The organism is Pectobacterium carotovorum (assembly GCF_900129615.1).
Taxonomy (GTDB): Bacteria; Pseudomonadota; Gammaproteobacteria; order Enterobacterales; family Enterobacteriaceae; genus Pectobacterium; species Pectobacterium carotovorum.
This window is the reverse complement of sequence record NZ_FQWI01000014.1, coordinates 1-57,671: the sequence shown is the minus strand read 5'-3', so window position 1 is coordinate 57,671 and position 57,671 is coordinate 1. Positions and strand designations below refer to the sequence as shown.

The following is a 57,671-nucleotide window of genomic DNA, read 5'->3' as shown; positions in this document are numbered from 1 at the left end:
ACCCGCTGGTGCTGCCTGTTGTTTTAATCGGTTTTCTGCTGTTCGTGATTCTGGGGATGGGCAGCTACAACTTGCAGCAGCAATTGCCTGTATCGCAGTGGCTTCAGGGGCTGACACAGCCCGCCTTGAACAATATGCAGCAGCTTCTGTTTCATTACAGTTTGTTGCCACGCATGGTACTGGCGCTGCTGATTGGTGCGGGACTGGGATTGTGTGGCGTGCTGTTCCAACAGGTCTTGCGTAATCCGCTAGCTGAGCCATCAACGCTGGGGATTGCCACGGGTGCACAGCTCGGCATCACGGTGGTAACGCTATTGGCGCTGCCCGGTGGTGTATGGATCCAACAGGCCGCTGCGATGATCGGGGCGCTGGTGGTTGGCGCGCTGGTGTTTGGCGTCGCCTGGGGCAAACGGTTATCGCCGGTGACGCTGATACTGGCGGGGCTGGTGCTGAGTTTCTACTGTAGCGCGGTCAATCAACTGCTGGTGCTTTTCCATCATGAGCAGCTTCAGGGCTTGTTCCTGTGGAGCAGCGGCGTGTTGAACCAACAGGACTGGAGCAATGTGCAGTTTGTTCTCCCGCGTCTTCTGGTGTGTTTCTGTCTGGCGCTATTGTTGATTCGCCCGCTAACCCTGCTGGGGCTGGATGACGGCGTTGCACGTAACCTGGGGCTTGGGCTGTCACTGGCACGTCTGAGTGCGCTTGGGTTGGGGATTTTTCTGTGTGCCCAGTTGGTGAATGCGGCGGGCATTATCGGTTTTATCGGCCTGTTTGCGCCGCTGCTGGCGAAAATGCTGGGCGCACGGCGGTTACTTCACCGTCTTTTATTAGCGCCGTTGCTCGGGGCGTTGCTGCTCGGCGTTGCCGATCAGGGCGTTATCTGGCTGAGCCGCGTGTGGCTTGACGTCCCTACGGGGGCTGCGACGGCGTTGATTGGTGCGCCGCTGTTACTGTGGCTGCTTCCGCGCCTGCGTAATAGTGGTCAGCCCGCACTGGTCGACAGCAATAGCACGCCGACGGTTGAACGTCGCCTGTGGGGAACGTGGCTGGTACTTGGCATCACGCTGCTGGGAATGGTGGTGATTGCGGCGCTGATGTTAGGGAAAGATGCAGAGGGCTGGCAGTGGGGCGGTGGCGATGTGTTAGCGCAGTTGCTCTCATGGCGCTGGCCTCGGGTGCTGGCGGCGCTAACTGCCGGGGTGATGCTGGCGGTGGCGGGAACGCTAATACAGAAGCTGACGTGCAACCCGATGGGGAGCCCGGAAGTGCTGGGGATTAGCTCCGGTGCCTCGTTTGGCGTCATTATTTTGCTGTTCTTCATTCCCGGCAATGCCTTGGTGTGGCTGCTTCCGGCCGGTAGCGCGGGTGCGGCGTTAACGCTGCTGGTCATGGTGATTATCGCCGGTCGCGGAGGGTTCTCCACGCAGCGTATGCTGCTGGCGGGGATTGCGCTCAGTATGGCGTTCTCCACCGTGATTGCGCTTCTGTTAGCCAGTGGCGATCCGCGTATGGGAACGGTGCTGACCTGGCTGTCGGGCTCAACCTATGCGGTCGAACCGACTGACGCGATACGTACGGCGGTGATTGCGGTTCTGCTGCTGTTGATCGTCCCGCTCTGTCAGCGCTGGCTGCGTATTTTGCCACTGGGTACGACAACGGCCAGATCGCTTGGCGTAGCTGTCACGCCAGTCCGTCTGCTGGTGTTGCTGCTGGCATCGGTGCTGACCGCGATGGCAACCCTTATGGTTGGGCCGATGAGCTTTGTGGGCTTAATGGCACCGCATATGGCGCGGATGCTAGGTTTTAGCCGCGTGTTGCCGCAAATCGCCAGCTCTGCGCTGATTGGTGGGGCACTGATGGTAATTGCTGACTGGTTTGGCCGGATGATCCTCTTTCCGGCGCAGATCCCGGCAGGTTTGCTCGCGACGTTTATCGGTGCGCCTTACTTTGTTTATCTGTTACGCAAGCAGGTGAGATAACGCGGGCGTCGGCGGGGAGGGAAGCCCGCCGAAGTCGTATGATTACCCCGTGACGTTGATGGCTTCGGCCAGCATCCAGAACGTGGTAAGCACCAGAGAAAGTGCCATGATGCCGTTGAAGGCTTTCAGTTTCCACGGTTCCTGAAGATGTTTGCCGATGCGATCGCCGAGCACGGCCCACACTAGAATGCAGGGCAGATTGAGCGCCATAAAGGCGAACATTGTGGGGAAAATACCGTTGCTGGCGGTATACAGCAGCGCGATGTTGCTGGACATCAGCCAGGCTTTTGGGTTTACCGCCTGAAATAACGTCCCTTGCAGTACGGTCATCGGCTGTACTCGCCCTTGTAATTCCGGTGCTGATGAACGCACGATTTTCCACGATAGCCACAGCAGATAGACGCACCCCAGCACAGTGAGGGGCAGGCGGATCATGCTCAGCCAGCTCAGCAACAGCTCCAATGCCACGCCCATCAGCGCCGTTTGTAGCGCACAGCCAATTAAAATACCCATCAGCATCGGCAAGGTACGACGCAGGCCAAAATTGACGCCTGACGTCGCCAGCAGCAGATTATTGGGCCCCGGCGTGATCGACATGACGGTGACGTAGCTGAAAAAAGAAGGGTCGAGCATGGTGTTATCCTGATGATGGGGTGAGAACACTATGGTAGGCAGAAAAAAGAAATGGTTACAGATACACAAAATGATTATTGTTATGGGTACAAAATGCATTAATCGTTAACTGTACTCATTGGCTGGCGGGGGAACTGTGTCCATCATCGACTCACAAGAAAGTACGCTCTATCAACAGCTCGCGGAAACCTTCGCCACGGCTATTCATCAAGGAACGTTAGCGCCGGGAAGTCGCCTGCCTTCTATTCGTCGCGTTGCCGGATCGCATCAGGTAAGTGTGAACACGGTATTAAATGCCTGGCGTATTCTCGAAGATCGCGGGTTGATCGAAGCACGACCGCAGTCCGGCTACTTTGTGCGAGGACGTCTGCCGTCGCTGACGGAAAGTAAGCCCCACCGTGCGCAGGTGATTGTGCCGGGCAGTGAGCAACTGGATCTAATTGATACCGTTTTTGCTGCTCAGACGCACCCGGATTACATCAACATTTCTCTGGCGTGCCCGCAGCATGCCGATTTCTATCCGACCGAAAAGATCAGCCGTATTGCTGCTTCTTTGCTGCGGCGGCAGCCTGAACTGATTGGTCGCTATGCGTTGCCGCCAGGCAGTGAACGGTTGCGGCGTGAAGTGGCGCGGCGAGCGATGGATTTGGGTATGTCATTGACCCGCGAGGACATCACGATCACCCACGGCTGTATGGAAGCGCTACAGCTGGCGCTACGTACGGTCACGCAGCCGGGCGACTGTGTGGGCTTGGAAACGCCAACCTATTTTTATCTTTTTCCCCTGCTAGCTAGTCTGGGGCTGAAAACGGTGGAGATTCCTACCGATCCGCAACGCGGTCTCGCGCTGGATGCGCTGGAGCTGCTGCTGTCAGAACAGCGATTACAGGCGATTATCGCCATGCCAAACGCGCAGAATCCGTTAGGGTGCAGCATGACGCTGGCGGATAAAAAGCGGCTGGCAAAGCTGGTGAATGATTATCAGGTGCCGCTGATCGAGGATGGCTTATACAGCGAACTTCAGTTTACCTGGCCGCTGTCGCCGACGGTGAAAGCCTTCGATCGCGATGGCTGGGTGATCTACTGCTCCAGCTTCACGAAAACGCTGGCGCCCGATTTCCGCATTGGCTGGATGGCATCGGGTCGTTTCCGTGCCAAAGTGGCGCGGCTGAAAGCGGTATCGTCAATGGCGGAATCGGCGCTACTATCGGAAACACTGGCGCAGTTTCTGGAGTCCGGCGGTTACGATCACCATCTGCGCACGCTGCGCCGCCGCTATGCCGCGCAGATGGATGAGGCGCGCGGGCTGATTGCTCGGCATTTTCCGCAGGGGACACGCGCGACGCAGCCGCAGGGCGGTTTTGTCTTCTGGCTGGAGTTACCGGGCGGCGTGGATGGCGTTGAGCTATTTCATCGTCTGCTGCAAGAGAAGATTTGCGTCACGCCCGGCGAGCTCTATACGCTGAGCGGCCGCTGTAAGCACGCGCTTCGGCTATCGTGCTGCTACCCGTTTGATGAACGCTATACGTATGCGCTTAAGCGCGCGGGGGCGCTGGCCTGTGAGATGAGCGGTATCGAGCCGGGTAGCGCAGAGTAGTGTTATGAGTAGCTTTATGGCGTGCCGTTGCGTCCCCAGGTCAGGTAGCCTGCGCGTGCGCTTAAGCGCTCATAGTAGGCGCGGACGGCGGGATAGTCTGTGTGTTCCAGCGGCGTTTCATACCAGCGGTTCACCGATAGCCCGATGGGAATATCGGCCAGCGTAAACGCGTTTCCTGCGATGTAGTGGCCGGTTCGCTCCAACTGCTGATTCAAAATGCCCATGGTGCGTGACCAAAGCGTGCAGGATGCTGCCAACAGCGTCGGATCCTGGTGTGCGGGAGACTGGCGCACCAGCGACATAAAGGCGTAACGCCATGAAGGATTGAGTTCGGAGGCCTGCCAGTCGATCCATTGGTCGATCGAAGCACGGCTACGCGGATCTTGCGGGTAGAGCCAGGCTCCGTCCTTCGCGTTGGCGAGGTAACGCAAAATCGCGTTCGATTCCCACATGACGAAATCCTCGTCCTGAATCACCGGTATCATGGCATTAGGATTGAGCGCCAAAAACTCCGGTGACTGCGGTGATTTATAGCCTTCGCCCCAGTCTTCGCGGTCGAAGGGAATCGCCAACTCATCGCACAACCACAGCACTTTCCGAACGTTGATCGACGACGTGCGTCCTAGAACCTTTAACATGACCTCTCCGCTATTTTCAGGAACATAGACTTACTCATAACCAATTTAAGAGGGCTTGTCATTCTCGAATGATAGCTTCGGTGAAAAAAGTAGGGGCGGGGGGAGAAGGGGGAATGCGACGGCGTCAGTGTCAGTGAATGACGCCGTCGAGATACGCTTTTACAGGCGTGAGAAGCAGAGCTGTGCGGCTTCGATGGTGCGATCGATGTCCTGTGGTGTGTGTGCCAACGACATAAAGCCCGCTTCAAACGCGGACGGCGCGAGGTAAATCCCTTCTTCCAGCATCATGTGGAAGAACAGCTTAAAGCGCTCGACGTCGCACTTCATCACATCCTGATAGCAGGTGACGCTCTCGGCATCCGTGAAGAACAGGCCGAACATGCCGCCCGCTTGATTCACCACCAGCGGGATATTTTCGGCTTGCGCGGCAGCTAGCAGGCCGTCAGCCAACTGATTGGTCAACGCGGTGAGCTTTTCGTGTACGCCGGGTTTCGCCACTTCGGTTAAACAGGCAAAGCCTGCGGCCATGGCAATCGGGTTGCCGGACAGCGTTCCCGCCTGATAAACCGGGCCGGTCGGTGCCAGCGCCTGCATGACTTCGCGTTTACCGCCGAATGCGCCGACTGGCATGCCGCCGCCGATGATTTTCCCCAGACAGGTCAGATCCGGCACCACGCCGTAGTGCGACTGCGCCCCCGCCAGTGCGACACGGAAGCCGGTCATCACTTCATCGATGATAAACAGGGCGCCAAACTCATCGCACAGGGCACGCAGGCCGGGCAGGAAATCTGGCAGCGGTGGAATGCAGTTCATGTTGCCCGCGACAGGTTCAACAATGATCGCGGCGATCTCGTCAGGATATTGTTCAAATGCAGCGCGAACGGATGACAGATCGTTATAGACGCAGGTCAGCGTGTGACGGGCGAAATCGGCTGGAACGCCGGGAGAATTAGGCTGGCCCAATGTCAGTGCGCCGGAACCGGCTTTCACTAGCAGGCAGTCGGCGTGGCCGTGGTAGCAGCCTTCAAATTTGATGATTTTGTCGCGGCCCGTGTAACCACGCGCCAGTCGGATCGCGCTCATGGTCGCTTCCGTGCCGGAGTTGACCATCCGCACCATATCCATACTGGGCACCAACGAGGTGACCAGACGGGCCATCTGCACTTCCATTTCTGTCGGCGCGCCAAAGCTCAGGCCGCGTTCCGCTGCCGCGATTACCGCATCACGGATTGCCGGATGATTGTGACCCAGCACCATCGGACCCCACGAACCCACGTAATCAATGTACGCTTGATCGTCAGCATCGTAGAGATAAGCGCCATCAGCCCGTTCGATGAACAGCGGGGTACCGCCGACGCCGTTAAAAGCACGAACGGGTGAGTTCACTCCGCCGGGAATAAGTTGCTGTGCCGCAGCATACAGGCTTTCAGATTTGTTCATTACGCGGTCCTGACTGGTCTTGATCGTAAAATGTAGGGGTATTCTAATGAACTGACCGCCGTTATGAAATCGCTGTGCGGGTTTTCACTTGAAAACACATCGCATCATACCCACAGAGAGTACTGGCTGTGTGGTGTATGAGACGGCATAATACGGCGATTATTTCAACAATGACTGTCAAATCTTGAACGTTTTCGCTTACTGCCGGATAATAAGCGTATGAATATGGGTCTATCACCTGGTAAGCCCTGAGTTGGGAGTAAAAATATGAGCGATGATATAGCAGCACTGCCTCTGCAATTTACCGATGCGGCGGCAAGCAAGGTGAAAAACCTGATTGCTGATGAAGAAAACCCAGAGCTGAAACTGCGCGTGTACATCACGGGCGGCGGCTGTAGCGGCTTCCAGTATGGTTTTACCTTTGATGATCAAATCAACGACGGCGATATGACCATTGAGAAACAAGGTGTGGCGCTGGTGGTTGATCCGATGAGCCTGCAATATCTGGTTGGCGGTGCGGTGGATTATACCGAAGGTCTGGAAGGTTCTCGCTTTATCGTGACGAACCCGAACGCGAAATCCACCTGCGGCTGTGGTTCCTCTTTCAGCGTCTGATCCTGCATTGCGGTTATTCACCGACTAAAAAAACAAAAACCGTGTCTTGTTGCCGAGACACGGTTTTTTTATAGCAGACATTTTTTATCGCAGACAATAAGCCAATGATAGGAAGCGTTAAGAAAACACGCCTCCTGTTTTTACTGTGATTACCATTCGACCGTAATCAGACGCGTTTCCGTACCCTGTGCGGTTTTTGCCGCAGAAGTCGAAAATTTTGCCTGATCGACCTGAATACGTGACTCAGTAATTTTAGGTTGTGGTACAGAGGCTACGTTACAATTCATTTGATATTGACCGGATTGAGGCGTTACGCCGCACGCCGGTAGTATCGTCAGTTGAGCGTTAATTTGCCCACTCTGACTCCCTGCATATGCCGTGCTACAGGCCGCCATAAGTAAGCCCGCGTAAAGCAACGCATTTTTCATATTTAAAGCTACCTGGTGTTAAAAGAACCGATATCGGTTCAAAGTTTTCTCATTTCGTCTTGCTTTGGCTTTATCGCCAGATGGTAATCAAAACCATGAATGCTGTTTATGATTCCACCGTTGCGTTCAGATTATCGGCAACTATTGGCGAAATAAAAGCCTGTTAGTGTTACAACTTGTATACTAATGAAGCTATTGTTATCGGAATGGTTTCACTCTGTTAATTAACAATCACTTCGCTGACGAAAGCGTGGGTCTTAACTCTGCTAATTGAGAACAAATTTGCTGGGCTGCCAATAGTAAACGAGGGCCGCTGCGGCTAAACCAGTCTTCATTGACGGTAATTACCGGAACCGCTAATTGCGGCTGCCAAAACGCCTGCACACTGGCAATCCTCTCTGGCGCACCGCCGACAATAATGGCCTGCGGCTCGCGTCTTAACACCTGTTCACGACTGACCTGCGGCCAGGGCACCGGACTGTCGCTAAAGACATTTTCGGCACCACACAGTGAAACGATCTGGCTTTGCAGCGTTGCTTTCGAAGAAGTAAACAGCGGCTGAGTGCCAAATTGAAGGAATACCCGCAATGGCGCGGCGTTATGCCTCTCGCCAGCGTGCTGGAGTTTGTCTATTTCCTGCTGAAAATTTGTTGCTGCTTGTTCGGCTTGTTCAGGGTGGCGGCTATAGGTCGCCAACTGTCGTAGTGACGCCGTGATATCGTCTACTGTCTTCGCATCCAGATAAACGATAGGAATCGAGAAGTTGGCGAGCTGTTCCAGCGGACGCTGCGGGTTACCCTCACGCCACGCCAGAATCAGATCGGGCTTGAGGGCGAGGATCCGCTCCAGATTGATTCCCTGCCAGGAAGCCACCTGTTCAAGCTTTTTCGCTTCTGGTGGATAATCTGACCAGGCGCTAACCGCAATCAGCTGTTCACCCATGCCTGCCGCATAGGCCATTTCCGTCGCGTGTGGTGCGAGACTGATCACACGCTGCGGAATGGCATAAGCGGCGGTGCAGAGCAGCAGCCCGGTCAGCCAGCAGAGGAGCCTGAACATCACGATTAGCGTGCGGCCAGCTTGACCAGAATCGCTTCTACCATCCGCGTTGATTGCTGTGCTGCAACGCTCAGGAACTCATCGAAACTCAGGTGTGAGGCTTTATCGGCCACATCAGAAATCGCGCGCACAACTACAAACGGGACGGCGAACTGGTGGCAGACATGGGCGATCGCAGTCGCTTCCATTTCTACGGCAATGGCCTTCGGGAACGTGGTGCGGATACGAGCTAACGGCTCTGCGCCATTAATGAAGGCATCACCGCTGACAACCAGGCCGCGCACGGCGTTCAGCTGTAATTCGGCAATGACTTCCTGCGCTAGTGTGATGAGTTTTTCATCGGCAGGGAAAGCGGCAGGGCAGCCTGCCATCTGGCCGGGTTCATAGCCAAAGGCCGTGACGTCGGCATCGTGGTAGCGCACTTCATCGGAAACCACGATATCACCAACGTTCAATGTTGGTGCCAGTCCGCCAGCAGAACCGGTGTTAATCACCACGTCTGGCTTGCTGTGTTCCAGCAGCAGCGTGGTGCCCAGCGCGGCAGAGACTTTACCGATGCCAGATTTCAGCAGCGCGACTTCTACGCCGTTGATTTGTCCGGTGTAGATTTCGCAACCCGCACGCTGGAAGGTCTGACGGTTTTCAATCCGATCGCGCAGCAGCGTTACTTCTTGTTCCATCGCACCGATAATACCGACTTTCATAAGGTTCCCCGCAAATTCTGTTATAAATGGAAGGCGTGTAGCTGGGGTTAGTCTATCATGGCTAGCGGGATGAGATGGAGTGTCCATCATTGTGCTGTAGCGGGATGACATGGAGAACCGTATGTCTGATATCGATTTCGCCAAAAAAATGAGCTTTCAGCGCTATTTTAGCCGGTCTAAAACGCTTGATGATGGCTATGCGATTGTGCGCCAGTTTGAGAGCGATCGGGGTCGTATTATTAACTCCGCTGCCATCCGCCGTTTACAGCAAAAAACCCAGGTCTTTCCGCTAGAACGTAATGCGGCTGTCCGCTCCCGTCTGACTCATTCGATGGAAGTTCAGCAGGTTGGCCGCTATATCGCCAAAGAAATTTTGCACCGTCTGCAAGCCGATGGACGGCTGACATCGCTGGGTCTGGACGACAGAGAAACGCCGTTTGAAAGTCTGGTCGAAATGGCGTGCCTGATGCATGACATCGGCAATCCGCCGTTTGGGCATTTTGGCGAATCCGCGATTAATCAATGGTTCAGAAAATTGCTGGATAGCCACTATCTGGACAGTAAATCCCCGGAACGCGTCGATGACTGTAGAGTCCCTACGCTGCGGATGCAGCAAGATGGACTGGACGATCTGCGCGGGCAGATTCGGCAGGATCTGAGTCATTTTGAAGGCAACGCCCAGGCGATCCGTCTGGTGCATACGTTGCTGAAGCTCAATCTGACCTATGGTCAGGTCGCTTGTATCCTGAAATATACCCGCCCTGCGTACTGGCACGGCGAGCTTCCGGCGGATTACCATTATTTGATGAAGAAGCCGGGCTACTATCTGGCAGAGGAAGCGTTTGTCGCCACACTGCGTGAAGAGCTGGATATGGGCGAATTTCATCGTCATCCGCTGAGCTACATTATGGAAGCGGCCGATGATGTGTCCTACTGCATCGCGGATCTTGAGGATGCGGTCGAGAAAGATATCCTCACGATCGAAGAGCTTTACGATCGTCTGCGTGAGAATTGGGGCACAGGAACAGAGAAAGACATCTTCGCTAAAACAATTGAACGTGCTTACAAAGAACGCGAGCGCTTTCAATGGCGTAGCCACGACGATCAGTTCTTCATGAATCTCCGTGTTCATACCGTGGGGCAGATGGTGCCGCATGCCGCGCAGCGTTTTATCGACAACCTGCCGGAGGTCTATGCCGGATCGTTCAATCAGGCGTTGCTTGAGGACGACAGTCCGCAGAACCGCCTGCTAGGCATTTTCAAACGCGTCGCCTTAAAGCACGTTTTTAACCATCATGAAGTTGAACAGTTGGAGCTACAGGGGGATCGCGTGATTCGCGGCCTGCTGGATATTTATAGCCCGCTGCTCGAGATGCCCTATCAGGATTTCAGCCAACTTGTTAGTGACGATACGCACAAGCACTATCCGATTGAAACGCGGCTTTACCACAAGCTATCCAGCAAGCACTGTCTGGCCTATTGCGAAGCAGTTACCGAGTTGGAGGGATTACCCGAAACCGAGCGTGTCATCCGTGAATATTATTATCGGGCGCGCCTGATTCAGGATTACATCAGCGGTATGACGGATTTATACGCCTACGACGAATACCGCAAGCTGATGGCGGCAGATTAGCGATGAACAGGTCGCAACGGAAATCGCGACTTTTGTAAAGCCGTTCAATATTTCCTTACGCTTCACGATCTTCCCCTTTGGAACCTTGTTGGTCCATATTTATCTCATACAGCACGACCACTGAGTGTACCCGGTGTCGGGTACACGGGCCGTAAGACTCGCGTGTTGATTACTATGAGATAACCTCCTATGAAAAGAAAATCACTGGTTCTGAGTGCGCTGGCGTTAAGTCTGGCGATGGCGATGGGCTCCACCACGGCGAATGCCGCTGAGTCAGCGGCGTCTGCCGCGTCATCGGGTCAATTACCCAGTCTGGCCCCTATGCTGGAAAACGTCATGCCTTCTGTGGTGAGCATCTATGTGGAAGGGCATACCACCCATGCGGGCAATGAGGGAAAAGAAGGTATCCCACCGCAGCTTCAGCCGTTTTTTGGTGAAAACTCGCCTTTCTGTCAGGAGGGATCGCCGTTCCAGTCATCGCCAATGTGTCAAGGCGAAGGTGACGACGACGGTCAGCCACCGCAGCAGGAAAATTTCCAGGCGCTGGGCGCGGGCGTCGTGATTAATGCAGAGAAAGGCTATGTGGTGACCAACAGTCATGTGGTGGATAACGCGGATAAGATTCAGGTTCGACTCAGCGATGGCCGCAAGTATGACGGCAAAGTGTTAGGCAAAGATACACGTTCCGATATCGCGCTGGTGCAGTTGAAAGATTTCAAAAATCTGACGGCGATTAAGGTCGCGGATTCCGACCAACTGCGGGTTGGTGATTATACGGTAGCGATTGGTAACCCGTATGGTCTGGGCGAGACGGCGACCTCGGGCATTGTGTCCGCGCTGGGGCGTAGTGGGTTGAATATTGAAAACTACGAGAACTTTATTCAGACCGATGCAGCGATCAACCGGGGGAATTCCGGTGGTGCGCTGGTCAACCTGAACGGAGAGCTGGTTGGGTTGAATACCGCGATTCTTGCTCCAGATGGCGGCAATATCGGGATTGGTTTCGCTATCCCCAGCAATATGGTGAAAAGCGTCGTGGCACAGATTGTCGAATTTGGCGAAGTGAAGCGCGGCGAGCTGGGCATCACCGGGACGGAGCTGAACTCCGAACTGGCACAGGCGATGAAGGTTGATGCACAGCGCGGTGCGTTTGTGAGCCAAGTGCGACCTAAATCAGCGGCAGATGACGCGGGCATCAAGGCGGGCGATGTAATCGTCACGCTGAATGGTAAGGCGATCAGCAGCTTCTCTGCACTGCGTGCGCAGGTTGGGTCGCTGCCGGTGGGCAGTAAAGTGGCGCTGGGGCTGCTGCGTGAGGGTAAACCGCTGACGGTTGAGGTGACGCTGCAACAGAGCAATCAGGCTCAGGTGGCTTCCGGTAATCTCTACTCTGGCATTGAAGGTGCCGAGCTGAGCAATACTCAGGTGGATGACAAAAAAGGCGTTAAGGTGGATAACGTTAAACCCGGTTCTGCGGCGGCTAAAATTGGCCTGAAGAAGGACGACATTATTCTGGGCGTTAACCAACAGTCGGTACAGAATATTGGCGAGCTGCGTAAAATTCTGGACAGCAAACCGGCCGTATTGGCCTTGAATGTGCGTCGCGGTGACAGCACGATTTATCTGCTGGCTCAGTAATCGATCTGTTTAGCGCATAAGTTAATAATTACCTTTTAAGACAATTTGTTACGTTAGTCTTTTGGCCGGGCACGCGGGTGCCCGGCTACCTCTCGCTTCTTCCTGAAAGTGCTTTTGTGAGTTCTTCCACAGATTTAACCTAATTCCCGTTTCTTTGTTAATTTGCACAATGTGTGGCGCACCGAGTGGCGGTATGCTGGTGCAATTGTCAATGTTCCTCTCAGAGGTAAAAATGGCGTCGTATCATCTCAATGCCAAGATGGCACAGGATATTGTCGCGCGGACCATGCAGATCATTGATAGCAATATCAACGTGATGGATGCTCGCGGTAAGATTATCGGCAGTGGCGATCAGGAACGATTGGGGGAACTGCACGAAGGCGCGCTGCTGGCACTTTCGCAGGGGCGAGTCGTCGATATTGATGATGCCGTCGCGCGTCACTTGCACGGCGTGCGTCCAGGTATCAATTTACCCCTGCGTATTGATGGCGAAATTGTTGGTGTCATCGGTCTGACGGGGAACCCAAGCCAGCTACGGCAATACGGCGAGCTCGTCTGCATGACGGCAGAAATGATGCTGGAGCAGGCGAGGCTGCTGCATATGCTGGCGCAGGATAGCCGCCTGCGTGAAGAGCTGGTGCTGAACCTGATTCGCACCGACGATCTGTCTCCCGCTCTCATGGAGTGGGCGCAGCGCTTAGGCATCGATCTGAATAAGCCCCGCGTCGCTGCGGTGATCGAAGTCGACAGCGGGCAGCTCGGTGTCGATTCCGCTATGGCAGAGCTACAGCAGTTGCAGACGTTGCTGACCACGCCGGAGCGCGACAACCTGATCGCTATCGTTTCCCTGACGGAAATGGTGGTGCTAAAACCGGCGCTGAACAGCCACGGGCGCTGGGATGCAGAGGAACACCGACGTCGCGTGGATACGCTGATGTCGCGTATGGCGGAAAGCAGTCGGCTGCGGGTACGGCTGGCGCTGGGGAACTATTTTGCGGGCCCGGGCAGCATCGCGCGCTCTTACCGCACGGCACGAACGACCATGAGCGTAGGCAAACAGCGTATGCCCGCCCAGCGCTGTTATTACTATCAGGATTTGATGTTGCCCGTGCTGCTGGACAGCCTGCGCGGTGGCTGGCAGGCGAACGAACTGGTGCGCCCGCTTTCGAAGCTTAAAGCAATGGACGGCAATGGTCTGCTGCGTCGGACGCTGGGTGCCTGGTTCCGTAACAACGTCCAGCCCGGCGCGACGGCGAAAGCGCTGTTTATTCACCGCAATACGCTGGAATATCGCCTTAATCGTATCTCTGAACTGACGGGGTTAGATCTGGGGAATTTCGACGACCGTCTGCTGCTGTACGTGGCTTTGCAACTGGATGAAGAAGAGTAGGGCAGAAAGGTGCCTACCTGTTTAAGCCTATACTTCTAAGCCTATCCTCTACCGTATTCACCTGATGCCGCACGGCATCAGGATTACCTTATATCCAGTCGTAAAAAGATTGCCGCTGCAACAAAATTGCTTAGATTGAAAACTATTACATAACCATTAACAATATAACGCGATAGCATAAATTATCGCGAAACAATATTTTTGCCCCTTCCTTATATCCACTATTGTCACTCCCATATTGTCGTTGTCAGTTCGATAACCGCATAAACGGCCTAACCAGCCACATTCATCATTATTTTATCTAAATACTTTCAAGCATTAAGGTTAGGGAGTGATAAGAATGTCAATACGTCGTCTGGGGTTATCTGTTGCTACGGCAGCGCTGTTATTTTCTGGTGTGGCCTCGGCGGCTACCGAATTATTAAACGTGTCTTACGATCCGACGCGTGAACTGTATCAGCAATACAATGCGGCGTTTATTAAGCATTGGAAAGCGACCACGGGTGAAGATATCACCATCAAAAATTCGCACGGCGGTTCTGGAAAGCAGGCGCGTTCGGTGATTGACGGCTTGCAGGCCGACGTGGTGACGCTGGCACTGGCTGGTGATATTGATGCATTAAACCTGAACCAACAGCTGATCGACCCTAAATGGCAGGCACGTCTGCCTGACAACAGCACCCCTTACACCTCCACCATCGTTTTTCTGGTGCGTAAAGGGAATCCAAAGCAAATCAAAGACTGGAACGACCTGGTGAAGCCGGGCGTTGAAGTGATCACGCCAAACCCGAAAACCTCCGGCGGCGCGCGTTGGAACTTCCTGGCTGCATGGGCTTATGCCAAAGCGCAACCGGGCGGCAATGATGAAACCGCACTGAAATTTGTTACGGAACTGTATCGCCATGCGCCAGTACTGGATACCGGTGCGCGTGGAGCAACCATCAGCTTTGTGCAACGTCAGCTAGGCGATGTGCTGTTGGCGTGGGAAAACGAAGCGTATCTGTCTCTGCAAGAGCAGGGCGGCGATCAGCTTGAGATCGTGACACCGTCTCTGTCGATTCTGGCTGAACCGCCGGTTGCCGTTGTCGACAAGGTGGTTGAGCGTAAAGGGACGCAGAAACAGGCTGAAGCCTATCTGCAATACCTCTACAGCGATGAAGCGCAGCGTATTATCGGTAAAAACTTCTATCGCCCACGTAACGCCAAGATTGCCGAAGAGTTTAAAGATCAGTTTGCACCGGTGAATCTGGTGACGATTGATAAGGATTTCGGCGGCTGGAAAGCGGCACAGGAAAAATACTTTAACGACGGCGGCGTGTTCGACGCTATCTTTAAAGAGATCAATAAGTAAGTTTTAACGTCTGACGGATTAAGGCCGCTATCACAATAGCGGCTTTTTTCAGGTTAAAAAAGGCAGAGGACCTGCCGCCTGAAACGTTCTGTCAGGTAGCGCGCGTCGGCAAGCAGTTGTTGGCTGGATAGTGAGTATGAAAATTAAAGGCACGGTATGTCACAACGTTCTTCCTCAGTGATTCCCGGTTTCGGGCTAACGTTAGGGTTTAGCCTGAGCTATTTAGGATTAATAGTCCTCATTCCGTTGGCGGGGATGTTTTTGTATGCCAGCCAACTAACGTTCGGTCAGTTTTGGGATCTGATAACCAGCCGCCAGGTGCTTTTCTCCCTGCGGCTTTCGTTTGGTACGGCGCTGGCTGCGGCGTTTATTAACGGTATTCTCGGGACGCTGCTGGCTTGGGTGCTCGTGCGTTATACCTTTCCCGGCCGTAAAGTGATCGATGCCATGATCGACATGCCCTTTGCGCTGCCAACCGCCGTGGCGGGGATTGCGTTGACGGCGTTGTATGCGCCGAATGGCCTGATTGGTTCGCTGTTTCCGTTCAAAATTGCCTATACCGGTATTGGCATCACGCTAGCGCTGATCTTCGTCACGCTGCCTTTCGTGGTCAGAACGCTGCAACCGGTGTTGGCCGATATTCCCAAAGAAGTGGAAGAAGCCGCTGCCTGCCTTGGCGCGCGCCCGCTTCAGGTTTTCCGCCATGTTCTGCTTCCTGCGCTGTTACCCGCGTGGCTGACGGGCTTTGCGCTGGCCTTTGCCCGCGGCGTCGGGGAATACGGTTCCGTGGTGTTTATCGCGGGAAATATTCCGTTTAAAACCGAAATCCTGCCGCTGCTGATCGTCTCCAAGCTCGATCAGTACGACTACAAAGGCGCAACCGGTATCGGCGTGTTCATGCTGCTGGTTTCTTTCATTATGCTGCTGCTGATTAACGTGTTGCAGCGCCGCATTCAACCGAAACTGTAAGGGCTGGTCGTCATGGAACAGGTTATTTCCGCTCAGGCCAGCGCGGCTAAAAGAAAAAAACAGCCCGCCGCCTATTACATTCTGGTTTCATTAGCGTGGGTCGTCTTTTTCCTGATTCTGGTGCTGCCGCTGATGATGGTGGTGACTCAGGGGCTGGATAAAGGTGTCGGCGCATTTTGGGACGCGATTACCGAACCGGATGCGATCTCTGCGCTTAAGCTGACGCTGCTTGCGACCGTCATTTCCGTGCCGCTAAACGTGGTATTCGGGCTGGCGACGGCGTGGTGCGTGACGAAATTCGAATTTCGTGGCAAGAGCTTCCTGCTAGCGCTGATCGATTTGCCATTTTCCGTTTCACCCGTGGTTGCGGGGTTAGTGTATGTGCTGCTGTTTGGGGCACAAAGCAAGATCTATCCCTTCTTGCTTGAACACGATCTGCAAATTGTTTACGCCGTACCAGGCATCGTACTGGCGACAATTTTCGTTACGCTGCCTTATGTTGCCCGTGAGCTGATTCCGCTGATGGAAGAGCAGGGCTCGCAGGAAGAAGAAGCGGCGCGATTGCTGGGGGCGAATGGCTGGCAAATGTTCTGGCACATCACGCTACCGAATGTGAAATGGGCGCTGATCTACGGTGTGGTGCTGTGTACCGCGCGTGCGATGGGGGAATTCGGCGCTGTTTCCGTTATTTCCGGCCATATTCGCGGCCTGACGAACACGCTACCGCTGCATATCGAAATTCTTTATAACGAGTACAACATCGTTGCGGCTTTCAGCGTGGCGATCCTGCTGCTAATTATGTCACTGGTGGTGTTGCTGTTACGCCAGTGGAGTGAGAGCCGATTGACGAAGCAAATAGAGAAACAACAGGAGTTGGCCAAAAATGAGCATTGAGATTCGCAATATTAATAAACAATTTGGTCAGTTCCGGGCGCTGAACGAGATTAATTTGTCGATCCACAGCGGCGAGCTGGTGGCGCTGCTGGGACCATCGGGCTGTGGTAAGACGACGCTGCTGCGTATTATCGCCGGGCTGGAACAGCCGGATAGCGGCAGTATTATTTTCCACGGTCAGGATGTGTCCGTTCACGATGTGCGCAAGCGTAACGTGGGATTTGTATTCCAGCACTATGCGCTGTTCCGCCACATGACGGTGTTCGATAACGTGGCGTTTGGGCTGCGAATGAAGCCGAAAAATATCCGCCCGTCGAAGAGTGATATTGAAAAGAAAGTACATGAATTACTGAATCTGGTGCAGTTGGACTGGCTGGGGGATCGCTATCCTGAACAGCTTTCCGGCGGTCAGCGTCAGCGTATTGCTTTGGCGCGTGCGCTGATCGTCGAGCCGAGCATCCTGCTGCTGGATGAACCTTTTGGTGCGTTGGATGCCAAGGTACGTAAAGAGCTGCGTCGCTGGCTGTCTCAGCTACATGAAGATATCGATCTGACGTCGGTATTTGTGACGCACGATCAGGAAGAAGCGATGGAAGTCGCCGACCGCATCGTGCTGATGAACAAAGGCGTGATTGAACAAATCGGCACACCGGCGGAAGTTTATAACAACCCGGCCAGTGAGTTTGTTTACCATTTCCTTGGCGACAGTAACCGGCTGAAAGTGGCGCAGACGGAAGAGACGATTCTGTTCCGTCCGCATGAGGTGTCGTTGTCTGTTCAGGCGCAGGAAGGCTATCAGGCAGTGACAGTGCGAGATATTCGCCCACTCGGTGCCTTAACGCGTCTGTCGCTGAAACTAGGCGAGCAGTCGGAGCTGATTGAAGCAGAAGTCGCAAAAGACGATGCAAGCCTGCACGGGCTACAGAAAGGCGATGTCATTCAGTTCAAACCTAAGCGTTACAGCCACGATTGGGAAATCTAATCGGCAGATCTCAGGCATGAAAAAACCCGCGAAATTCGCGGGTTTTTGCTTTTGTCGTCAATATCTGCCGGATAGCGGGGATTAGCGATAAGCGGGATTGGAAGCAACAGAGTAGCGACCGCTGCCAACCAGCATGATGATAATGCCCGCAAAGAAATAGAGGGCTTCCAATTCCAGCGCCCAGGCGCCGACTTTGGTTAACGTAAAGAATTTACCCGTACCAACCATTAGCGTGGCAACAACCAGCGTTAATGCAGCAATCAGGCCTGAAACGCGGGTAAACACGCCCAAAATAATCAGGATTGGGGCAACAACCTCGCCGATATAAACGCCATAAGCGATAAAACCAGGTAGGCCTGCGCCTTGCAGTATCTGTACGATCCAGCCTACGCCGTGCTCAACTTTTGCTACGCCGTGAAACAGCAGCAGAATACCTACGGTTAAACGCAGTAAAAGTTTACCTGCATCAGGATGATCGGTTAAACGCGTGAACCACTGATTCAACTGAGAAATCATAATAGACAACCTCATAAGTGAGCAAAAATGCTGATTGGTAATGCTGGGAATGCTTGTTTATATAGTGCGGCAGTGTCGTCGATTTAGGGACAGAATAGAAAACCAATAAATTTGATATTTTCTGTCAAAAAATTACGTGAACAGGGCAAACGCAGATAAGCATAGCACCGCAATTGCGGCGGTCTAATGATGGATGGGAATAATGCAATAACAAGATGTTATGAAAAAGAAACGCAGTCTGAATGGCTGAAGGTCAGAGGAATGGATTGCATAAAGGGAATCGTTTTAGAGGGGATAGAGTTTGGAACCTATCTTGGATGTGACAGGTTCCGTTTCATTACCTGTTTATGCGTCGGTAAGCAGCGCTTTTTTGGCGGCGATAAGAAAGTCGTCCGACAAAGGATCGCCAGCCGTTGCTCGCGCTAACGTGAGCGCACCGGATAACAGGGCGAATTGCGCCAGAGCATGCAGTCGGCGTTGTTCTTTATCTTCTATTGTCGATAGAGACTCCAGCCTGTCCAGCATGGCTCTGACACCACTGAGATAAACCTCACGTACCGGTTTGTCTTCACTTTCTCTGGCTATGTCGCTGGCTAGCGCAGTGAGCGCACAGCCGTCCTTAGCGCCGTCACGATGGGCGGGGGAAAGATAGTGTTCCACCATCGTTTGCAGATCAGGTTGATCTGCGTGCTGAGTTATTTCCTGCCAACGCGAGCGGGAGTCCTCAAGCGCTTTTTGGCTGGCGATGGCGGCGAGTTCATCTTTAGAAGCAAAATGACCATAAAAGCCACCGTGAGTTAAGCCGGCCGCGGCCATCAAGTCGTTCACGCTGACGCCGTTCAGGCCCCGTTCACGAAAGAGCTGTGAAGAAACCTGAATGATTTCCTCTCGGTTACGCTCCATCTGCTGTTTTGATACACGGGCCATGCTGTTCTCCTCTTTCTGTCAGGCATCATCTTAGGGTATGAAAAAGTCAGACTCAATAGATGATGCCTTTCATCAATAGCCAGATCAGGCCCGTGGCGGCCACGGTGTAATAATATGAGCGCTGTTGCCCCCTTGAGCCCGCGGCAATGTACCTGCGATCTGATCGTGCGGTGTCCCCAGCGAAATAGCACTGACGTCGTCCAGTCGTGCGACCTGCTCGTCGCTTAGCGTCACACCTAATGCAACCAGCGTATCGTCCAATTGTGCCAGTGTGCGGGAGCCCAGAATGGGGATCAGGCTGGTGCTAGCGCGGGCGGATTTGTATCGCAACCAGGCGATGGCAATTTGTATCGGCATGACGTTTAAGTCGTTTGCCACGCGAAATACCTCGTCCAACAAGGTTGTGTCTTGCTCGGTGTGCACTAGTCTTCCGCCAAAACCAATCAGACGGCCTTCCTTACTTTTACGGTATTTGCCCGTCAGCAGGCCGCCACCCAGCGGAGACCAAAGCGTTGCAGCCAGCCCCATTGCTTCTGCCATCGGTAGCAGTTCTCGCTCTGCGGTGCGCTGTACCAGACTGTATTCCACTTGAATGCCGGCAATTCGCGACCAGCCGCGCAGTTCCGCTATGGTATCTGCTCGGGCAATGCGCCAGGCTGGGAAATTAGAGAAACCAGCATACTGGATTTTTCCTGCCCGAACGAGATCGTCGAAAGTACGAATAATCTCTTCCAGTGGGGTTAATTGGTCATCAAAGTGTGCCCACAGCACATCGATACGATCGGTGTTCAGCCTCTTAAGGCTGCTTTCTACCGATGAGATCATATTCTTACGGCTATTGCCGGTTCGAGATATTCCTGCTTCCGGTAGGGCGCTTAAGGTGTACTTCGTCGCTACAACAAAATGATCGCGATCTGCGGCAATGAATTCTCCAACTATTTGCTCAGATTGACCGAACTGGTAAGCATCCGCCGTATCAATGAAGTTACCGCCCGCGTTGGCATAACGATCAAATACCTGTTTAGCCTGATCTTTTTCAGAACCATAGCCCCAACCGGTGCCAAAATTTCCTGTTCCGAGAGCAAGTTCGGAAACGCGTAAGCCGGTGTTGCGCCCAAAAGTCGTGTATTTCATACCGTGCCTCATTTTTAAATGTCGATTGACATTTATTATATATGTCATACATCATCTATAAGTGCAAGCAGGGTGGCACTCTCTTTACGGGCTTTACGGGCTTTACGGGATGCGATGCTAACGGGGGTTGCTTAACTGCATGAATTGAGTTTTTAATCATTGTCCAACGCCGCGATGACGTTAAACCATAAAAGGAAATATTTATGTCTGATGATGTTCTGTTTAGTCCCTTCACGTTGAAAGGGTTAACCCTTCCCAATCGCATCGTTATGGCACCCATGACACGAAGTATGGCGGAAGAGGGGATTCCCGGCCCAGCGAATGCGGAATATTACCGCCGCCGTGCCGAAGGAGGAGTCGGGCTGATTCTGACAGAAGGGACGGTAGTCGATCGTCCTGCTTCACGCAACACGCCAGGGATTCCATTTTTCCATGGTGAGGCGGCGCTGACAGGTTGGGAGGCGGTGGCTAAAGCGGTTCATGCCGCAGGAGGCCGTATTGGTCCACAAATTTGGCATACGGGATCAACGCATGGTCGCGGCTGGGAGCCTGATGCGCCTGTTGAAAGCCCTTCGGGATTGGTTGGCCCAGATGAGGCTCGCGGTGTGGTGATGACGGAAGAAGATATCGCGGATACCGTGGCGGCTTTCGCCCGTGCGGCGGCGGATGCGAAACGACTGGGATTCGACACGCTGGAACTGCACGGTGCACATGGCTACCTGATCGACCAATTCTTCTGGCCGGGGACGAATAAGCGTGAAGATGCCTTTGGTGGCGCAACGATCCGCGAACGCTCTCGCTTTGCCGCAGAGATTATCCGTGCTGTCCGAGCCGCTGTTGGCGAGGATTTCCCGTTGATCTTGCGTGTGAGTCAGTGGAAACAGCAGGACTACAGCGCACGGCTGGCGAGTTCCCCACAGGAGATGACGGACTGGCTAGCACCGCTGGTTGAGGCGGGTGTGGATATTCTTCACTGTTCCCAGCGCCGTTTCTGGGATCCGGAGTTCCCAGAGATTGATGGGGCTGAAGGGCTGAACTTTGCCGGTTGGGCGAAAAAACTGACAGGTGCGGCGACCATCAGCGTTGGCTCGGTGGGGCTGACCTCGGATTTCTTTGCCGCGTTTGGCGGTGAAGGTTCAGGTACGGCGGCACTGGACAATCTGTATGCACGGATGGAGCGAGAAGAGTTTGATTTGATTGCGGTAGGCCGAGTCCTGCTTTCTGATGCGCAATGGGTGCAAAAAGTGCGTTCTGGGCAGACTGATAAATTACGCGGTTTTGATGCTGCTGATTTAGCCGTACTGGCGTGATATTTAGGTGCCGTAGCTGAGTAAGGCTGCGGTACTTCATCGAATACTAGGAAAGTTAATGTAGAGCAAACGAACAGGATTTTATCGACACGACACGTGCAATAGATAATTTTTAGTGGATTTACTTCAGAGAGGAATCACTTTGCGGAAGTGGTGGGTCGTGCAGGATGACTCGGCCTTTGGCCTCGCCCCTTCGGGGTCAACGCTAACGCGTTGCTGTCTCGCTTCGCTCGGCTCGAACCTGAACGCAGGTTCTCATCTACACGACACGTGCAATAGATAATTTTTGGTGGATTTACTTCAGAGAGGAATCACTTTGCGGAAGTGGTGGGTCGTGCAGGATTCGAACCTGCGACCAATTGATTAAAAGTCAACTGCTCTACCGACTGAGCTAACGACCCGCAGAAGTGGTGGGTGATGACGGGATCGAACCGCCGACCCCCTCCTTGTAAGGGAGGTGCTCTCCCAGCTGAGCTAATCACCCACTTCTGAACTACCTTTACTTCAAATTCTAGTAAAAAGACCAGCTGGTATGAGATTGGTGGGTGATGACGGGATCGAACCGCCGACCCCCTCCTTGTAAGGGAGGTGCTCTCCCAGCTGAGCTAATCACCCAATCTCAAATCTTCTTACTCTACACAGCGAGACACTTTTACTTTCGTAAAGATTGGTGGGTGATGACGGGATCGAACCGCCGACCCCCTCCTTGTAAGGGAGGTGCTCTCCCAGCTGAGCTAATCACCCCCGCTGTGTGGAGTCGCATTATAGGGATCCTTGAATGTGAGTCAACGCTTTTTAAAACTAAAATGATTGTTCGTTGCAAAATTAGTCAAGGCGTCGTATTTATCGCCGTTGGTGCTGCATCCTTGCGCAATTCAGCCTGTTATCTTGCTATCGCTAGCAGAATAAAAGCACGTGCGGCATGTTACGGCGTTGAGGAATCGAAGCAGAGTGATAGAATGTTGCCCACTTTTGTTCTCTGAGCTTATGTCGGTCTATGCCGACAGCCGTTGCGTAATAAGGCTGTAATCCCAAATGAAAATCAAAACCCGTTTCGCCCCTAGTCCTACTGGCTATCTTCACGTCGGCGGCGCTCGCACCGCACTGTACTCTTGGTTGTTTGCCCGTCATCATGACGGCGAGTTCGTGCTGCGTATTGAAGATACCGATCTGGAGCGTTCAACTCAGGACGCGATTGATGCCATTATGGATGGTATGAACTGGCTGAGCCTGAACTGGGATGAAGGCCCGTACTACCAGACTAAACGCTTTGACCGTTACAACGCGGTTATTGACCAGATGCTGGAAAACGGCACCGCCTATAAGTGCTACTGTTCTAAAGAGCGTCTGGAAGCGCTGCGTGAGCAGCAGATGGAAAAGGGTGATAAGCCACGTTACGACGGCTGTTGCCGTGGTTCTCACGAACATCATGCCGATAATGAGCCACATGTTGTGCGTTTCCTCAACCCGCAGGAAGGCTCGGTCATCTTCAATGACCGCATTCGCGGGCCGATCGAATTCAGCAATCAGGAACTCGATGACCTGATTATCCGTCGTACTGACGGTTCACCGACCTACAATTTCTGTGTCGTTATCGATGACTGGGATATGGAAATCACGCATGTTATCCGTGGTGAAGACCATATCAACAACACGCCGCGTCAGATCAATATCCTGAAAGCGTTGGGCGCACCCGTGCCAGAATATGCGCATGTGTCGATGATTCTGGGCGATGACGGTAAGAAATTGTCCAAACGTCACGGCGCTGTCGGTGTGATGCAATACCGCGATGACGGCTATCTGCCTGAAGCACTGCTGAACTATCTGGTGCGTTTAGGCTGGTCTTCTGGCGATCAGGAAATCTTCTCTATTGATGAAATGAAATCGTTGTTCTCGCTGGATGCCGTCAACAAATCGGCGAGTGCTTTCAATACCGAGAAGCTGCAATGGTTGAACCATCACTATATTAATCATTTACCCGCAGAATACGTAGCAACGCATCTGTCATGGCATATCGAGCAGGCAGGGATTGATACTCGTACCGGGCCGCAGTTGAGCGAGCTGGTTGGTTTACTGGGCGAGCGTTGCAAGACGCTGAAAGAAATGGCGGATTCTTGCCGTTATTTCTATGAAGATTTTGCTGAGTTTGACGCCGATGCCGCGAAGAAACACCTGCGCCCGGTTGCGCGTCAGCCGCTTGAACTGGTTCGCGAGAAACTGGCTGCGATTACGAGCTGGACGCCAGAGAACATCCACCACGCCATTCAGGGCACGGCGGATGAGCTGGGTCAGGGCATGGGTAAAGTCGGTATGCCGCTGCGCGTTGCGGTAACAGGCGCAGGTCAGTCTCCGGGCGTTGACGTTACGGTGCACGCGATTGGTCAACAGCGTTCGCTGGCGCGTATTGATAAAGCGTTGGCGTTCATTGCTGAGCGTGAAGCGCAGCAGTAATCCCTACTGCATGAATACACAAGAAGCCCCGGTCAAATGCTGGGGCTTCTTATTTTATGACTTAGGGGATTATTGACCGGCGATAGCAACTGCTTTACCGATGGCATCGGGGATCACGTCGCCGTGCCCTTTACCGGGGAATAGAATAAAGTCGGCTTTTGTGCCTTGTTCATTGAGCTGTGCGACCAGTGCCGTTGCTCTTTCCACCATTTTTCTTTGGCTGATCCGTTCTGCCCGCTTTTCATCAACGGGTTTACCCGCCTGCGTTTTGGCTGGCTCATCTTCATTTGCCCCTGCCGTGACGGTTATTGACAGCGGTGGTGTAGTGAGCAGCGGCGTTCTTGCCGGAATCACGACGCCATTTCCCCACCAGATAGACGGACTCGCGGCAACATAACGCTGGAAAGATTCGGTGTGGTTAAACAGCGTATAGAGCGTAAACAGACCGCCGAAAGAGTGCCCGGCCAGCGTTTGTTTTTGCTTATTTACTGCGTAGTTCGCTTCAACCCAGGGCTTTACCGTGAATTGCAGGAATTGATAAAACGCTTCGGCTTCGCCGCCTGCGGCAAAATCTGGATCGGTGAGCGTTGTCGGCGGCGTGTAGTCACGCGTTCTGGCGGGAACATCATAAGGCTTATCGATTGGATAACCGATGGCGATAATCAGCGGTGCTGCGCCATTTTTTGCCTTGTAGCTGTTTACGGCAACGGGAAACTGAGCGTTGCCATCCAGCATGTACAGAACTGGATAACCGCCTTCAGGTGCGGGCTGGCGGGGAAGCGCGATGAAAAGCCGATAGACATGCTGTGCATCGCTTTTCATTTCAACGTGCCTGATATCAAATTGAGCTTTTGCTTGTTCGGTCATATCAGGAATGGTTGGCTGCGCCCGAACAGGCAACATGCCAGAGGCAGATACCATCAGAGAAAATACAATCATAGGAAAATAGCGCATGTTATGAGGCTTATATAAGAGGCGGAAGCGTAACGTGAAATGATGATAATAAATCGCGTTATCGTTAGCAGCTTTTTATTGTGCTTATGATGAGATGACATCGAAATTGCCGCCTGTTTTTTCTCACCTTTGGCGTCTTTTTCAGCGGTTAATCGGATAACCGGATTTAGCCGTTGACACTGCGAATCGGGTTTCATATTATGCGACGCGTTCGCACAGTACTCGCCTTCGCGGTGATGCTGTAAGATACGGGGCTATAGCTCAGCTGGGAGAGCGCTTGCATGGCATGCAAGAGGTCAGCGGTTCGATCCCGCTTAGCTCCACCAAACACTCCCTCTGTTTGGTTGGTTATCACGAACATTCCACACGTTGTGGGGCTATAGCTCAGCTGGGAGAGCGCTTGCATGGCATGCAAGAGGTCAGCGGTTCGATCCCGCTTAGCTCCACCAAATCATCGAATTAACGCTTATTTATCCCTTTCTCGATATATCTGCATTCAATCAACGTTTTTATTTGCTCAATACATTAGTCAGCTATTTCTTGTAAACAATTCCTTGTAAACGACAGTTGGCCGCCTTCGTTTTTTGAAGACAACCAACCCGTTATCGCTTAAGCCTCTTCCGGGAGTCTTGGCGTCCAGTCTATTGGCGACAGCCCTTGCTGTTCCAAAAGCTGATTAGCCTGAGAAAAATGCTTACAGCCCAAGAAACCACGGTGTGCAGACAGTGGGGAAGGGTGCGGCGATTTCAGAATATGGTGGCGCTGCTGGTCAATGATGTTGCCTTTTTTCTGTGCATGAGAGCCCCATAGCAGAAAAATCAGGCCTTCCCGTTGTTCATTCAATGCTGCGATGACGCGGTCAGTAAACGTTTCCCAGCCCAAATTAGCATGCGAGTGCGCCTGTCCAGCTTCAACGGTTAATACCGTGTTGAGCAGTAAAACGCCTTGCTCTGCCCAGCTTTGTAGAAAACCGTGTCGTGGAATTTCAAATCCAGGGATGTCGCTCGCCAATTCTTTATAAATATTACCCAGAGAAGGCGGAGCGGGTACGCCCGGACGTACAGAAAATGACAGCCCGTGTGCCTGATTCGGGCCGTGATAGGGATCTTGCCCGAGAATGACGACTTTGACCTGATGCAGTTCAGTAAAGCGGAACGCGTTGAAAACATCCTTCTGCGGGGGATAGATAGTTTTACCCGCTGCACGTTCTTTCCCAACGAATTCAAGGGTATTAATGAAGTAAGGCTGCTGCTTTTCTTGTGCCAGCACGTCATGCCAGGTGAGAGAGGTCGCCATCATGCACTCTTTTTTTACAGGTTGAATGGTGTTGTAGGTAGCTTACCGATCTATCGTGCCGAGGTAAAACCGTAACCGCTATTGTCGGGATGAAAGCCCCTTTTTTTGAAAAAAAATTGAAAATTTACAAAAATATTTGCAATTCGGTGTGTTGGTAAAATTGATATAAAACAATATATTGCCATCAGACAGCCAAATTGCGGGGTTTTAAAATTGACTTAAGTCAAGGATGTCTGGTTATCAGGCTGGTATATAAGAGGCAGATACAAACGGTTTTATACGATCGTTACGAAATTTAGCAGTTTTTTGCTGATAGCGATTTTTACTCAGTTAGTTTTTAACTAAGACAATAACACGCCGTTTTACGGAGGCAATTATGGTTACTGGTATTCAAATCACCAAGGCTAACGACAGCGCGCTGATCAATTCCTTCTGGTTGCTGGATGAAGAAAAATCACAGGCGCGTTGCGTGTGTGCTAAATCGGGTTATAGCGAAGATCAAATCGTTCCGGTGAGCGATCTGGGTCAGATCGAGTATCGTGAAATTCCGCTGGAAATCAAACCTGAAGTGCGTGTGGAAGGCGGTCAACACCTGAACGTAAACGTTCTGCGCCGTGAGACGCTGGAAGATGCCGTTAAGCATCCGGAAAACTATCCGCAGCTGACCATCCGCGTATCTGGCTACGCTGTGCGTTTCAACTCACTGACGCCAGAACAGCAGCGCGACGTTATCGCTCGTACTTTTACTGCAAGCCTGTAAGTTGTTACTCAAGCCTTAACAAAAAGGGAGCCGAAGCTCCCTTTTTTTATGTCTCTATTTTATAGAAATTTTATTCGGCAGAGGGTTCGTCGGTTTTCTGCGTTGGCTGACGACGCTTACCAATATTCTTAGCATCGCGATGACGAATTTTTACCTTAACCTTTTCTTTTTCCTTCTCTTTTTTCTCTTGTCGCTTAGCCAGCACTTTTTTCGACGGTTTTCCCGTCGTTTTGGCGCTTGGTGCTTTCGTCTCTGGGCGGAGTTCATCAATGACGCGCGGTTTTAGCGGTTCATTCAGGTAGCGACTGATTTTCCCCAGCAGCAGATGGTCGTGTGCTTCGACGAAAGAGATGGCACAGCCTTTACGACCGGCGCGACCAGTACGGCCGATACGGTGAAGATAGGTGTCCGAGGTGCGTGGTAAATCGAAGTTAAATACGTGGCTGACATCGTTAATATCAATACCACGCGCTGCGATATCCGTTGCTACCAGCACATTGACACGCCCGTCGCTGAGACGTTTGATCGCCTCATTACGTTTGGCCTGCACCATTTCGCCTTCGAGATAGCAGGAGTTAATGCCTGCTTCACGCAGCCAGGCAACCAGCTCATGCACACGCTCACGCTTGCGTACAAAGACGATAGAACGCGTTACGTCAGGCTGTTTTAACTGGTGGCAGAGCAGTGCCGTTTTGTGTTTGAGATCGTCGGCGCGGTAATACCATTGCAGAATTTTTTTACGTTCCCGACGCGATGGATCGGATTCGATTTCAACGGGATCGTTGAGCAGACGCTCGGCGAAATCTTTGATCGCGTCCCCTTCCAGCGTCGCAGAAAACAGCAGCGTTTGCTTGCGCCAGCGGGTTTCTCCGGCGATGTGTTCAATATCCTGAGCGAAGCCCATGTCCAGCATTCTGTCTGCTTCATCCAGAATTAGCGTTTCTACCGCGCGGCAATCGAAGTTTTCTTCTTTAATGTATTGCAGCAGACGGCCCGTCGTCGCGACGACGATATCCTGATTTTCACTGAAGACTTCCGCGTGGTTCATGTAGGCCACGCCGCCGGTAATCGTGGCGATATCCAGGTGTGTATGTGCTGCAAACGCTCGCGCCTGATCGGCTACCTGCATGGCGAGTTCACGGGTTGGCGTGAGGATCAGAATACGAGGTGGACCCGATTTTTTACGAGGGAAATCGATAAGATGCTGCAAAACCGGCAGCAGATAGGCGGCGGTTTTACCTGTTCCTGTTGGCGCGGAGCCCAGTACGTCTCGGCCTTCCATCGCCGGAGGAATCGCCTCTGCCTGAATCACGGTTGGGCGCTCGTAGCCCATGTCGCGCAGGGCGTCTAACAGGCTTTCATCAAGATCGAGCTCGGAAAAATTGGTTACAGTCATGGTCTACCTCTATTTGGGGCGCCGATTATAGACGGATTGGTCGGTTTCTTCACCTGTTTAAGCAGACATCGGCACTTTTCCTGCATTGATGTTTCACCTATGCTACTGCGGTTTACGTTTGGAATCTTATTTTCATGAGTCATCAGGCTGATAATAAACTGACATTGCGTCGGGATGGTTTTACCTTCAAGCAATTCTTTGTGGCGCACGATCGCTGTGCCATGAAGGTGGGAACCGACGGCATTTTGCTGGGCGCCTGGACGCCGGTGTCTTCAGCCACGCGGATCCTTGATATCGGTAGCGGTTCCGGTCTTCTCGCGTTGATGCTGGCGCAACGTTCTGAACCGTGTGTTCAGATTGATGCCGTCGAACTGGATCGCGCCGCCAGCGATCAGGCGAAAGAAAACGTTGCCGCCTCGCCATGGGCTGACAGAATCACGGTGTATGCTGAGGATATCGTCAGTTTTGCTGAGACGCGGGCTGCCGACTATTCGTTGATTATCAGTAACCCGCCTTATTTCCCGCCGGGGATCGCGTGCGGATCGGTTCAACGCGATCAGGCTCGCTATACCACCTTGTTAACCCATGAAGCACTGTTGCGCTGTGCTCATCAACTGCTGATGCCTGAAGGACTTTTCTGCGTGGTGCTGCCGGTTCAGGTTGCTGAGCATTTTATTCCGCTGGCGCAGCAGAACCATTGGTATGTTCACCAGCAGCTTCGCGTATCGGAGCAGGAAGAGAAGCCTGCGCATCGCGTTTTGCTGGCGCTGTCTCGCCAGGAAAGAGAGTTTGTAAATTCCTCACTAGTAATTCGTGATGCAGAAAGGTACTACTCGACGGATTTCCAGCGGCTGACAAAAGATTTTTATCTCTTTATGTAGATGGCAGACGCCTTGTTGCTGCGCCTGCCTTTGCTGAGTGAACTATTTTTTATGAGTTATTTTTTATGAACTACGGCACCAGAATGGTGGGGGTTGGGGCATCGAACTGTTCTGGGTAGTCCAGAGTGTAATGCAGCCCGCGGCTTTCTTTTCTTTCCAATGCGCAGCGGACGATGAGTTCGGCAACCTGCACCAGATTACGTAGTTCCAGCAAATTGTTGGAAATACGGAAGTGGGAGTAGTATTCATTGATTTCCTGCTGAAGCAGTTGGATGCGGCGCTGTGCCCGCTCCAGTCGCTTCGTCGTCCGCACGATCCCAACGTAATCCCACATAAACAGGCGCAGCTCGTGCCAGTTATGTTGGATCACCACTTGTTCGTCGGAGTTGTCGACCTGGCTTTCATCCCAATCCGGTAACTTTTTCACGGCTTTGATTTGCGGTAAGCGCTGCAAAATATCCTCTGCGGCTGACCAGCCGTAAACCAGACACTCCAGCAGTGAATTCGACGCCATGCGGTTTGCGCCATGCAAACCGGTATAGCTGACTTCGCCAATCGCATACAGGCCGTCAAGATCGGTACGGCCGTGCTGATCGACCAACACGCCGCCGCACGTGTAGTGTGCAGCGGGTACGATGGGTATCGGCTCACGCGTCAGATCGATGCCGAGAGACTGTAGCTTTTCATCGATAGTGGGGAAGTGCTGTTTGATGAATGCTTCGGGCTTGTGGCTGATATCCAGATACATGCAGTCTGCGCCAAGCCGTTTCATCTCATGGTCAATCGCCCGGGCGACCACGTCACGCGGGGCCAATTCGCCTCTGGCATCGAAATCGGGCATAAAGCGTGTGCCGTCAGGACGTTTAAGGTACGCGCCTTCACCGCGCAGCGCTTCCGTTAGCAGGAAGTTTCGCGCCTGCGGGTGGAACAGGCAGGTCGGGTGAAACTGATTGAACTCCAGATTTGCCACGCGGCAACCCGCGCGCCAAGCCATGGCGATGCCATCACCAGAGGAAATATCGGGATTCGTGGTGTATTGATACACTTTAGATGCGCCGCCGGTCGCCAGAACCACCGTTTTCGCCCGGCAGGATTCTACGCGTTCCCGTTCACGGTTCCATATATAAGCACCGACAATGCGGCGTGTGCCGGGCAGACCCAGCTTATTCGAGGTAATCAAATCGACGGCGTTGCAGCGTTCCATAATCCGAATATTCGGATGGGATAACGCTTTCTGCACCAACGTGTTTTCCACTTCTTTTCCGGTTGCATCCGCGGCGTGCAGAATTCGACGATGGCTGTGCCCGCCTTCGCGCGTGAGATGGTAACGCTCTTCACCGCTGGTGCTGGTTTCGGTATCGAACAGCACGCCTTGTTCGATAAGCCATTGCACGCAGTGTTTGGCATTGCTGGCGATAAACTCAACGGCTTCCCGTTCACACAGGCCATCGCCGGCGATCAGGGTATCTTCGATATGGGAGTCAATCGTGTCGGTTTCATCGAAAACGGCGGCGATGCCACCTTGAGCATAAAACGTCGCGCCTTCGTTGAGTGGGCCTTTGCTTAATACCGTCACGTTGGCTTGTGAAGCCAGACGCAGCGCCAGTGAAAGCCCGGCAGCACCGCTGCCAATGATTAAAACATCACAGACGTATTCAGTGGTCGTTTGCATGGTCGTGTCGTGGGTGCAAAAAGAAGAGGAAATCCGATGGTAGCACCCAATGGTTGATTGCTGCATTGGTTTTTAGCCCCATGTTTACGCTATAAATAAGCGAAAAGTAGGACATGCTGAATCGTGCGCCTATCCCAGATTTATCGTATCATCCTCGGAGAAGTGTAGAGCCTCAGATGAAGACCATTTTTGATGAAGACAATGTGTGATGAAGAGAATGCGTCATGATACGCATCGCAAAGACGAGTAACGGCGCTAAGCAAAAGAAAAATGATGACTCGGAACTTTATTGGATGTCTTGGTTCTAATGAGGAGCTTGCTCTAAATATGACTTATATAGCTGGCAGTACTATTTTGCGTTTACGCGTGGAGAACGGTTTGAGTAGAGATTACCTCGGATGAGCGAGCAACTGGCAGATCAGGTTCTGGTCGAGCGAGTCCAAAAAGGCGATCAAAAATCGTTTAACTTGTTGGTCGTTCGTTATCAGCATAAGGTAGCGAGCCTGGTATCGCGGTATGTTCCCCAAGGGGACGTGCCGGACGTGGTACAGGAATCGTTTATTAAAGCCTATCGCGCGTTAGAGTCATTCCGCGGCGATAGTGCGTTTTATACGTGGCTGTATCGTATCGCAGTGAATACGGCCAAGAATTATCTGGTAGCTCAGGGACGCCGCCCGCCTTCCAGCGACATTGATGCTAATGACGCGGAAAACTATGAAAATGCGGGCGCACTGAAAGAAATATCGAACCCTGAGAATTTAATGTTGTCAGAGGAATTACGAAGCATCGTTTTCCGAACTATTGAGTCTTTACCGGAAGATTTGCGTTTAGCGATTACGCTGCGTGAGTTGGACGGTTTAAGCTACGAAGAGATCGCCGTCATTATGGATTGTCCCGTCGGCACTGTTCGTTCTCGTATTTTCCGGGCGCGGGAAGCGATTGATAATAAAGTACAACCGCTTATTCAGCGCTAGCGAGCGTTTTCAGCTATCCGCATGACTAATGATGGATTTGACAAGGTAAGGGTGTCGGTATGCAGAAAGAGAAACTTTCCGCTTTAATGGATGGCGAAGCAGTAGATTCCGAACTGTTAGGCGCACTGTCACGGGATGACGCGTTGCAGCAAAGTTGGCAAAGTTATCATCTGATTCGTGATGTGATGCGTGGTGATGTGAGTGAAAACGTGATTCATCTGGACATCGCTTCTCGTGTTGCCGCTGCAATCGAAAAAGAACCTGTTCGTCTGGTTCCACAAGCGCAGCCTGAATCTCAGCCACAACCTGTCGAGTGGACGAAAATGCCTTTCTGGCACAAAATCCGCCCGTGGGGCAGCCAACTGACGCAAGTCGGTGTGGCCGCCTGCGTCTCTTTAGCGGTGATTGTCGGCGTACAAAATTACCAGCAGGGTAATAATGCTTCCGAACATGTTGTGGAATCCGGCGTGTTCAGCACTTTACCCGCTATGGGCACCGCCTCTCCAGTGAGTCTGGGCGTGCCGTCAGAAAATGTTGCCCCTAACAGCGGTCAACAGAAATCCGATATGCAGCGCAATCGCCTTAACGCCATTTTGCAGGACTACGAATTACAGCGCCGGCTGCATGCCGAGCACGCTCTGCCGCAGGACGATCAGCAAGCGGCAATTCAGGTTCCCGGTACTCAATCATTAGGAACACAGCCCCGGTAATGAAGCGTGTTTGGTCCGCCGCCTGTTTTCTGATTGGCAGTCTGCTTTATTCTACTTTCGCCCCGGCTCAGAATGTTGAGCCGGGCGCATTGCTGCAACAGATGAATGGCGCTATTCGCTCTCAGAATTACGAAATTTCCTTTATTAACATTACCCTGCAAGGGTTCGAGTCGGTACGGTATCGCCATGCTGTGGTGAATAACCGTGCCTTAGCGCAGTTGCTATTTATGGACGGGCCGCGACGCGAGATCGTGCAGCGTGGTAATGAAATCAGCTATTTCGATCCTGGTTTTGAGCCATTTACGCTCACCAGCGATCATATCGTTGACTCTCTCCCTTCTCTGGTGTTCGCTGATTTTCAGAAACTATCGCCCTATTATGATTTTGTTCCTGCTGATGGGCGGGTGCGCATCGCCGATCGTCTGGCATCAGGCATTCGGGTCATCTCACGCGATGGCACACGCTACAGCTATACGGTGTGGATTGATGCGGACTCGAAACTTCCACTGCGCATTGATTTACAGGATCGCAATGGCGACAAACGGCTGGAACAATTCTTAACGACATCACTGATTGTTGACGATGATGTAGTGAGCGTGATGCGTCCGCTGGAAGGTATCAAACTTCCTCCCGCGCTACCCGCGCCTGCTGCGGAAAAAGGTGATTTTACCTGGGTGCCAGAATGGCTACCTGCTGGGATGAAAGAGCTGTCGCACAACAAAAAGGTATTGCCCGGTTCGTCCATCCCGATTGAAACACGTCTGTATAGCGATGGCTTATTCAGCTTTTCGATTAACATTAGCCCGTCTTCTGACGTGAGCGAGGAACAATCTGTGCTCACGGGGCGACGCTCTATTCACACTGTCATGAAAGGCAACCGAGAGATTACCGTCGTCGGCGATATTCCTCCTTCTACGGCTAAACGCGTGGCTGACAGTATTATTTTGAAGGCGCAACCGTGATTAAAGAGTGGGCAACGGTAGTGTCATGGCAGGATGGAATTGCAGAGCTGCGGTGTGAGCCAAGTTCGGGCTGCGGCACCTGTAAATCCCGCTCGTCGTGTGGAACCGGTTTATTAAGTCAGCTTGGGCTCTCTGCTGAAAATACGCTGTACGTTCCTTACGATCGGCCTTTAGAAGTGGGACAAAAGGTGGAGTTGGGCATTTCTGAGGGGCGGCTGCTGTTTTCCGCTGCTCTGGTTTATTTCGTTCCGCTGGTTGGGCTACTGCTCGGCGCGGCGATCTGCCAAACGTTATTCGGCACCGATCTGGCCGCTGTTATTGGCGCACTGCTGGGCGGTGGCGTGGCGTTTATCGGCGTGAAGCGCTGGGCTAAACAGTTGGGTAAAAATAAGCGTTATGAGCCCGTTATCCTGCAAATCGCACTGCCGGGCACTCTGTTACAAAATTGACCTGTTTACCTGAGCGTAAACGGCGCGCGGTGCGGAAACATTGCTTACTTGTTTGTTATCTTTCGACACGATGTTTGCCACGTAATGACACTTTACTTCCTGCTTTCCTCTTGTTGTTCTGCTATTCCAAATAAAACCGTCATAATCAAAGGGAATGCACCGGACATGACTAGGTTTTCACGCCTCTCGCATGTAGAATGCTGCGATTCAGGTGGAATAACATCGCTGCTGTTTTCACCTATGCGCATGCCCATCGGCAAGAATTTCAGGAATATCAAGGTAGAAAAATTTTTATAATGAAGCATATACGAAATTTCTCCATTATTGCCCATATCGACCACGGTAAATCAACGTTATCTGACCGTATTATCCAGATTTGCGGCGGTTTAACCGAGCGTGAAATGGCTGCGCAGGTTCTGGATTCCATGGATCTGGAACGTGAACGCGGAATAACGATTAAAGCGCAAAGCGTCACGCTGGATTATAAAGCGCAGGACGGCCAAACCTACCAGTTAAACTTCATCGATACGCCTGGGCACGTTGACTTCTCTTATGAAGTTTCCCGTTCGCTCGCCGCCTGTGAAGGTGCGCTGCTTGTTGTTGATGCTGGGCAGGGCGTTGAAGCTCAGACGTTGGCGAACTGCTATACCGCGCTGGATATGAATCTGGAAGTGGTGCCGGTTCTGAATAAGATCGACCTGCCTGCTGCTGACCCGGATCGTGTTGCTCAGGAAATTGAAGATATCGTCGGCATTGATGCTACCGATGCGGTGCGCTGCTCTGCGAAAACGGGTATTGGCGTGCCGGATGTTCTGGATCGTTTAGTACGTGATATCCCGCCGCCGGAAGGCAGCCCAGACGAACCGCTGCAGGCGCTGATTATCGACTCCTGGTTTGATAACTATCTTGGCGTTGTGTCACTGGTGCGTATCAAAAACGGCACGATGCGCAAAGGCGACAAAATTAAGGTGATGAGTACGGGTCAGGTTTATAACGCCGACCGTCTCGGTATTTTTACGCCGAAGCAGATTGACCGCGATGTATTGAACTGCGGCGAAGTAGGCTGGTTAGTGTGCGCCATCAAAGATATTTTGGGTGCTCCAGTCGGGGATACCCTGACGCTGGCGCGTCAGCCAGCTGAAAAAGCGTTACCGGGCTTTAAGAAAGTCAAACCTCAGGTCTACGCGGGTCTGTTCCCGATTAGCTCCGACGACTATGAAGCATTCCGCGATGCGTTAGGCAAGCTGAGCCTCAATGATGCCTCCCTGTTCTATGAGCCAGAAAGCTCTACCGCACTGGGCTTTGGTTTCCGCTGTGGATTCCTGGGTCTGCTGCATATGGAGATCATTCAGGAACGTCTGGAGCGTGAGTACGATCTGGAGCTGATCACCACGGCACCGACGGTAGTGTATGAAGTAGAAACGACGGCTAAAGAAACCATCTATGTGGATAGCCCGTCTAAACTGCCGCCGCTGAACAATATTCAGGAACTGCGCGAACCGATCGCCGAATGTCACATGCTGATGCCTCAAGAATATTTGGGCAACGTGATTACGCTTTGTATTGAGAAGCGCGGTGTGCAGACGAACATGGTGTACCACGGTAATCAGGTTGCGTTGACGTATGAAATCCCGATGGCCGAAGTGGTACTCGATTTCTTCGATCGCCTGAAATCAACGTCTCGTGGTTATGCCTCGCTGGATTATGGCTTCAAGCGTTTCCAGGCATCAGACATGGTGCGCGTTGATGTATTAATCAACAACGAGCGTGTTGATGCATTGGCCCTGATTACTCACCGTGATAATTCACAATATCGTGGTCGTGAATTCGTCGAAAAGATGAAAGAACTGATTCCACGTCAGCAGTTTGATATCGCGATTCAGGCCGCTATTGGTAACCACATTATTGCACGCTCTACGGTTAAGCAATTGCGTAAAAACGTACTGGCCAAGTGTTATGGTGGCGACGTCAGCCGTAAGAAGAAACTGTTGCAGAAACAGAAAGACGGTAAGAAACGTATGAAGCAGGTCGGCAACGTCGAACTGCCGCAAGAAGCGTTTCTGGCAATTCTGCACGTCGGCAAAGACAGTAAATAAATTCTGAGGAGTTGGCATGGCCAATATGTTTGCCGTAATTCTGGCATTGGTGACGCTGGTCACGGGGATTGTCTGGTGTTTAGAACGTTTCGTCTGGGCACCCGCTCGCCGGAAGAAATTTGCTGCGATGAGCGGCGCCGATCTGGCTGATGGCGCGGTTTCATCGAAAGCGATTCAACAACCAGGCTGGATTGAGACGATAGCGTCCGTCTTCCCGGTTGTCGCTTTGGTATTGGTTGTGCGCTCCTTCATTTATGAGCCGTTTCAAATTCCATCGGGTTCGATGATGCCGACGCTGTTGATCGGTGATTTTATTCTGGTGGAGAAATTTGCCTACGGTATTAAAGAACCCTTCACGCAAAAAACGCTGATCGAAACCGGCCATCCGAAGCGTGGCGACGTGGTGGTGTTTAAATATCCGTCCGATCCTAAAGTGGACTTCATCAAACGCGTGGTTGGCGTACCTGGCGATCGCGTTAGCTATAACCCGATAACCAAGCAGGTGACGATTCGTCCATCCTGTCAGGGACAGCAGGCGTGCGATACGGCACTGGCCGTCACATACAGTAACGTACAGCCTAGCGATTTTGTTCAGACCTTCAACCAGCCAGGACTGGAATCGCGCAGCGGATTTTATGAGGTACCTGCTAATGACAACAGCGTGGAAGGGACCCGCATGGGCGCACGCAAAGAGTCATTAGGTAATGTAACGCATAATATTCTGTTGGTGCCGGGTCAGCAGGATCAGCTCGGTGGTTATTACCAGCAATCGCAGCAGCAGCTTGCGACATGGGTTGTCCCAGCCGGGCACTACTTCATGATGGGTGATAACCGCGACAACAGTCTGGATAGTCGCTATTGGGGCTTTGTTCCGGAGAGAAATCTGGTCGGTAAAGCCACCGCTATCTGGATGAGCTTCGAGAAGCAGGAAGGTGAATGGCCTACCGGCGTACGTTTGAGTCGCATTGGTGGTATCCATTAACTAAAGTAAGCATTAACCGAAATAAGATACAGGCAGCATTCTGATGCTGTCCGATGTAGAATATTTTCTGTAATGCTCTTTTTGAAAGAACATGCCCTAAATAGTACGAGTTGCAGGACAACACGTTAGCGTTTTAACCACGCTAACGTACAGGCAACGCGAAGTATGACGGGCAAAAAGGCAGGCTCCCTATGGGAGCCAATGCAAACGAAACAGTTTTGACCGAATTGGTAAGCAGGGCTGTTCCGTATGCTGCTGTTTTTGACGCATCGTTGATCTATTGGTAACACATGAATCCCATCCTGATAAATCGTTTACAAAGAAAGCTGGGCTATACTTTTCAGCAGTACGATCTTTTGTTACAGGCGTTGACGCACCGTAGCGCTAGCAGCAAACATAATGAAAGACTCGAGTTCCTGGGTGACTCCATCCTGAGTTTTGTGATCGCCAATGCGCTGTATCACCGTTTCCCCAAGGTTGATGAAGGGGACATGAGTCGGATGCGAGCGACGCTGGTGCGAGGAAATACGCTGGCGGAAATCGCGCGTGAATTCGAACTGGGAGAGTGCTTACGCCTCGGTCCCGGTGAATTAAAAAGCGGTGGTTTCCGTCGTGAATCGATCTTGGCTGATACGGTCGAAGCGCTGATTGGCGGCATTTTCCTCGACAGCGACATTCAGACCATCGAACGTTTGATCCTGAACTGGTATCAGACGCGTCTGGATGAAATCAGTCCCGGCGATAAGCAAAAAGATCCGAAAACGCGGTTGCAGGAATTTCTGCAAGGGCGCCACTTACCTCTGCCAACGTATTTGGTGGTGCAGGTTCGTGGGGAAGCACACGATCAGGAATTTACTATCCACTGTCAGGTGAGCGGCTTTAGTGAGTCGGTCATTGGTACAGGATCGAGCCGTCGTAAAGCCGAACAGGCTGCGGCTGAACAAGCGTTGAAAAAACTGGAGCTTGAATGAGCGAAGTACAGACACACTGCGGTTTTGTCGCGATTGTTGGTCGACCAAACGTCGGTAAATCGACGTTACTGAATCAATTACTGGGGCAGAAGATTTCTATTACGTCACGTAAGCCTCAGACGACGCGGCACCGCATCATGGGTATTCACACTGAAGGGCCTTATCAGGCTATTTATGTGGATACGCCGGGATTGCACATTGAAGAAAAGCGGGCGATTAACCGCCTGATGAACCGTGCCGCCAGCAGCTCAATTGGTGACGTTGAGCTGATCATTTTCGTTGTTGAAGGGACACACTGGAACGACGACGACGAGATGGTATTGAATAAGCTGCGCGATCAGAAACTCCCTGTGCTATTGGCGATCAATAAAGTCGATAACGTCACGGATAAAACTAAGCTGCTGCCACATATCCAGTTCCTCAGCCAACAGATGGACTTCCTTGACGTCGTTCCAATCTCGGCTGAGAAGGGCACGAATGTCGATACGATTGCCAGCATTGTGCGTAAACACTTACCGCAGGCAACGCACCACTTCCCGGAAGATTACATCACCGATCGCTCACAGCGCTTTATGGCATCGGAAATTATTCGTGAAAAACTGATGCGCTTCCTGGGTGAAGAATTGCCGTATTCCGTGACGGTTGAAATCGAGCGTTTCGTGACGAACGAGCGCGGCGGTTATGACATCAACGGCCTGATTCTGGTTGAGCGTGAAGGCCAGAAGAAGATGGTCATTGGCAACAAAGGTGCCAAAATTAAAACCATTGGTATCGAATCTCGTCAAGATATGGAAGAGATGTTCGAAGCCAAGGTGCACCTTGAGCTGTGGGTTAAAGTGAAATCCGGTTGGGCAGATGACGAACGTGCCCTGCGCAGCCTGGGTTATAGCGAAGACCGGTAAGGTTCACGCCGATGGAAGGCTTGCAGCGCGCATTTGTCTTGCATGGGCGACCTTATAGCGAAACCAGCTTATTGCTGGATCTGTTTAGTGAAAGCGGTGGTCGAGTTCGCGTGCTTGCCAAAGGCGCGCGAGCCCGACGCTCTAGCCTGAAAGGCTGTTTACAGCCTTTCACTCCGCTGCTGGTGCGCTGGAGTGGGCGGGGAGAAGTGAAAACATTACGCAGCGCCGAGCCTGTCTCGCTCGCGCTACCACTGACTGGCTCGATGCTTTATAGCGGTTTATACGTTAACGAACTGCTGTCTCGCGTGCTGGAACATGAAACCAATTACTCCGCTCTTTTCTTCGATTATCTCCACTGTTTACAACATCTTGCTGCACAGGATGCCTCTCCCGAACCCGCATTAAGACGCTTTGAATTAGCGTTACTGGGCTATCTGGGATACGGCGTTGATTTCCTGCATTGTGCTGGTAGCGGCGAACCGGTGGCAGATACCATGACTTATCAGTATCGAGAGGAAAGGGGATTTATTGCCAGTCTGGTTGTCGATAACAAAAGTTTTACCGGGCATGAATTACGTTCGCTGGCGTCGCGTGAATTTCCAGATGTCGGCACACTGAAGGCGGCAAAGCGTTTCACCCGCATTGCGTTAAAGCCGTATCTGGGGGGAAAACCGCTAAAAAGTCGTGAACTGTTCCGCCAGTTTGTTCCTGCTGCTAATTTGTCCAAACCCGCATCTTCTGATAAATAATCCCACCTCCTCAGTACCCTGACGCCGTGACATCGGTGTAAACTGCCACGTATCGTGCATGACTTTACCGAGGATTTATCATGGCTGAACTGCTGCTTGGCGTTAACATCGATCACATTGCAACGCTGCGTAATGCGCGTGGAACGGCGTATCCCGATCCCGTTCAGGCGGCTTTTGTCGCTGAGCAGGCGGGGGCGGATGGCATCACCGTGCATTTGCGTGAAGATCGTCGCCATATTACGGATCGTGATGTACAGATCCTGAGAGAAACGCTCCAAACCCGTATGAATCTGGAAATGGCCGTCACGGAAGAAATGCTGAACATCGCCTGTGAAGTGAAGCCACATTTTTGCTGTCTGGTACCGGAAAAACGCCAGGAAGTGACAACCGAAGGCGGGCTGGATGTCGCAGGGCAGCAGGAAAAGATCGATAACGCAGTAGCCAGACTTAGTCAGGCTAACATCTTGGTTTCACTCTTCATTGATGCGGATAAGCGGCAAATCGATGCCGCCGTTGCCAGCGGTGCACCCTATATCGAAATCCATACCGGGGCGTATGCCGATGCGCCAGATGATGAAGCACGCCAGCATGAGTTCGAACGCATTCGTGATGCGGCGACTTACGCCGCAGCGAAGGGGCTTAAAGTCAATGCCGGACACGGTCTGACGTACCACAACGTTCTGCCGATTGCTGCCTTGCCAGAAATGCACGAATTGAATATTGGGCATGCGATTATCGGGCGTGCGGTGATGAGCGGTCTGAAGGATGCCGTTGCCGAAATGAAGAACCTGATGCGAGAAGCACGCCGCTAATGGCGATTCTTGGGCTCGGAACCGATATTGTCGAAATCGCCCGTATTGACGCGGTGATTGAACGTTCAGGCGAGCGATTGGCTCGCCGCATCCTGACGGATGCTGAATGGGCACATTATCAGCAGCATCAGCAGCCTGTTCGTTTCCTCGCCAAGCGCTTTGCCGTGAAAGAAGCGGCAGCAAAAGCCTTTGGCACCGGAATCCGTAACGGGCTCGCGTTCAACCAGTTTGAGGTTTTTAATGACGAACTGGGTAAACCTTGCCTGCGGTTTTTTGCTAAAGCGGCAGAGCTGGCTGAACAGATGGGCGTCAGACACGTCCATGTGACGCTGGCTGACGAAAGACGCTATGCCTGTGCGACGGTGATTATCGAAAGCTGATCGTTCGTAAACGGATGCTTAAATCCTGTCGGCATGGTGCATGAGCACGTATTTTTCCCACAGCTGCTCATTGCCTTCAACATGGTTTGGATCTTTGACGATCGTATTGTCGATCGGACAGACTTTCTGACACGTAGGGGTGTCGTAGTGGCCAACGCACTCAGTACAGAGGGTGGAGTCAATTTCATAAATGTCCATGCCCATGGAAATAGCCTGATTAGGACACTCAGGTTCACACATGTCACAGTTGATGCATTTATGGGTGATGAGTAACGCCATGATGTTCTTCTACCTTACAAACAGGGCGCAGATTATACCCGTTGATGCTCGTTTAAACACGCGTAACTGTCATTGATGAAGAATATACTGGTAAATCGGCTTCCCCTGCCTTCAATGTGCCTTTCTTCCGAGACCGTTTACTGCGGGTTTCGCGTGTTTTCGGAGGCCTTCAGCATGTAACCCATTGGCTGCATAAATAGTGAGGTTACAGGGTAAAATTACCATCTGTTCGTTAAATTGGTTTTATACCTATCCTTTAAACTGTATGAATCAGCCAGTGCGACTGTGTTTCTTGGGTTTTAATTTATTGATTTACAATTTAAATAAATTTAGTTGTGATATTGAACCACTTATTTTTGTAATATCATGGACATTGATTTAATCGGTATTGCCGATGAAGTTTGCATCTGGAGAGTCGATGACGGTGCATGTCCGTATGATATAATTTTATAACTAATAGTGTCAGTTTAATGGCGGAACTCATAGTGCAGCAGGAAGGTCATCTTAATCAGGTTGGGGCAGGATTTTTCCAACAGGGAGACGCAGAGCCATTAGGCGCTGATTACTGGCACCAATGCCAACGGCGGTATACTTTTCAGCCCATTTACCGAACATCAGGTAAATTAATGGCTATTGAGTTACTGACTTCCGTTTTTTCTCCTACCCTGCCGCAAAAGTTCATCTCTCCTGAAAAATACTTCGCGAATATCGATGTTGAAACCCGCCTTTTAATTATTGTAGAACAACTGCAACTTTTATCTCAGTGGAGTTTTCGATTTACTCGTGACGATCTTTTTGCCTCTGTCAATATTGATGGTATGACGCTACTCGCGTTGCAAAATAGTCTGGAAGCCAAACGTCTGATCGCGGCAATGCCCTGGATTCGTTTTGAAATGGTCGAAAATCAGGGAGGGCTGCCAAAAGAAATCTTAACCAAGCTTCCAGAAGCGCAAACACTGTGGCTGGATGATTTTGGCTGCGGTATGGCGAATTTTTCATCACTCATGCTGGCTCAGTATGATTGCATCAAAGTGGCACGTGAGCTCTTCATTCTCCTGCAACAAAGTGGTGAAGGGAAAACCGTTTTCCCGGCGTTGATCGCTTTGCTATCGCGTTTTTGCAATTATGTGGTCATTGAGGGAATCGAAACAAAGGAAGAGTGGGCAATTGTTCAGGCCTCGCATGCTTATGCTGCCCAAGGATACTACCTCTCGCGCCCTCAGCCGTTTGAGAATTTTGAGACGTTGAAGCTTGAACTTTAGGTGATAACCTGTTGTTTAGGCTATCACTTTACACAGTAGAGTACCGCTGTATGCCCATCAATGTTTTTCCTTCCTATTAATTCATTATATTTCCTAATATTTCATCGCTGTACGAAATATCGCCTATCTGACAGGCTGTCTTTCCTTTCTGATTAGCAAGGCATAATGCTGTATTTTGTTTTATTTTTGTTATTTAATTCTTGTTTTATTTGTTATGGCAGTGTTTAATTTCAATAAAACAACAGGGAGGAGGACTGCGGATTTTGCATCAAATTATGACATATATAATCAGACGCTTGCGTTAATGATTTTATTTTTTTCTTTTAATTATTTGATTTTTAATGGTAAAAAAATATAATGTTTACTGTTAACGATCAAAAATCACTTTGTGATAGATTTTGTTGATTAAAACAATGATACTTATTGGTATAATTGATTTGCTTACAAAAATTTGATGTTCAGAATATATCGCCATGTACCTTTAGGAATATTCTTTTATTCCATTAGAGAAGCTTATAACCCGAACAATTACTACTATTAAATTAAGATACTCTTTTGAATTTGTTGTTTTTATCTGCGCACAGTCATATGCGAGGGCTTTATGCTTACGTTGCTATGTTTCTAAACACTCCTGCTTCATGGAGCGTTTTTTCTTTCATCCTTTCTGCTCTCCGGAAATGCACCCATCCTGAAAATCTACGGGGTAGGGGCTTGTTACCGGGATTTTTCGTCATCAGCGTTGTGATTTGTACGATCAGGACCACTCGGGCCTGAGGAGAGTGTTATTGTGTATGAAATTATAATAACCCTACTGTTGTTATTGTTATTGTTTTCTTCTGTAAAAAATAGAAAAATTAAACAAAAGTTTAAAACTGAGCAGAAAAAACAAGACTTCCTCAACATGACTTTTTTTGCGATGGAATATAGCCCTGCCTCAATTATGATCGCAGATGAAAATTGTGAAATTATTTACGTCAATCGCCAGTTTATTACCATGTCTGGCTATATGCCAGATGAAGTTATTGGCAAAAAAACGAATATATTAAACTCTGGCATGACCAACGCCAGCGTCTATGAAGATCTGTGGGCTACCATAAATAAAGGTAATGTTTGGAGCGGTGAGTTCGTTAATCGGCGTAAAGATGGTCAGTTGTATTGGGAAAAGGCCAATATCGTTAAAATATATAATAAGGCGAGTAACACGACCCAGTATGTCGGCATTAAGTTAGATATTACCGAGCGGAAATCACAGGAACATCATGATAATTCATACAATCGTGCGTTGGAGCTGTTATCAAGCGGCGCACCGCTGAAGGATATCCTGGACGCGATCATTTTCAGCGTTGAGGAAAAAAACCCTGGCCGTATCGTTTGTTCTGTACTGCTCGTTGATAAAGAAAAGAAATGTTTGACGCTTGGATCGGCACCGAGCCTGCCAGGTTTTTATAAAAATGCCATTCACAACGTGAAAATTGCCGATGGTGTGGCTTCTTTTGGTACTGCGGCCTATACCGGAAAACGCGTGATTGCTGACGATATTTCCGTGCATCCGCATTGGTCTTTATATAAAGGGCTCGCATTATATGCCGGGCTGCGTTCCTGCTGGTCTGAACCTATCATTGGTCAGAACAAAGAAATATTAGGGGTTTTAAGCGTTTATCATCGCAAAGTGTATGTGCCGACCGAAGAGGAAATTTTCTCTATCGAGAAGTCGGCACAGCTGATTGCGATTGCCATAGAGCGATATCATGCCATTGATATGCTGCGGCGGAGCGAGGAACACTATCGGCAACTGGCGCACTATGACTCATTAACGTCACTGGCTAATGGCCTGACGTTTGCCGAACAAATGGAACAGGCGATTCTGCTATCCAAACAAACGGGTAGAAAAATCGCGCTGATGTTCCTGGATCTCGATAAATTTAAACAGATCAACGACTCGTTTGGGCATGCTGTTGGCGATTTGTTATTAAAAGAAGCGGCTGCACGTATGCGTGGTGCGGTTCGGGATTCGGATACGGTATATCGCCGTAGCGGTGATGAATTTATTATTCTGCTTCAGGGTATTAAGGAAATTGATAATACACTCTATGTTGCAGATAAAATCCATAACGCATTGAATAAACCTTTTGAGATCAACGGGAAAAAACTGGATATATCGTGCAGCATCGGTATTGCGCTGTATCCAGAACACGGCTCCGATTCTCTGACGCTGGCAATTAATGCCGATTCCGCCATGTACCAAGCTAAAGCCATGGGGCGCAGTCAAACTCAGATTTATCACAACATGAACGATCATTGATAAATGAAATAAAAAAGGCGCTCTGTCGGGCGCCTTTTTTATTATCTTTCTCGTAGTGCTTCTGCGTTTGCCCGAATAATCGGTTTTAACAAATAGCTGAGGATAGTTTTCTTGCCTGTGATTATATCCACAGAGGCCACCATGCCAGGAATGATAAGAAGTGGTTTATCGGCTGAACCTAAATAATTCTTATCAGTCCGTAAGCGAATAATATAAAAGCTGTTGCCTTCTTTATCAGTGACGGTGTCCGGGCTGATTTGTTCCAACTGGCCTTTTAGGCCACCATAGATGGTGTAGTCGTAGGCCGTTAATTTTATGATGGCGTCCTGACCAGGGTGTAAAAACGCAATATCCTGAGGGCGAATTTTAGCCTCGACCAACAGCTTGTCATCTAGTGGAACAATTTCTACCAGATCGCTACCCGGTTGAATCACTCCCCCGATGGTATTCACCAGAACCTGCTGTACGATACCGCGAACCGGGGAGACGACCAGCGTTCGGTTTACCCGATCTTCGAGCGCTTTCCCTGTGGCTTCAATTTTGTTCAGGCTGGTTTGTGCTTCACTCAACTGAGATAACGCTTCGCTTTTATAGCGGCTGCGCGTTTCTTCTATTTTATTCTCACTCTCTTTAATCGCAGACTCCGCCCGCGGAATGGAGAGTTTGATGGAATCAAGCTGGCCACGGGTTTCGACTTCAGCACGGCGCAGGCGTAGAACTTCTACTTTAGAAATCGCGCCTTCCGCGATCAGCGGTTCTGACATTTTAATTTCTTGCTGGAGCAGGCCAAGACTGTTGCGGAACTGAATCTCTTTGGCTGAGAAGTCCCGCAGTTCCTGCTGGCGCTGGATCAACTGTTCTTCCAGACCGGATATCTCATTATGCAACTGCTGGCGGCGGCTGTTATAAAGCTCTTTTTCTCCTGCCGCGATTTTAGGCGCTTGCGTCGTGATTTCTTCGGAAAGCACAAGCTCTTGGCCGTTGATTTCGGCGTTCAGGCGTTCAATTCGCGACAGTAGCGCAAGCCGGTCAGCTTCGGTTTCACCGACGTTGGAGGCAAAGCGCGTATCATCAAGGCGCAGCAAAGGATCGCCTGCATTGACGACTTGTCCCTCACGAATGAATACTTCCGTGATAATGCCGCCTTCCAGGTTTTGGATTTTTTGCAGTCGAGAGGATGGAATGGCTTTACCGTCACCCCGCGTGACTTCATCGATATTCGCGAGCCCGGCCCACAGGATGAAAAACAGGAAAAAAGCACCGATAGCCCACAGCGTGAAGCGAATAGAACGTGGCGAATCCTCGGCCATTGCCCGGCTCACTTCTGGCATCGTTTGCAGGCTCTCTTCATCTCCGCCGACAAAATACCGTTTGATTCGTTTGATATATTTACCGAGACGCATTGATTTGCCCCTTCTTCAACGCATCCATCACGATTGCTTTCGGCCCATCAGCAATAATTTTGCCTCTGTCGACAATCACTAAACGATCGACCAGTGCCAGCATGGAAACCCGATGAGTGACCAGTAAGAGCGTTTTCTCTGCAATCACGGGTGCCAGGGCTTGCTTTAACCGATCTTCGCTGGTGTTATCCATCGAGCTGGTGGGTTCATCCAGCACCAGAATCGGCGGATCGAGCAGCAGCGCTCTGGCTATCGCGACAGCCTGACGCTGCCCGCCGGAGAGTTGTTGGCCGCGTTCACCCACCTGAAGGTTGTAGCCATCGGGGTGCAGACGAGCAAACTCGTTCACCCCTGAAATTTCTGCGGCTCGCAACATGGCTTCGTCTTCGACATAGCGTGCGCCGCTAATCAGGTTATTGCGCAGCGAGCCACTAAATAGCTGAATATCCTGAGGAACATAACCGATATTGTGGCGTAAATCGCTGACATCCAACTGACGAGCATCGACGCCGTCGATGAGAATATTGCCCGTATTAGGCTGATAGAGGTTTACGATCAGTTTTTGCAGCGAGCTTTTGCCTGAACCGCTGCGGCCGATGACGCCCACTTTCTCGCCGGGCGCGATGGTCAGGCTGATGCCTTGCAGCGAACTGGTTTTTTGTTCCGGATAATTAAACGTCACATCACGAAATTCAATACCGCCCCGGATGCTCTCGCGCTTCAGCGGGCGTTCGTTATCGCTACGCTCTTGTGGCAGCTGCATCATCTGTTCGGTGGTTTGCATCGTCAAACGTGCTTGTTGGTAACGGCTGACCAGCCCAGAAAGTTGGCCCAACGGCATGAGCGCTCTGCCGTTCAGCATGTAACAGGCAATCAGCCCACCCATACTGAGTTTGCCGTTAATCAGCATATAGACGCCGACGACAATCATGGCAACGCCAGCAAATTGCTGGAACCACTGCGTCAGGTTTACCGCCAATGAAGACAGTGCCTTGGCCCGCATTTCCAGCTTGCTCAGGCTGCCAATGGTCTGTTCCCACTGGTGCTGCCGTTCACTTTCCGCATTATTGACCTTGATTGCGTCCAGACAGCTCAAGGTTTCGATCAGCGTAGCCTGCCGTTCACTGGCAAGGTGCATCGTTTTTTCAATGGTCGCGGACAGCGGCTTTTGCATCGCCCAGCTTGCCAGCAGGGCGATAGGGTAGGCCAGTATGGAAACCCAGACCAGAGGGCCGCCGATGATGCCGATAACCAGCAGCAGAAGCAGCGTAAAAGGAAAATCGATCAGCGTCGTCAGCGTCAGTGACGACAGGAAATCTCTGAGCGACTGAAATTCATGAATATTTTGTGCAAAGCTCCCGACCCGTGGAGGTCGAGCCTTCATCGACATACCGGTAATGCGTTCAAATAACGTGGCGGAAATAATCAGGTCGGTTTTCTTGCCCGCCATATCGAGGCAAATGCCGCGCAGCGTTTTGAGTATCAAATCGAAAATAAACGCGCCGGTAACGCCGATAGCCAGCACCCATAGTGTCGCCGTTGCCTGATTAGGCACAACGCGGTCGTAAACATTCATCACGAACAGCGGCGTGGCAAGCGCGATAATGTTCACCAGCAAACTGGCGAGGACGGCATCGAGATAGAGTGAGCGTGAAAGTTTAAGCGTATCTTTGAACCAGGATTTGGTTCGGGGGATCAGAGACGGATTTTGCAGATCGAACTGATGGCGAGGCTGGGCGAACATCACCAGACCGAGGTAATTCTGTTGCAGCGTATTGTGCTCAACGGAAATTTCTCCGCCTTCTGTTTCACTGGGCATCAGACGCGCGCTGCCGTCAGCATTCCAGCCTAACAGAATCGCCGCACCTCCTTCCCGTAACAGCAACATCGCGGGGAGCGACATTTCGGAAATTTTATTCAGAGAACGTTTGAGAACGCGTCCTTGTAACCCCGCACGTGCAGCAGCTCTTGGGAGCAATTTTACCGATAACCGCTGGTTGGCTAAAGGGAGCCCCGCGGTGAGTGTCGTACGACTGACAGATTTCCCCTGCAAGGTGCAGAGGATCAGCAAGCTATCCAATAAGGGATCGTCATGACGGCTGCGAGGGTCACTGTGTTCATGAATGATGGGCTCATGAACACCAGTCGATTCATGGACAGTTGGCTCTTGGACGATAGACTCCTGGGCAACTGATTTATCAGAACCATTTGTCTCTTGTACTGAATGCAGCTTCATTTAACTAAACGTTCCCTTACGCAACGTAATTCCCCGCATATAAACCATAATTTATCGCCGTCTGACCAATGAAATATATTAATTAAGGCTCGGCAACTCTGCTTGGGTGGTGACGTTTGTCAAGCTGGTACCTGCATCAGGCGCTGGGATCGCTAAACGGTTTAATAGCTCTCCCATGCGGGATGCGATCCGGTATTCGGTGTAGAGGGAGGTGAAGCGAACCTCGACCAGACGGCGCTGTGCGGTGAACAGTTCGTTCTCGCTGTCCAGCAGGTCCAGCAACGTCCTTTCTCCCAGGCCAAATTGCTTCTGATAGGCGGTACGCACTTTCATACTGCGGTCGGCATATTCGGCGGCAATTGGCAGCTGCTGACGCGAGTTATTTAGCGCTGACCAGGCTAGTTTTAGTTCTTCGCTCAGCAGGCGCAGGGCATTATTTCGGACATCCTGTGCTTCTTTTACCTGATAGGCTTTTGATTCCATGTTGGCTTTGCTGCTACCGCCTTCATACAGGTTGTAGCGCATCCGCAGCATCGCCTGCCACTCATTATTTTGACCGCGCGTTCCGTCAACGTTGTTATCCATCGTGCGAGAGAGCTCAACATTGAGGCGCGGGTAAAACGTTGATTTTGAAGTCTCATACTGCTGCTGAGTGGCTTCAATATCTGATTCTGCAGACTTCAGAGCCGGGCTGTTAGCCAGCATGATACGCAGCGCTTCTTCCAGCGAGGCGGGGAGTTTGATAACAGAAGCATCGGGCATCACCAAATTCTCTGGTACCTTACCCACAATGCTCATGTAGTTGATTTTTGCATCGTCCAGATTGGTTTTTTCTGTCAGCACGTTGTTACGGGCCTGCGCAAGACGGGCTTCCGCCTGATCCAAATCGGCCAGTCGCCCAACGCCTTGTTCGCTGCGCAGCCTGATTTGATCGTAAATGCGCTCATGGCTTGCAAGGTTGGCTTCCGCCAGACGGACAAATTCCTGACGTTGCAGCACACTGAGATAGACCTGAACGGTATCTAATGCCGTTGCCTCACTGGTATTTAATACTTTATAAGCGCGTGAATTGACCGTGGCACGCTGTCTGCCCACTTCGCTGGAGGTGGCGAAACCATCAAATACCGTTTGGCTTAGATTGATACTCGATTCCTGACGGCTGAGCTCAACGCGCTTATTGGTGCTGGCGCGTGTTGAGGGGCTATCGGTCTCTTCGCGGCCAACACCTGCACTTAGCGTGATGGAAGGGAGATATCCGCCTTTGGCCGCACGTAAATCATGTTCGGCAGAAAAACGGCTATTAATAGCGGCGCTTACTTCAGGATGCGTATAGAGCGTGCTTTTTATTGCTTCCTGAATCGTCTCGGCATGCGTTGCTGTGGAAAAAAGGGTAATAAAAGGTAATAAAGCAAAAGAGTGTCTACGCATCATCAGCAGTTTTCCTTCACAAAAACTTTATTTGTGATTATTCCTATTAAAGTGTTTGAGTGTTATATAAACGCTTAACGAATTGATTTGCTTTTATTCCATTTATATCAATATGTTAATCCCTTTCCCTGAAGCGCCCTGCACAAGAAAAAATAAGGCTTACTCTAAATGAGTAAAGTTCTGGAAAGAATATTCCGAATTTTTTATTATATTAGTCATTGAGTCAAGCGTCTGACGCATAACGACAGCACTATCGTAACGCTTTTTTTCATAAAATGTCAGGATGACACACAGCAAATCAACCTTATCAGGATGATAGCAAAAATCTATAGCCGCAATATCGCCACATTATAAAAATAATTATAGATATCAAGGAGAAAGTATTTTGAACGGTGTGATTGGTGTCATTAAATTCGTTATCGGACAAGTTTTTATCGTCGCGCTTGATGGAAGCCAGAGATTGCTGGTTGCTGGCGATCGGGTTTACAGCGGTGAAGAGGTAGTGACCGGCGCTAACGGCGCGGTTTCAATCACATTACCGGATGGGAAAACATTGGATCTGGGGCGCGATAGCCGCTGGAGCGATGTTAGCAATGCGTCCTCTCAGGCCAATGCGGATGTCGCCGATGATGTCGCGGCGATACAAGATGCTATTGCTCAGGGCGCCGACCCAACGCAAGTATTAGAAGCGACTGCCGCGGGTAATGATGACACCGGAGAAGCGGGTGACGGCGGTGGTGGGCATTTCAATCCAGCGGTCGTTCTGAATTTGACGGCCGAGGTCGTGACTACCCCGATTGGCTATGATACCGCTGGCGTATCGTTTACTGACCGAGCCTCGTCCGTTCTGGATGGCGTAGATTCATCCACGACGTTGCTGGCTGCGGCAACGGATTCCACCGATACCACTCCGCCTTCTGTCACCATTGTCATAAACAGTGATGGCACCGTAAGTTTCGTCTTCACAAAACCGATCGTTGGTTTTGACCTCAGTGATATCACCGTAACAAACGGCTCGGTAACGAATCTGGTGCAGGATCCTAACGATCCAACTCGCTGGACGGCGACATTGACGCCAGCCGCCAATTTTGAAGGAGAAGTCCGCGTCAGTATTCCTGACGGCAGCTACACCGATGCTGCGGGCATTCCTGGCACGGGCGGAAGCGAAGCGGTAACGGTCGATACTTTGCCCCCTGTCGCCTCAATCTCTATTGATAACGTCACGTCGGATAACGTGATTAACGCCAGCGAATCGGGTCAGACCATTGCGGTCACTGGTCAGGTCGGCAATGAAGTCAAAGCGGGCGATGCGATCACCGTTACCGTCGGCACGGAAACGTATCAGACCACTGTGAATACTGACGGCAAAACCTGGAGCGTCAATGTTCCGGGCGCTGTGCTGGCAGCCAATGGCGATATCTCTGCTTCGGTCACCACGCGCGATGCGGCGGGTAACGTCACCACTTCCAATACCAGTCACGCTTACGGTGTCGATACCGTCGCACCAACCGCGTCTATCTCTGTCGACAATGTCACCAGCGATAACGTGATTAACGCCAGCGAATCGGGCCAGACGATTGCGGTGACTGGTCAGGTGGGTAATGAAGTCAAAGCGGGCGATGCGATCACTGTTACTGTTGGTTCTGAGACTTATCAGACGACGGTGAATACTGATGGCAAGACCTGGAGCGTGAATGTTCCAGGAGCGGTGCTGGCTGCGAGCGGAGATATCTCCGCTACAGTGACCACGCGTGATACCGCAGGTAATGTCACCACCGCCAATACGACTCATGCTTACAGCGTCGATACCGTCGCACCAACCGCGTCTATCTCCATCGACAATGTCACGTCCGATAACGTGATTAATGCCAGCGAATCCGGTCAGACCATTGCGGTGACGGGTAAAGTCGGCAATGAAGTCAAAGCGGGCGATGCGATCACCGTTACCGTCGGCACGGAAACGTATCAGACCACTGTGAATACCGACGGTAAAACCTGGAGCGTCAACGTTCCGGGATCGGTGCTGGTTGCGAACAGTGATGTCTCGGCGACGGTCACTACCCGCGATACGGCAGGCAATGCGACCACTGCGAATACCAGCCATGCTTACGGTGTTGATACCGTAGCACCTGTCGCTTCGATCTCTATCGACAATGTCACGTCCGATAACGTGATTAACGCGGCCGAATCCGGCCAGACGATTGCCGTGACCGGTAAAGTCGATAACGACGTGAAAGCGGGTGATGCCATCACGGTTAAAGTCGGTACCGAGACGTACCAGACGACGGTGAATACCGATGGTAAGACCTGGAGTGTGAATGTTCCCGGTTCTGTTCTTGCCACCAATGGCGATATCTCCGCCACCGTTACCACGCGAGATACTGCAGGCAACGTCACCACCGCCAATACGACTCATGCTTACGGTGTTGATACCGTAGCACCTGTCGCTTCGATCTCTATCGACAATGTCACGTCCGATAACGTGATTAACGCGGCCGAGTCCGGCCAGACGATTGCGGTGACGGGTAAGGTTGGTAATGAAGTCAAAGCAGGCGATGCGGTGACGGTGAAAGTCGGTACCGAAACCTATCAGACCACCGTCAATACCGATGGCAAAACCTGGAGCGTGAACGTTCCGGGCGCTGTGCTGGCAGCCAACGGCGATATCTCTGCCACCGTCACTACGCGTGATACGGCGGGTAATGTCACCACCGCGAATACCAGCCACACTTATGGTGTTGATACCGTTGCGCCAGTCGCGTCTATCAGTATCGATAACGTCACATCTGATAACGTCATCAATGCCAGCGAGTCCGGGCAGACGATTGCGGTGACGGGTAAAGTCGGCAATGAAGTGAAAGCGGGCGACGCGATTACCGTCAAAGTCGGCACCGAAACCTACCAGACGACGGTGAATACCGATGGTAAAACTTGGAGCGTCAACGTTCCGGGTTCGGTGCTTGCAGCTAAGGGCGATGTGAGTGCCACCGTGACCACGCGCGATACCGCAGGTAACGTGACCACCGCCAATACGACTCATGCTTACGGTGTTGATACCATCGCACCCACGGCGTCTATCAGTATCGACAATGTCACGTCCGATAACGTGATTAACGCCAGCGAGTCCGGTCAGACGATTGCCGTGACCGGGCAAGTCGGTAATGAAGTGAAAGCGGGTGACGCGATCACGGTTAAAGTCGGCACTGAGACGTACCAGACGACCGTCAATACCGATGGTAAGACCTGGAGTGTGAACGTTCCGGGATCGATATTAGCAGCAAACGGTGATGTGAGTGCGACGGTCACCACGCGCGATACGGCGGGCAACGTTACCACAGCTAACACCAGCCACACTTACGGCGTAGATACCGTTGCACCAACGGCTTCGATTTCTATCGATAATGTTACGTCAGACAACGTGATTAATGCGGCCGAGTCCGGCCAGACGATTGCGGTGACGGGTAAAGTCGATAACGACGTGAAAGCGGGCGACGCGATCACTGTAAAAATCGGTACTGAAACGTACCAGACGACGGTGAATACCGACGGCAAAACCTGGAGCGTGAATGTTCCAGGAGCGGTGCTGGCTGCGAACGGAGATGTGAGTGCCACTGTGACCACTCGCGATACGGCAGGCAACGTGACCACCGCCAATACGACTCATGCTTATGGCGTGGATACCGTAGCACCTGTCGCGTCTATCTCCATCGACAATGTCACCGCTGATAACGTGATTAATGCTACCGAGTCGGGCCAGACGATTGCGGTGACCGGTAAAGTTGGCAATGAAGTCAAAGCCGGCGATGCAGTGACAGTAAAAGTGGGCACCGAGACCTACCAGACGACAGTCAATACCGACGGCAAGACCTGGAGCGTGAACGTTCCGGGATCGGTGCTGGCCGCCAATGGTGATGTGAGTGCCACGGTCACTACGCGCGATACCGCAGGCAATGTCACGACGGCCAATACCAGTCACGCTTACGGTGTTGATACCGTTGCGCCAACCGCGTCTATCTCTATCGACAATGTCACCAGCGATAACGTGATTAACGCCAGCGAATCGGGCCAGACCATTGCCGTCACCGGTAAAGTCGATAACGACGTTAAAGCAGGCGACGCGATTACCGTCAAAGTCGGCACGGAAACGTACCAGACGACCGTGAATACCGATGGTAAAACCTGGAGCGTGAACGTTCCGGGTTCAGTGCTGGCAGCCAATGGTGATGTGAGTGCCACAGTGACCACGCGCGATACTGCAGGCAATGTCACGACTGCGAATACCAGTCACGCTTACGGTGTCGATACGGTTGCGCCAACGGCGTCGATCTCCATCGATAACGTCACGTCAGACAACGTGATTAATGCCAGCGAATCGGGCCAGACCATTGCCGTGACTGGTAAAGTCGGCAATGAAGTGAAAGCCGGTGATGCCATCACCGTTAACGTCGGTACCGAGACCTACCAGACGACGGTGAATACCGACGGCAAGACCTGGAGCGTGAACGTTCCGGGTTCTGTATTAGCGGCAAATAGCGATGTTTCGGCGACCGTGACCACACGCGATACCGCAGGCAACGTGACCACCGCCAATACGACTCATGCTTACAGCGTTGATACCGTTGCGCCGACAGCCTCTATCTCTATTGATGATGTCACGTCCGATAACGTCATCAATGCCAGCGAATCCGGCCAGACGATTGCGGTGACCGGTAAAGTCGGTAATGACGTGAAAGCGGGTGATGCGATCACGGTTAAAGTCGGTACCGAGACGTACCAGACGACCGTCAATACCGATGGCAAAACCTGGAGCGTCAACGTTCCGGGTTCGGTGCTGGCTGCGAACAGTGATGTCTCAGCGACGGTCACCACTCGTGATACGGCAGGTAACGTCACTACCGCCAATACCTCGCACACTTACGGTGTCGATACCGTAGCCCCGACAGCCTCTATCTCTATTGATGATGTCACGTCCGATAACGTGATTAACGTCAGCGAGTCGGGCCAGACGATTGCCGTGACCGGGCAAGTCGGTAATGAAGTCAAAGCGGGCGATGCGATCACTGTTACTGTTGGTTCTGAGACTTATCAGACGACGGTGAATACTGATGGCAAGACCTGGAGCGTGAATGTTCCGGGCGCTGTGCTGGCAGCCAATGGTGATATCTCTGCTTCGGTCACCACGCGTGATGCGGCAGGCAACGTCACCACCTCCAATACGACTCATGCTTACAGCGTCGATACCGTCGCACCAACCGCGTCTATCTCCATCGACAATGTCACGTCCGATAACGTGATTAACGCCAGCGAGTCCGGCCAGACGATTGCGGTGACCGGTAAAATCGATAACGACGTGAAAGCGGGCGATGCGGTGACGGTCAAAGTCGGCACCGAGACCTACCAGACGACGGTAAATGCGGATGGCAAAACCTGGAGTGTGAATGTGCCGGGATCGGTACTGGTTGCTAACGGTGATGTCTCTGCTTCGGTCACCACGCGCGATACCGTAGGCAATGTCACCACCGCCAATACCAGTCACGCTTACGGCGTCGATACCGTTGCACCAACGGCTTCGATTTCTATCGATAACGTCACCAGCGATAACGTCATCAATGCCAGCGAATCGGGTCAGACGATTGCCGTGACCGGTAAAGTCGATAACGACGTGAAAGCAGGCGATGCGGTGACCGTCAAAGTGGGTACCGAAACCTACCAGACGACCGTGAATACCGACGGTAAAACCTGGAGCGTGAATGTTCCGGGTTCTGTGTTGGCCGCCAATGGTGATGTTTCGGCGACCGTGACCACCCGCGATACGGCAGGCAACGTCACCACCGCCAATACTTCTCATGCTTACGGCGTGGATACCGTTGCACCGACAGCATCTATCAGCATCGACAATGTCACGTCCGATAACGTGATTAACGCGGCCGAATCCGGCCAGACGATTGCCGTGACCGGTAAAGTCGATAACGACGTGAAAGCGGGTGATGCCATCACGGTTAAAGTCGGTACCGAGACGTACCAGACCACGGTGAATACCGACGGCAAGACCTGGAGCGTGAATGTTCCCGGTTCTGTACTTGCTGCTAACGGTGATGTCTCTGCGACGGTCACTACGCGCGATACGGCGGGCAACGTTACCACAGCTAACACCAGCCACACTTACAGTGTCGATACCGTTGCACCTGTTGCCTCAATTTCTATTGATGATGTCACGTCCGATAACGTGATCAATGCCGCTGAATCCGGCCAGACGATTGCGGTCACTGGTCAGGTTGGCAATGAAGTCAAAGCAGGCGATGCGGTTACGGTGAAAGTCGGTACCGAAACCTACCAGACGACGGTCAATGCCGACGGCAAAACCTGGAGCGTAAATGTTCCGGGTTCCGTGCTGGCCGCGAATGGTGATGTGAGTGCGACGGTCACCACCCGTGATGCCGCGGGTAACGTCACCACGGCCAATACCAGTCATGCTTACGGTGTTGATACCGTTGCGCCAGTCGCATCGATCTCTATCGATAATGTCACGTCAGACAACGTCATCAATGCCAGCGAGTCCGGCCAGAGCATTGCCGTCACCGGTAAAGTCGATAACGACGTGAAAGCGGGCGACGCGGTTACGGTCAAAGTCGGCACCGAGACCTACCAGACGACGGTAAATGCGGATGGCAAAACCTGGAGTGTGAATGTGCCGGGATCGGTACTGGTTGCTAACGGTGATGTCTCTGCTTCGGTCACCACGCGCGATACCGCAGGCAATGTCACCACCGCCAATACCAGTCACGCTTACGGCGTCGATACCGTTGCACCAACGGCTTCGATTTCTATCGATAACGTCACCAGCGATAACGTCATCAATGCCAGCGAATCGGGTCAGACGATTGCCGTGACCGGTAAAGTCGATAACGACGTGAAAGCAGGCGATGCGGTGACCGTCAAAGTGGGTACCGAAACGTACCAGACGACCGTCAATACCGATGGCAAAACCTGGAGCGTCAATGTTCCGGGCGCGGTGCTGGCAGCCAACGGAGATATCTCCGCCACCGTCACCACGCGTGATACTGCAGGCAACGCCACGACCGCGAATACTTCGCATACTTACGGTGTTGATACCGTAGCCCCAACCGCGTCTATCTCTATCGACAATGTCACGTCTGATAACGTGATTAACGCCAGCGAATCGGGTCAGACGATTGCCGTGACCGGTAAAGTCGATAACGACGTGAAAGCAGGCGATGCGGTGACCGTCAAAGTGGGTACCGAGACCTACCAGACGACCGTCAATACCGACGGTAAAACCTGGAGCGTGAATGTTCCCGGTTCTGTGCTGGCTGCAAACAGCGATGTGAGTGCGACCGTCACCACACGCGATACTGCAGGCAATGCGACCACTGCGAATACCAGTCACACTTACGGCGTGGATACCGTAGCACCTGTCGCTTCGATTTCTATCGATAATGTCACGTCAGACAACGTCATCAACGCAGCCGAGTCCGGCCAGACGATTGCGGTGACGGGTAAAGTCGA

The 57,671-nt window shown here is 51.8% G+C and carries 46 protein-coding genes, 6 tRNA genes and 1 other RNA gene (1 of these 53 running past the window's edge); 30 read left to right on the top strand and 23 right to left on the bottom strand.

Annotation, left to right across the window (positions count from 1 at the left end):
- A protein-coding gene (gene fhuB / locus BUB06_RS20245) for a Fe(3+)-hydroxamate ABC transporter permease FhuB (protein ID WP_039476065.1) crosses the window boundary here: on the top strand, positions 1-1,979 show its 3' portion. 40 nt of this gene lie to the left of the window's left edge; 1,979 of the gene's 2,019 nt are visible here — the last part of the coding sequence; its start codon lies off the left edge, out of view; it ends in the stop codon at positions 1,977-1,979.
- 42 nt (positions 1,980-2,021) lie between these two features.
- Here the strand turns inward: fhuB and BUB06_RS20240 are convergent, their stop codons facing one another.
- Positions 2,022-2,612: a LysE family translocator gene (locus tag BUB06_RS20240; RefSeq protein ID WP_039476063.1), complete on the bottom strand. Its 591-nt coding sequence runs from the start codon at positions 2,610-2,612 to the stop codon at positions 2,022-2,024.
- Between the two features lie 136 nt (positions 2,613-2,748).
- Between BUB06_RS20240 and BUB06_RS20235 the strand changes: the two genes are divergently transcribed.
- Positions 2,749-4,209: an aminotransferase-like domain-containing protein gene (locus tag BUB06_RS20235; protein WP_039476061.1), complete on the top strand. Its 1,461-nt coding sequence runs from the start codon at positions 2,749-2,751 to the stop codon at positions 4,207-4,209.
- 14 nt (positions 4,210-4,223) lie between these two features.
- Here the strand turns inward: BUB06_RS20235 and BUB06_RS20230 are convergent, their stop codons facing one another.
- Positions 4,224-4,847: a glutathione S-transferase family protein gene (locus tag BUB06_RS20230; RefSeq protein WP_039476060.1), complete on the bottom strand. Its 624-nt coding sequence runs from the start codon at positions 4,845-4,847 to the stop codon at positions 4,224-4,226.
- 159 nt (positions 4,848-5,006) lie between these two features.
- The gene (gene hemL, locus BUB06_RS20225; RefSeq protein ID WP_039476058.1) at positions 5,007-6,287 is read right to left on the bottom strand and encodes a glutamate-1-semialdehyde 2,1-aminomutase; all 1,281 of its coding nucleotides are present in this window, start codon (positions 6,285-6,287) and stop codon (positions 5,007-5,009) included.
- Between the two features lie 267 nt (positions 6,288-6,554).
- Between hemL and erpA the strand changes: the two genes are divergently transcribed.
- Positions 6,555-6,902, top strand: a complete 348-nt coding sequence (gene erpA, locus BUB06_RS20220; RefSeq protein WP_005969047.1) for an iron-sulfur cluster insertion protein ErpA — start codon at positions 6,555-6,557, stop codon at positions 6,900-6,902.
- Positions 6,903-7,051: 149 nt separating this feature from the next.
- On the opposite strand, the gene BUB06_RS20215 is transcribed toward erpA, so the two are convergent.
- The 3 genes from BUB06_RS20215 to mtnN form a co-directional block, all read right to left on the bottom strand.
- Complete coding sequence (locus BUB06_RS20215; protein ID WP_010299514.1) at positions 7,052-7,330, bottom strand: hypothetical protein; 279 nt, start codon at positions 7,328-7,330, stop codon at positions 7,052-7,054.
- 231 nt (positions 7,331-7,561) lie between these two features.
- Positions 7,562-8,392: a vitamin B12 ABC transporter substrate-binding protein BtuF gene (btuF, locus tag BUB06_RS20210; protein WP_039476055.1), complete on the bottom strand. Its 831-nt coding sequence runs from the start codon at positions 8,390-8,392 to the stop codon at positions 7,562-7,564.
- A 2-nt stretch (positions 8,393-8,394) separates the two neighbouring features.
- Positions 8,395-9,093 carry a 5'-methylthioadenosine/S-adenosylhomocysteine nucleosidase gene (gene mtnN, locus BUB06_RS20205; protein WP_039476053.1) on the bottom strand — a complete coding sequence of 233 codons (699 nt, stop codon included), beginning with the start codon at positions 9,091-9,093 and terminating at the stop codon, positions 8,395-8,397.
- Between the two features lie 121 nt (positions 9,094-9,214).
- On the opposite strand from mtnN, the gene dgt reads away from it, so the two are divergent.
- From dgt to BUB06_RS20170, 7 genes are all read left to right on the top strand, one after another.
- Positions 9,215-10,726, top strand: coding sequence for a dGTPase (dgt, locus tag BUB06_RS20200; RefSeq protein WP_039476050.1), 1,512 nt, complete (start codon positions 9,215-9,217; stop codon positions 10,724-10,726).
- Positions 10,727-10,915: 189 nt separating this feature from the next.
- Positions 10,916-12,364 (top strand): serine endoprotease DegP, encoded by a 1,449-nt coding sequence (degP, locus tag BUB06_RS20195; RefSeq protein ID WP_039476048.1) that lies wholly within the window; start codon positions 10,916-10,918, stop codon positions 12,362-12,364.
- A gap of 232 nt (positions 12,365-12,596) precedes the next feature.
- Entirely contained in the window at positions 12,597-13,754 is a 1,158-nt protein-coding gene (locus BUB06_RS20190) for a CdaR family transcriptional regulator (RefSeq protein WP_039360836.1), read from the top strand.
- Between the two features lie 346 nt (positions 13,755-14,100).
- Complete coding sequence (locus tag BUB06_RS20185; RefSeq protein WP_370529552.1) at positions 14,101-15,105, top strand: sulfate ABC transporter substrate-binding protein; 1,005 nt, start codon at positions 14,101-14,103, stop codon at positions 15,103-15,105.
- Positions 15,106-15,261: 156 nt separating this feature from the next.
- Entirely contained in the window at positions 15,262-16,074 is an 813-nt protein-coding gene (cysT, locus tag BUB06_RS20180) for a sulfate ABC transporter permease subunit CysT (protein ID WP_010280704.1), read from the top strand.
- 12 nt (positions 16,075-16,086) lie between these two features.
- Positions 16,087-16,968: a sulfate ABC transporter permease subunit CysW gene (gene cysW, locus BUB06_RS20175; RefSeq protein ID WP_039476046.1), complete on the top strand. Its 882-nt coding sequence runs from the start codon at positions 16,087-16,089 to the stop codon at positions 16,966-16,968.
- Positions 16,958-17,950, top strand: coding sequence for a sulfate/molybdate ABC transporter ATP-binding protein (locus BUB06_RS20170; protein WP_010299494.1), 993 nt, complete (start codon positions 16,958-16,960; stop codon positions 17,948-17,950). Before cysW ends, BUB06_RS20170 begins: the two co-directional genes overlap by 11 nt.
- 81 nt (positions 17,951-18,031) lie before the next feature.
- Here the strand turns inward: BUB06_RS20170 and BUB06_RS20165 are convergent, their stop codons facing one another.
- From BUB06_RS20165 to BUB06_RS20155, 3 genes are all read right to left on the bottom strand, one after another.
- Positions 18,032-18,466: a DoxX family protein gene (locus tag BUB06_RS20165; RefSeq protein WP_039476043.1), complete on the bottom strand. Its 435-nt coding sequence runs from the start codon at positions 18,464-18,466 to the stop codon at positions 18,032-18,034.
- Positions 18,467-18,811: 345 nt separating this feature from the next.
- Complete coding sequence (locus BUB06_RS20160) at positions 18,812-19,393, bottom strand: TetR/AcrR family transcriptional regulator (protein ID WP_039476040.1); 582 nt, start codon at positions 19,391-19,393, stop codon at positions 18,812-18,814.
- 84 nt (positions 19,394-19,477) lie between these two features.
- Complete coding sequence (locus tag BUB06_RS20155; protein WP_039476037.1) at positions 19,478-20,527, bottom strand: aldo/keto reductase; 1,050 nt, start codon at positions 20,525-20,527, stop codon at positions 19,478-19,480.
- Between the two features lie 203 nt (positions 20,528-20,730).
- Between BUB06_RS20155 and BUB06_RS20150 the strand changes: the two genes are divergently transcribed.
- Positions 20,731-21,837, top strand: coding sequence for an NADH:flavin oxidoreductase (locus tag BUB06_RS20150; RefSeq protein ID WP_010299482.1), 1,107 nt, complete (start codon positions 20,731-20,733; stop codon positions 21,835-21,837).
- A 151-nt stretch (positions 21,838-21,988) separates the two neighbouring features.
- Here the strand turns inward: BUB06_RS20150 and BUB06_RS20145 are convergent.
- From BUB06_RS20145 to BUB06_RS20125, 5 genes are all read right to left on the bottom strand, one after another.
- Positions 21,989-22,116: non-coding RNA, RtT sRNA (locus BUB06_RS20145), on the bottom strand.
- 46 nt (positions 22,117-22,162) lie between these two features.
- Positions 22,163-22,238, bottom strand: a tRNA-Lys gene (locus BUB06_RS20140).
- A 7-nt stretch (positions 22,239-22,245) separates the two neighbouring features.
- Positions 22,246-22,321 (bottom strand) — tRNA-Val (locus BUB06_RS20135).
- 55 nt (positions 22,322-22,376) lie between these two features.
- A tRNA-Val gene (locus BUB06_RS20130) sits at positions 22,377-22,452 on the bottom strand.
- A gap of 53 nt (positions 22,453-22,505) precedes the next feature.
- Positions 22,506-22,581, bottom strand: a tRNA-Val gene (locus BUB06_RS20125).
- 291 nt (positions 22,582-22,872) lie between these two features.
- Between BUB06_RS20125 and gltX the strand changes: the two genes are divergently transcribed.
- Positions 22,873-24,288 carry a glutamate--tRNA ligase gene (gene gltX / locus BUB06_RS20120; RefSeq protein WP_039476034.1) on the top strand — a complete coding sequence of 472 codons (1,416 nt, stop codon included), beginning with the start codon at positions 22,873-22,875 and terminating at the stop codon, positions 24,286-24,288.
- 69 nt (positions 24,289-24,357) lie between these two features.
- Here gltX and BUB06_RS20115 read toward each other — a convergent pair whose 3' ends face one another.
- The gene (locus BUB06_RS20115; RefSeq protein WP_228286783.1) at positions 24,358-25,227 is read right to left on the bottom strand and encodes an alpha/beta hydrolase; all 870 of its coding nucleotides are present in this window, start codon (positions 25,225-25,227) and stop codon (positions 24,358-24,360) included.
- 265 nt (positions 25,228-25,492) lie between these two features.
- On the opposite strand from BUB06_RS20115, the gene BUB06_RS20110 reads away from it, so the two are divergent.
- Positions 25,493-25,568 (top strand) — tRNA-Ala (locus tag BUB06_RS20110).
- Between the two features lie 47 nt (positions 25,569-25,615).
- Positions 25,616-25,691 (top strand) — tRNA-Ala (locus BUB06_RS20105).
- Between the two features lie 160 nt (positions 25,692-25,851).
- On the opposite strand, the gene ung is transcribed toward BUB06_RS20105, so the two are convergent.
- On the bottom strand, positions 25,852-26,538 hold the full coding sequence (ung, locus tag BUB06_RS20100; protein WP_039476028.1) for a uracil-DNA glycosylase: 687 nt from the start codon (positions 26,536-26,538) through the stop codon (positions 25,852-25,854).
- A gap of 376 nt (positions 26,539-26,914) precedes the next feature.
- Here ung and grcA point away from each other — a divergent pair, with 376 nt between their 5' ends.
- Positions 26,915-27,298, top strand: a complete 384-nt coding sequence (grcA, locus tag BUB06_RS20095; protein ID WP_005973551.1) for an autonomous glycyl radical cofactor GrcA — start codon at positions 26,915-26,917, stop codon at positions 27,296-27,298.
- Positions 27,299-27,368: 70 nt separating this feature from the next.
- Here the strand turns inward: grcA and srmB are convergent, their stop codons facing one another.
- Positions 27,369-28,694 (bottom strand): ATP-dependent RNA helicase SrmB, encoded by a 1,326-nt coding sequence (srmB, locus tag BUB06_RS20090; RefSeq protein WP_039476026.1) that lies wholly within the window; start codon positions 28,692-28,694, stop codon positions 27,369-27,371.
- A gap of 134 nt (positions 28,695-28,828) precedes the next feature.
- On the opposite strand from srmB, the gene trmN reads away from it, so the two are divergent.
- Complete coding sequence (trmN, locus tag BUB06_RS20085) at positions 28,829-29,575, top strand: tRNA(1)(Val) (adenine(37)-N(6))-methyltransferase TrmN (protein ID WP_039476024.1); 747 nt, start codon at positions 28,829-28,831, stop codon at positions 29,573-29,575.
- 70 nt (positions 29,576-29,645) lie between these two features.
- Here the strand turns inward: trmN and nadB are convergent, their stop codons facing one another.
- A complete protein-coding gene (gene nadB, locus BUB06_RS20080; protein ID WP_039476022.1) occupies positions 29,646-31,247 on the bottom strand; it encodes an L-aspartate oxidase in 1,602 nt (533 codons plus the stop codon).
- Positions 31,248-31,645: 398 nt separating this feature from the next.
- On the opposite strand from nadB, the gene rpoE reads away from it, so the two are divergent.
- From rpoE to rseC, 4 genes are read left to right on the top strand one after another with little or no spacing between them, the layout of a single operon-like run.
- Positions 31,646-32,221, top strand: a complete 576-nt coding sequence (rpoE, locus tag BUB06_RS20075) for an RNA polymerase sigma factor RpoE (RefSeq protein ID WP_005973561.1) — start codon at positions 31,646-31,648, stop codon at positions 32,219-32,221.
- Between the two features lie 59 nt (positions 32,222-32,280).
- Positions 32,281-32,931 carry an anti-sigma-E factor RseA gene (gene rseA, locus BUB06_RS20070; protein WP_039476020.1) on the top strand — a complete coding sequence of 217 codons (651 nt, stop codon included), beginning with the start codon at positions 32,281-32,283 and terminating at the stop codon, positions 32,929-32,931.
- Positions 32,931-33,893 (top strand): sigma-E factor regulatory protein RseB, encoded by a 963-nt coding sequence (gene rseB / locus BUB06_RS20065; RefSeq protein ID WP_039476019.1) that lies wholly within the window; start codon positions 32,931-32,933, stop codon positions 33,891-33,893. The genes rseA and rseB overlap by 1 nt, the downstream gene beginning before the upstream one ends.
- Positions 33,890-34,342, top strand: coding sequence for a SoxR-reducing system protein RseC (rseC, locus tag BUB06_RS20060; protein ID WP_010302503.1), 453 nt, complete (start codon positions 33,890-33,892; stop codon positions 34,340-34,342). The genes rseB and rseC overlap by 4 nt, the downstream gene beginning before the upstream one ends.
- A gap of 92 nt (positions 34,343-34,434) precedes the next feature.
- Here the strand turns inward: rseC and BUB06_RS22030 are convergent, their stop codons facing one another.
- Positions 34,435-34,647, bottom strand: a complete 213-nt coding sequence (locus tag BUB06_RS22030) for a hypothetical protein (protein ID WP_039284410.1) — start codon at positions 34,645-34,647, stop codon at positions 34,435-34,437.
- Between BUB06_RS22030 and lepA the strand changes: the two genes are divergently transcribed.
- The 7 genes from lepA to acpS all read left to right on the top strand — a co-directional run bounded on the left by lepA (position 34,639) and on the right by acpS (position 41,234).
- A complete protein-coding gene (gene lepA / locus BUB06_RS20055; protein ID WP_039476015.1) occupies positions 34,639-36,438 on the top strand; it encodes a translation elongation factor 4 in 1,800 nt (599 codons plus the stop codon). The genes BUB06_RS22030 and lepA overlap by 9 nt on opposite strands.
- 16 nt (positions 36,439-36,454) lie before the next feature.
- Positions 36,455-37,420 carry a signal peptidase I gene (gene lepB, locus BUB06_RS20050; RefSeq protein ID WP_010302500.1) on the top strand — a complete coding sequence of 322 codons (966 nt, stop codon included), beginning with the start codon at positions 36,455-36,457 and terminating at the stop codon, positions 37,418-37,420.
- A 290-nt stretch (positions 37,421-37,710) separates the two neighbouring features.
- Positions 37,711-38,391 (top strand): ribonuclease III, encoded by a 681-nt coding sequence (gene rnc / locus BUB06_RS20045; protein WP_010302498.1) that lies wholly within the window; start codon positions 37,711-37,713, stop codon positions 38,389-38,391.
- Positions 38,388-39,293, top strand: a complete 906-nt coding sequence (gene era, locus BUB06_RS20040) for a GTPase Era (protein ID WP_039476013.1) — start codon at positions 38,388-38,390, stop codon at positions 39,291-39,293. The genes rnc and era overlap by 4 nt, the downstream gene beginning before the upstream one ends.
- Before the next feature lie 11 nt (positions 39,294-39,304).
- Positions 39,305-40,042: a DNA repair protein RecO gene (gene recO / locus BUB06_RS20035; protein WP_039476011.1), complete on the top strand. Its 738-nt coding sequence runs from the start codon at positions 39,305-39,307 to the stop codon at positions 40,040-40,042.
- Between the two features lie 80 nt (positions 40,043-40,122).
- Entirely contained in the window at positions 40,123-40,854 is a 732-nt protein-coding gene (gene pdxJ, locus BUB06_RS20030; protein WP_039476009.1) for a pyridoxine 5'-phosphate synthase, read from the top strand.
- On the top strand, positions 40,854-41,234 hold the full coding sequence (acpS, locus tag BUB06_RS20025; RefSeq protein ID WP_014916247.1) for a holo-ACP synthase: 381 nt from the start codon (positions 40,854-40,856) through the stop codon (positions 41,232-41,234). The genes pdxJ and acpS overlap by 1 nt, the downstream gene beginning before the upstream one ends.
- 18 nt (positions 41,235-41,252) lie before the next feature.
- On the opposite strand, the gene BUB06_RS20020 is transcribed toward acpS, so the two are convergent.
- The gene (locus tag BUB06_RS20020; protein ID WP_010302487.1) at positions 41,253-41,513 is read right to left on the bottom strand and encodes a YfhL family 4Fe-4S dicluster ferredoxin; all 261 of its coding nucleotides are present in this window, start codon (positions 41,511-41,513) and stop codon (positions 41,253-41,255) included.
- Between the two features lie 470 nt (positions 41,514-41,983).
- Here BUB06_RS20020 and pdeH point away from each other — a divergent pair, with 470 nt between their 5' ends.
- Together pdeH and BUB06_RS20010 are read left to right on the top strand one after the other, a co-directional pair.
- Positions 41,984-42,775 (top strand): cyclic-guanylate-specific phosphodiesterase, encoded by a 792-nt coding sequence (gene pdeH, locus BUB06_RS20015; RefSeq protein WP_139294560.1) that lies wholly within the window; start codon positions 41,984-41,986, stop codon positions 42,773-42,775.
- Positions 42,776-43,562: 787 nt separating this feature from the next.
- Positions 43,563-45,077: a sensor domain-containing protein gene (locus tag BUB06_RS20010; RefSeq protein ID WP_010302481.1), complete on the top strand. Its 1,515-nt coding sequence runs from the start codon at positions 43,563-43,565 to the stop codon at positions 45,075-45,077.
- 41 nt (positions 45,078-45,118) lie between these two features.
- Here BUB06_RS20010 and BUB06_RS20005 read toward each other — a convergent pair whose 3' ends face one another.
- From BUB06_RS20005 to BUB06_RS19995, 3 genes are all read right to left on the bottom strand, one after another.
- Positions 45,119-46,480, bottom strand: a complete 1,362-nt coding sequence (locus BUB06_RS20005; RefSeq protein WP_010302478.1) for an HlyD family type I secretion periplasmic adaptor subunit — start codon at positions 46,478-46,480, stop codon at positions 45,119-45,121.
- Complete coding sequence (locus BUB06_RS20000) at positions 46,467-48,716, bottom strand: type I secretion system permease/ATPase (RefSeq protein ID WP_039476006.1); 2,250 nt, start codon at positions 48,714-48,716, stop codon at positions 46,467-46,469. The genes BUB06_RS20005 and BUB06_RS20000 overlap by 14 nt, the downstream gene beginning before the upstream one ends.
- A gap of 78 nt (positions 48,717-48,794) precedes the next feature.
- The gene (locus BUB06_RS19995) at positions 48,795-50,147 is read right to left on the bottom strand and encodes a TolC family outer membrane protein (RefSeq protein ID WP_039476005.1); all 1,353 of its coding nucleotides are present in this window, start codon (positions 50,145-50,147) and stop codon (positions 48,795-48,797) included.
- Positions 50,148-50,529: 382 nt separating this feature from the next.
- Here BUB06_RS19995 and BUB06_RS19990 point away from each other — a divergent pair.
- Positions 50,530-57,671, top strand: a 7,142-nt coding sequence (locus BUB06_RS19990; RefSeq protein WP_139294559.1) for an Ig-like domain-containing protein, incomplete at its 3' end; no start/stop codon positions are given.

Coding starts and splice junctions, on each gene's coding strand:
- BUB06_RS20240 (WP_039476063.1), bottom strand. CDS start 2,612: ATGCTCGACCCTTCTTTTTTCAGCTACGTCACCGTCATGTCGATCACG.
- BUB06_RS20230 (WP_039476060.1), bottom strand. CDS start 4,847: ATGTTAAAGGTTCTAGGACGCACGTCGTCGATCAACGTTCGGAAAGTG.
- hemL (WP_039476058.1), bottom strand. CDS start 6,287: ATGAACAAATCTGAAAGCCTGTATGCTGCGGCACAGCAACTTATTCCC.
- erpA (WP_005969047.1), top strand. CDS start 6,555: ATGAGCGATGATATAGCAGCACTGCCTCTGCAATTTACCGATGCGGCG.
- BUB06_RS20215 (WP_010299514.1), bottom strand. CDS start 7,330: ATGAAAAATGCGTTGCTTTACGCGGGCTTACTTATGGCGGCCTGTAGC.
- mtnN (WP_039476053.1), bottom strand. CDS start 9,093: ATGAAAGTCGGTATTATCGGTGCGATGGAACAAGAAGTAACGCTGCTG.
- dgt (WP_039476050.1), top strand. CDS start 9,215: ATGTCTGATATCGATTTCGCCAAAAAAATGAGCTTTCAGCGCTATTTT.
- degP (WP_039476048.1), top strand. CDS start 10,916: ATGAAAAGAAAATCACTGGTTCTGAGTGCGCTGGCGTTAAGTCTGGCG.
- BUB06_RS20190 (WP_039360836.1), top strand. CDS start 12,597: ATGGCGTCGTATCATCTCAATGCCAAGATGGCACAGGATATTGTCGCG.
- cysT (WP_010280704.1), top strand. CDS start 15,262: ATGTCACAACGTTCTTCCTCAGTGATTCCCGGTTTCGGGCTAACGTTA.
- cysW (WP_039476046.1), top strand. CDS start 16,087: ATGGAACAGGTTATTTCCGCTCAGGCCAGCGCGGCTAAAAGAAAAAAA.
- BUB06_RS20170 (WP_010299494.1), top strand. CDS start 16,958: ATGAGCATTGAGATTCGCAATATTAATAAACAATTTGGTCAGTTCCGG.
- BUB06_RS20165 (WP_039476043.1), bottom strand. CDS start 18,466: ATGATTTCTCAGTTGAATCAGTGGTTCACGCGTTTAACCGATCATCCT.
- BUB06_RS20160 (WP_039476040.1), bottom strand. CDS start 19,393: ATGGCCCGTGTATCAAAACAGCAGATGGAGCGTAACCGAGAGGAAATC.
- BUB06_RS20155 (WP_039476037.1), bottom strand. CDS start 20,527: ATGAAATACACGACTTTTGGGCGCAACACCGGCTTACGCGTTTCCGAA.
- BUB06_RS20150 (WP_010299482.1), top strand. CDS start 20,731: ATGTCTGATGATGTTCTGTTTAGTCCCTTCACGTTGAAAGGGTTAACC.
- gltX (WP_039476034.1), top strand. CDS start 22,873: ATGAAAATCAAAACCCGTTTCGCCCCTAGTCCTACTGGCTATCTTCAC.
- BUB06_RS20115 (WP_228286783.1), bottom strand. CDS start 25,227: ATGATTGTATTTTCTCTGATGGTATCTGCCTCTGGCATGTTGCCTGTT.
- ung (WP_039476028.1), bottom strand. CDS start 26,538: ATGGCGACCTCTCTCACCTGGCATGACGTGCTGGCACAAGAAAAGCAG.
- grcA (WP_005973551.1), top strand. CDS start 26,915: ATGGTTACTGGTATTCAAATCACCAAGGCTAACGACAGCGCGCTGATC.
- srmB (WP_039476026.1), bottom strand. CDS start 28,694: ATGACTGTAACCAATTTTTCCGAGCTCGATCTTGATGAAAGCCTGTTA.
- trmN (WP_039476024.1), top strand. CDS start 28,829: ATGAGTCATCAGGCTGATAATAAACTGACATTGCGTCGGGATGGTTTT.
- nadB (WP_039476022.1), bottom strand. CDS start 31,247: ATGCAAACGACCACTGAATACGTCTGTGATGTTTTAATCATTGGCAGC.
- rpoE (WP_005973561.1), top strand. CDS start 31,646: ATGAGCGAGCAACTGGCAGATCAGGTTCTGGTCGAGCGAGTCCAAAAA.
- rseA (WP_039476020.1), top strand. CDS start 32,281: ATGCAGAAAGAGAAACTTTCCGCTTTAATGGATGGCGAAGCAGTAGAT.
- rseB (WP_039476019.1), top strand. CDS start 32,931: ATGAAGCGTGTTTGGTCCGCCGCCTGTTTTCTGATTGGCAGTCTGCTT.
- lepA (WP_039476015.1), top strand. CDS start 34,639: ATGAAGCATATACGAAATTTCTCCATTATTGCCCATATCGACCACGGT.
- BUB06_RS22030 (WP_039284410.1), bottom strand. CDS start 34,647: ATGCTTCATTATAAAAATTTTTCTACCTTGATATTCCTGAAATTCTTG.
- lepB (WP_010302500.1), top strand. CDS start 36,455: ATGGCCAATATGTTTGCCGTAATTCTGGCATTGGTGACGCTGGTCACG.
- rnc (WP_010302498.1), top strand. CDS start 37,711: ATGAATCCCATCCTGATAAATCGTTTACAAAGAAAGCTGGGCTATACT.
- era (WP_039476013.1), top strand. CDS start 38,388: ATGAGCGAAGTACAGACACACTGCGGTTTTGTCGCGATTGTTGGTCGA.
- recO (WP_039476011.1), top strand. CDS start 39,305: ATGGAAGGCTTGCAGCGCGCATTTGTCTTGCATGGGCGACCTTATAGC.
- pdxJ (WP_039476009.1), top strand. CDS start 40,123: ATGGCTGAACTGCTGCTTGGCGTTAACATCGATCACATTGCAACGCTG.
- acpS (WP_014916247.1), top strand. CDS start 40,854: ATGGCGATTCTTGGGCTCGGAACCGATATTGTCGAAATCGCCCGTATT.
- BUB06_RS20020 (WP_010302487.1), bottom strand. CDS start 41,513: ATGGCGTTACTCATCACCCATAAATGCATCAACTGTGACATGTGTGAA.
- pdeH (WP_139294560.1), top strand. CDS start 41,984: ATGGCGGAACTCATAGTGCAGCAGGAAGGTCATCTTAATCAGGTTGGG.
- BUB06_RS20005 (WP_010302478.1), bottom strand. CDS start 46,480: ATGCGTCTCGGTAAATATATCAAACGAATCAAACGGTATTTTGTCGGC.
- BUB06_RS20000 (WP_039476006.1), bottom strand. CDS start 48,716: ATGAAGCTGCATTCAGTACAAGAGACAAATGGTTCTGATAAATCAGTT.
- BUB06_RS19995 (WP_039476005.1), bottom strand. CDS start 50,147: ATGATGCGTAGACACTCTTTTGCTTTATTACCTTTTATTACCCTTTTT.